Source organism: Dyella sp. S184 (assembly GCF_009766065.1).
In the GTDB taxonomy this organism is placed as follows: domain Bacteria; phylum Pseudomonadota; class Gammaproteobacteria; order Xanthomonadales; family Rhodanobacteraceae; genus Rhodanobacter.
In genome coordinates this window covers 247,609-305,100 of the sequence record NZ_LMUE01000002.1, presented here as the reverse complement: position 1 = coordinate 305,100, position 57,492 = coordinate 247,609, and the positions used below count along the sequence as shown (strand labels likewise).

The window sequence follows — 57,492 nt, the reverse complement described above, 5'->3', positions numbered from 1 at the left end:
GCGAGTCCTGAAACTGCGTGATGCCGCGCCATGGTTGCAACCCTTTGGCTGCCAGCGGCATCTCATGCCTTGTCGATCATCCAAGGAACTCACCATGCGCCGTCTTTTTGCCGCAGCCCTGTTGCTGGCCCCATTCGCCGCCTTCGCCGCCACTTCGTGCAAGTACGAAGCGCCGCGTAATCTGCAGCTCGATCTGGCGGGGGTTCGCGCCGTGCAGATCGAAGTGCATAACCAGACTCTGCACCTGATTGGCAACCTCAGTGAGAAGGGCCTGACGCTCAACGGCCGTGCCTGCGCTTCGGACAAGTCGGCGCTGGAGAATTTGCAGGTCACCCAGCGACGCGAGGGTGATCAGCTGCTGCTCGACATCGGTGGCGATAACCACTTCAGCTTCAGCCTGTTCGGCAACTCCTACGCAAATCTCGAGGTCACCGTGCAGCTGCCGGCTAGCCTGCCGGTGACAGTCAGCGTTGGTTCCGGCGATGCCGACGTTAGTGGCGTGCAGCAGTTGCAAAGCAACGTCGGTTCGGGTGATCTGCACGTGCACCAGGTGTCCGGCAAATTCGCTACCAGCGTTGGCTCGGGTGATGTGGATGCGACCGATATCGGCAGTCTGGATCTGGGTTCGGTTGGTTCTGGGGATTTCAAGGCTACAGGCGTCACGGGCGATGCCAGGGTCGGCAGCGTCGGCTCGGGTGATGTGGTGCTGCGCAAGGTTGGTGGTAGCGTGCATGCCGACACGCTGGGTTCCGGTGACTTCACCGTAAGCGATGTGGCTGGTGATTTCAGCCTCGGTGCCAAGGGCAGCGGCGACGTCAAGCATTCCGGCGTGAAGGGCAAGGTCAGCGTGCCGCACGACGACGATGACTGATATGGCGGGATCCTCAACCCAGCCAGCACCAGGCCAGATACACCAGCGGCGCGCATATCAGCAGGAATGGAATCGACACCAGATGCAGTAGCCGCAGGCCGCCTGGTTGTTTCGCCAGACGCAACGCGATCAGGTTCGCCAGCGAACCGATCGCCAGGCCGAAGCCGCCCACGTTTACCGCAACTGCCAACGCAATCGCATCGGGCGTGCGGTCGAGCAGCAACACCGTCGCTGGCACATTGCTGATCAATTGCGAAATGATGATGCCGCTGGCATACAGGATCGGCGGTTGGCGGAAATCGAGCTGATCCAGCCCGTGCCGTATCAAGGGCAGTTCAGCGAAGTGCCCCAGCCCCAGAAAGATCGCCGCAAAGGTGAGCAGCAACAGCCAGTCGATCCGCGCCAGGCTCGAACGTGCCAGCAGGGCGAACAGCACCAGCAGCAGCGCGGCACCCAGCGGCGCCCGGTGGTATTCCATCAGCAGCACCATGCCGGCCAGGGCGGCTGTCGACCATACGCCGAGCCGGCCGGAAGTCACCTGGCCATCGATCTTCTCTGGCGCCAGTTCGATCCGGTCGCGCGGCAGCCATAGCCAGGTGAACGCTGCCACCAGCGTGTACATTACGGCCGCCGCTGGCAGCATCGCCAGAGTGAAATGCAGGAACGGCATCGACGAGTGCTGCCATAGCAGCAGGTTCTGCGGGTTGCCGATCGGGCTCAGGGTGGAGCCCGCGTTCACCGCCAACGCCTCCAGCACCACCATGCGCAGCACCGGCAGGTTCGACATGCCGCCAATCGCCAGCGTCAGCGGCACGATCAGGAACAGGCTGACGTCGTTGGTCAGCACCATCGACAGCAATGCCGTCGCCGTTACCAGCAGCAAGCCGAGGCTGCGCAGCGAATGCGCGCGCGCTATCACCGCGACCGCTGCGTGCTGCACCAGGCCGCTGTCGCGGATGCCCTGGATCGCGATCAACAAGCCCATCAGGCCGGCCAGCGTGGGCAACTGCAGCCAGCGCTGGTATTTCGCCAGCGGCTGTGGGTCGAGCAGGGCCAGCGCGATCGTCAACGCACCGAACAGCAGCAACAGCCATTCGGCCTGCAGCTTCTGCATCCATGACGATGAGGTTGCGGGTGAAGCGTCCGCGTCACGCATGCGTCAGCAACCGGCTGGCATGCACGTCACCACTCGCTGAGTCCCTCGATCTCGTAGAGCTTCTGCCAGCTTGGGCGTGCGCGTACAAGATCGGCAAGTCTTTTCAGCGCGGGCCACTCAGTCACTGGACGTGGCATGTTGCGCGACCAGCGCATCAGCATGGTCAGCAGCAGGTCGGCGCCGGAAAATTCCTTGCCCAGCAGATACGGTCCATGCGCGGCGAGTTGTGCATCGAGCAGATCCCATACACCTTCGATCTTGCGCTGCAGGGCAGCGCGCACTTCTGGTGTGTGCTCCGCAGCACCCAGCTCTGGTGGATAGAACCAGAAGCGATACGTCGACATCAGCGTATTGCTGAGATAGACGATCCACTGCTGCCACGCCTCGTGCTCCGGTGTGCCTGTCGGTGGTGCCAGCTTCGCTTCCGGGTGACGCTCGGCCAGCACCATCAGCAATGCCGCCGACTCCGACAGGGGGCGGCCATCGATCACCAGGGTCGGCACCACGCCGCGCGGATTGAGCTTCAGGTAGTCCGGATCGTGCTGCGCCTTCGTATCGAAATCGACCAGCCGCAATTCATGCGGTGCACCGATCTCCAGCAGCGCTAGGTGCACCACCATGCTGGCGGTGCCGGGGGAGTAGTAAAGCGCGTACATGAAGCCTCCGTCAGAGTGCGGGATGGCGTGATCTTGGCGGTGGTTCATCCTTCCCGCAACAACCGCATCGGCGAGGTGTGGGTCACCTTCCGTGTCCCAGCCAGCCCCAGCAGCATGACCACGAAGGCGGCAGCGAGCGCAGCGAGCGCGAGCGGCCACAGCGGTGGCACGAAGCCATCGATATGGAACACCGCGTGGCTCAGCCACAGCCCGGCACCGGCAGCGCCGATCGCAGCGGTGATGCCGGCGATCAGACCGAGCAGCGCGAATTCGCAGGCCGCGGCGACGCGCAGTTGATTTCGGCGTGCGCCGAGCGTGCGTAGCAGTGCGGCTTCATGGCGTCGTTCGGCCGCACTGGCGGCCAGCGCGGCCGCTAGCACCAACGCACCGGCGAGCAGGCTGAAGCCGAGGATCCAGCGTACGGCGTTGCCGACGCGGTCGACGATCTCGCGCACGCGGTCGAGCAGCGAGTCGACATCGATCAGGCTGAGGTTGCTGTAGTCGCGCGACAACTGCGCCAACTGGTTGGCATGGCCGCGCGGCAGGTAGAAGCTGGCCAGCCAGGTATGCGGCAGGTTGCCGGCATGATCCGGGTCGAGCAGCAGGAAGAAGTTGACCCGGAATGAGCTCCAGTCGACCTTGCGGATGCTGCTGATCCGAGCGTCGATGCTGCCTTCGCCGACGTTGAAGCTCAGCGTGTCACCGATCTTCAACGCGAACATGTCGCGCCACATGGTGTCGATCGAGACCTCGGCCTGGGGTGGATGTGCTTCCTCCCACTGGCCAGCGATCACCTCATTGCTGGGTGGCAATGCGCTGGCCCATGACAAGCGCAGCTGGCGATCGGCCGAATCTTTGGCGCGCTCATCGGCGAAAGTGATCGTATTGACCGGCTTGCCATTGATGGCCGTGAGCTTGCCCACGGCCAGCGGCATCATGTTGAGTTTGCCGCCACCAATGCCGGCGAGTGCTTTCTCGAAGCCGGCGCGCTGGTCGCCCTGCAGATTCAGGGCGAACCAGTTCGGCGTATCCGGCGGCAGCTCCTGGCGCCAACCCTGCAACAGTGCCGGTGCCACGACGGCGAGCAGCAACAGCGCGCACAGGCCCAGACTGAGCGCGGTCGCCTGGATCAGGCTCAGCGTCCGTCGTCGCGCCAGCGCAGCGAGACCGAGCCGCAAGGCCGGATGCGCGCCGGGCGCCACGCGCCGGGCAACCCACAGCAGCAATGCAGCCAGCAAGGCTGCGACCGCCGCGACACCGGACAGGCTGATGGCGAGAATGCCGGCCAGCTTGAGCGAGTGGCTCTGGCTCCAGATCAAAGCCAGCGCGACCAGCATGGGAATCAGATACAAGGCATCGAAACGCCGTGCCCGCCGCGTCACGCTCTGGCGGAATACGGCTACCGGAGGCACCTCGGCCAGCCGTACCAGCGGCGGCAGGGCAAAGCCGATCAGCACGGCGATGCCCATCGCCGCGGCGGCAAACGATGGTGCCAGCGGGAGCACGGTCGGCACGCTGCTGAACAACTGGCTGGCGAGCAACCACGCCAGCTGCGACAGCCCCAGCGCCAGCAGTAGGCCGAGTGCTGTTGCGGGCAGGGCGAGAGCGCCCAGCGTGCCGAGCAGCAGGCCCAGCACGCGTCGTCGCGAGGTACCCAGCGCGCGTAGCAGGGCCACTTCGGCAGTCTTGCGCCGTGCGTAGCGTTGCGCGGACAGCGCGATGGCCACACCAGCCAGCAGTGCCGACAGCAGCGCGGTCAGACGCAGGAAGGCACCGGCCCGATCGAACGCCGTGCGCATGCGTTCCTGAGTCTGCTCCGGCGTGATCAGTTCGGCGCCCTGCGGCAACGCGGTCGATTGCGCCCAGTCGCGCCAGCCTTGGACCGCCGCTGGCTCACCGGCCAGCAGCAGTCGATGGTGCGCACGGCTGCCGACGCCGAGCAGGCCGGCCTGTTCGGCGTCGGCCAGATTCATCAGCGCACGCGGTGCCAGCGCGAGCAGCTCGCCGCCGTCCGGCTGGCGCAGCAGCTCGGCGGCAATGGTCAGTTCACGGCCGCCGAGCTGCAGCTGCTGGCCGATCTCGAGATTCAATGCGACCAGGGCGCGATGATCGAGATAGATCTCGCCCGTCGCCGGTGCGTGGCCGTTGCGTGAGTGGCCGGCGGCATCGCCCAACTCCAGCGTGCCACGCAGTGGATAGTGCTGGTCACTGGCCTGCACATCGAGCAGCTGGGTTTGCTGATGAGCAAACGCCACGCTGGGAAAGCTCGCGGTGTTGGTCATGCTCAGGCCGTGTCGGCTTGCCTCGGTGGCAAAGGTGTCCGGCAAGGTCTGCGGCGACTCGATACCGATGTCGCCGCCGATCAACTCGGCCGCGCTGGCCAGCATGCCGCGTTCGATCCGCACTGCCAGCGTAGCGACCACGCCCAGCGCGACGACGGCCAGTACCAGCGAGGCAGCCAGGGTGCGCAGCTCCGGCAGGTGCCATTCACGGCGCAGGCTGCGCAGAGCGAGCAGCAGGAGCTTCATGCTTGCGCGCTCGCAGCAGGCAGTACGACGCGGCCTTCTTCCAGTTCGATCCGCCGATCGCAGCGTGCGGCCAGCGTCGCATCGTGGGTCACTAGCACCAGGGTGGTGTGGTGATCGCGGTTGAGTGCAAACAGCAGGTCGCAGATGTGATGACCGGTGCGCTGGTCGAGGTTGCCGGTGGGCTCGTCGGCAAAAAGCACGCGCGGACCATGCACGAAGGCGCGGGCGATCGCCACGCGTTGCTGCTCGCCGCCGGAAAGCTGGGCCGGATAGTGTCGTCGTCGCGGAGTCAGCCCCACTGCATCGAGTGCGGCGCGTGCCCGCAGGCGAGCATCGACGCTGCCTTCAAGTTCCAGCGGCAGCATCACGTTTTCTTCGGCGGTGAGTGCCGGCAGCAGGTGGAACGACTGGAACACGAAGCCGACCAGCCGCCGGCGCAGGTCCGCGCGCGCCTCCTCATCCAGTTGTTCCAGCGCATGGCCGTCAAGCTTGATGCGGCCGCTGCTCGGTGTGTCCAGCCCGGCCAGCAGGCCGAGCAGGGTGGTCTTGCCGGAGCCGGAGGCGCCGACGATGGCGAAGCTCTCGCCGGGCAGGATCTGCAGGCTGACCTCGTGCAGGATGTCGAGTCTTCCCTCGGGGCCGCTGACCGACTTGCTAACATCGCAGGCTTCGAGAAGTGGACGGGAAGAATCACTCATGCGTCGGTGCCTTTGGTTATTGATACTTCTGTGCGGCATCGGCAGCGCCCAGGCGGCGCCACCGAAAACCGTGCTGGTGCTGGGTGACTCGTTGTCCGCCGCGCACAACATACCGATCGAGTCCGGCTGGGTGCATCTGCTGGATGCGTGTCTAGGCAACATGGTGCCGAAGTGGGCCGCGGTCAATGCCAGCATCAGTGGCGAGACCTCATTGAGCGGCCGCAACCGCTTGCCGGCGTTGCTGCAGAAATACCATCCGGCGGTGCTGGTGCTTGAGCTGGGCGCCAACGATGGCTTGCAGGGACTTTCGCTGCCGGCCTTGCGCGACAACCTCACGGCGATGATCGACATGGCGCAGCAGGCGAAGGCAAGGGTGCTGCTGATCGGCATCGAGCTGCCGGTGAACTACGGCCCGCAGTACCGCGATGGCCTGCGCGCGGTCTATACGGAGCTGGCCCAGACCAAGCACACCGCACTGGTGCCGTTCTTGCTCGATGGCGTTGCGCTTGACCCTGCGCTGATGCAGGACGACGGCCTGCATCCGGTCGCCAGCGCGGAGCCGAAGGTGCTCGACACCGTGTGGAAGCAACTGCAACCGCTGCTGCAATGAGCGTAAGCCCGAACGTGTTCTGAACCGCCGGCGGCCCATTTCACGCGACGGTCACCCCGTAGGCGGTTAGATCTTCACATATGTGAAATCAAAGAGGCGGGGACGATTATGACGATGCATGACGAGCAAGCGGGACTGATTCTTCTGGTTGAGGACAATCGCCAGATCGCGGAGATGGTTGGCGAATTTCTCGAACGGCGCGGTTATTCGGTTGACTATGCCGCCGATGGGGTCAGTGGCCTGCATCTGGCGGTGTCCAACAGCTACGACGTGATCGTGCTGGACCTGATGCTGCCTGGCTTGGATGGCTTGGAGGTCTGCCGCAAGCTGCGCAAGGAAGCGAAGAAATCCACCCCGGTACTGATGCTGACCGCGCGCGACACGCTGGACGACAAGCTGGTTGGCCTCGAGGCTGGCGCCGATGATTATCTGGTGAAACCCTTCGAGGTGCGCGAGCTGGAAGCACGCTTGCGTGCCCTGATCCGCCGCGACCGTCGCCAGGTTTCTACCGAAGTGCTCACGGTCGGTGACATGACGCTGGATACCGCCACGCTGCGGTTGACCCGCGAAGGCCAGGAGCTGGTGGTGTCACCGATCGGCCTGAAGTTGCTGGCGATCCTGATGCGCGAGTCGCCGCGAGTGGTCAGCCGGCGCGATATCGAACGCGAGATATGGGGCGATACATTGCCCGACTCGGATACCTTGCGCTCGCATCTGTACAACCTGCGCCGAGTCATAGACAAACCCTTCGCACGGCCCCTGTTACACACCATCCATTCGGCCGGCTACCGCCTCGCGGACCTTGAGTCGGAGGTGGCGTCGACCGTCCAGACAGCGTGAAGCTGGAACGGTGAAAGATGGTCATGGATAGCAGGGTCAAAGCAGTCACTTTTCGAGTGGGTGCCTTTCGCCGGCGCATCGCGTGGGTGTTCGGGCTGCAATTGCTTGCGGTGGCGATCATCTGCGTGATGGGCATCTACAACGTCGCGCCGACGGCAGCAGTGATCGCGGCGATCGTGATTACGACCATGCTCGCCTGGTTCGCCACCCGCCGTGAGTGGCGGCCGGTGCGTGCGCTGGCGCGGCTGGTCAGCAGCTGGGATGGCCAGCAATCCGACCTGGAGGCATTGCACCTGGACCAGCTGTCCACCCACAGCGATGCCGATGTCGCCTCGCTGGCACGTGGACTGCAGGGTTTTGCCGCACGCATTGCCGGTTACAACCAGCGCGAACGCAACTTCACCCGTGATGCCAGCCATGAGCTGCGCAGTCCGCTCACCGTCATCAAGATGTCGGTCGATATGCTGGCCGAAGAAGAGGGCATCAGCGAGTTCGGCGCCCGATCGATGCGCCGGATCAAGCGTGCCACGCTGGAGATGGAGGCGCTGGTCGAGGCGCTGCTGATTCTCGCGCGTGAGTCTGATGTCGGTCTCGACAGCGAGCGATTCATCGTCAACGACGTGCTGCGACTGGAGCTGGAATCTGCCCGCGAATTGTTGGTCGGCCGTCCGATCGAGCTGCAGCTGGAGGAGCCAGCCCGCTTTGCCCTGCAGGGGTCATCAAGGGTATTTTCAGTGTTGTGCTGGCAACTGATTCGCAATGCCTGCCAGCAGACCGAGCAGGGTCGCGTGGTAATCACTGTATTGCCAGGCGCGGTGAGCGTGAGCAACCACGCAGATCCGGCGATCCCCGGCGATACGTCCCGTCCATTGCGCACACATGGTGCGGATCGGCATGGTTTTGAACTGGCAATCGCTCAGCGTATCAGCGAGCGTTTTGCGTGGCCGCTGGAATTGCAGACACGGACCGGGCATCAAAATATCGCCCGAATCCGTTTTCCGCACCCACTGCCGGCCGAAGTGCCACGGGATTCGGTGCAAACAACGTAAGGGCCATCACGGCGACCCGCCCAGTGTGCGATCGATTCAGTGCTGGCTGTAGCTCACCAGCTCCATCACCATGTCGCCGCCATCGTGCTGGGACAGTTTTACCGGCAGCAGGTAACGATCCGGCGCATACCACGCACTGAAACCGCGCTCGGCGTCGGTGCGATCGACCCGCACGGCATTGAAGCTGCCGGCGGGGACCTTGACGGTTTCCTTGCCGGTTACCTTGAAGTTCTGCGTCTGCACGCCCTGCCGCACGGCAACCGGCAATGCGATCTGCTGCTGGCCATCGCGCAAGGCCAGTCCCAATGCCAGTGGCGTGGTGTTGCGCTCGACCATGCCGGGAACGGCCGCATACGTGCTGGGGCCCTTGCCTTCGTCGACGGTTACCTGCTGTTTCGCCCAGTTGACCAGCATTTGGCGCTGTTTGTTCTTGCCGGCCATCTGCCGCTGATAGTTGTAGCTGACCGCTTCAGGTACATCGCCTTTCCAGTGGAATCGCGAGGTTTCTTTCGTGCTGGCGCCCAGCATGGCGGCAAGACCAGCGGTGCCCTGCACATCCTCGCTGTAGTTCCATTCGCCGTTGCCGGCGGCGCGCAGGGTGATAGTGGCGACACCCAGTGGCTCGCCACCTTGCGACACGTTGTAGTGGGCGGTAAAGCTGGTGGGCGTGGCGGCGAAGGCAGCCTGACTGCCAAACAGCAGGCCGAGGCCGAGAAGAGGGGCGAGCAGGGGTCGGATAGTCATGCGTCGAGTCTGCCGGCGCGGGGCTGAACGGTGGATCACTCCGCTGACAGCAGGCTGTGATCGCCCAAGTCCAGCGGGGCCAGCAGTGGCTGGCCATCGAACTGCGCGGCGTGGTCATTCCATTGCAGCCGCTGGCTGGTCAGCAGGCGCAGCACCGCCGGCAGCAATTGGTGCTCCAGGGGCAGCAGTCGCTGTGCCAGCTGGTGCTCATCGTCGCCGGCTTCGATCGCGAGGCGTGCCTGTGCGATCACCGGGCCACCATCCAGCTCGGCGGTGACGAAGTGCACGCTGGCGCCATGTTCGCGATCACCGGCTTCCAGTGCACGGCGATGGGTATGCAGGCCGCGGTATTTCGGCAGCAACGAGGGATGGATGTTGATCATCCGGCCAACCCATGGCGCCAGTGCCTCGCCGTCGAGGATGCGCATGAAGCCGGCCAGCACCAGCCACTCCGCACCGCTGGCGGTGATGCGGGCGAACAGGTCCAGATCGAATGCGCGCCGATCCGGATAGCTGCGCGGATCGAGTGCCAGCGTGGGGATGCCGGCTGCTTCAGCCAGGCGCAGCGCGCCAGCGGTCGCCTTGTCGCTGCCGACCAGCGCGAAATCGACCGGCAGTTCGCCGCGCGCGCGCACATCGAGCAGCGCGGCAAGATTGCTGCCGCGCCCGGAGGCGAGCACGGCGACGCGGGGCAGTGGTGCGGTCATCGAGAACGAGCCGGCAGGGTCAGCCGATCCGCACGCGTTCGTCGCCCTGTGCGGGCACGACGGCACCGATCACCGAGCTGGCCAGTCCGTGCTTCGCCAGCAGCGCGGAGGCTGCAGTGACGGCATCGCGCGGCAGGATCACGGTGAAGCCGATGCCGCAGTTGAACGTGCGCCACATTTCCTCGCGCGCCACGTTGCCCTCGCGCATCAGCCAGTCGAACACCGGCGGCAGCACGATCGTGCTGGCATCCAGTGCGATGCCGAGGCCGTCCGGCACCACGCGGATGATGTTTTCCTTGAGGCCGCCACCGGTGATGTGGGCCATGCCGTGTACCGAAATTGAAGAGTCCGCACATCCATGTGCGGGATTTTGCGAGGGACTCGCATTCAATTTCAGCAGCTCAAGCATCGACTTCACGTAGATCGTGGTCGGCGCCATCAGCGCGTCGGCCAGCTTCACGCCACCGAGGTCGAGGTCCAATGGGCTGCCGGCGCGCTCGAGAATCTTGCGGACCAATGAATAGCCGTTCGAGTGCGGACCCGACGAGGCCACGCCGAGGATCACGTCCCCGGCGACGATTGCGTCGCCGCTGAGCATCTGCGACTTCTCAACGGCACCGACGGTGAAACCGGCCAGGTCGTATTCACCCGGCGGGTACATGTCCGGCATCTCAGCGGTCTCGCCGCCGATCAGTGCGCAGCCTGCCAGTTCACAGCCCTTCGCGATGCCACCGACCACGGCGACCGCGGTATCCACATCCAGTTTGCCAGTGGCGAAGTAGTCGAGGAAGAACAGCGGCTCGGCACCCTGCACCAGCACATCGTTGACGCACATGCCGACCAGGTCGATGCCGATCGTGTCGTGCCGGTTGAGAACCTGTGCCAGTTTCAGCTTGGTGCCGACGCCATCCGTGCCGGATACCAGCACGGGTTCCTTATAGCGGCCAGACAGGTCGAACAGGCCACCGAAGCCGCCCAGTCCACCCATGACCTCGGGACGGAAGGTGCGCTTGACCAGCGGTTTGATGCGTTCGACCAGCGCATTGCCAGCGTCGATATCGACGCCAGCGGCGCGGTAGGTGAGGGCGTCAGACATGGCGAAAACCGGCATGGATTAAACGCGCAAGTTTAGCAGCTTGTGGAAGGCTTGCTGATCCGCATGGGTGGCCATGAGACGGCTTCGATGGACGCTGGGGGCGCGATTGGGCAGACTTCCCCGGAGCTTTCCCCAGAAGATACCCACGTCCATGCGCCTGTCACGCCTGTTGATCGTCACCTTGCTGCTGGGTTTTGCCATGCTGCCGTCGCTGCATGCGCAAACCTCCGGCTCGCCCTATTCGGTCACGGTGCCGGTCACCGACACCAACGACACCCAGCGCAACCTGGCGTTCGCCACCGCACTCGGGCAGGTACTGACACGGGTTGCGGGTGGGCAGGACCTGCGCAGCAATGCCGGTTATGCCGATGCGGTGGGCAACGCCGGCTCGATCGTGCAGAAATTCCAGTACCAGCGCACCGCGACCGGACTGGCGCTGGCCGTGGACTTCGAGCCAGGCTCGGTACGTCGGCTGGTGGCGCAGCTGGGTGTAGCCAGCGCTGGCATCAAACCGGCGGTCTTGCTGCTGGTGCAAGGCACGGACGGTGGCCTGTTCGACCAGGCCGCACTCGCCAGTCTGGCTTCGGCAGCGGCGGCACGCGGCACCAACGTCACCTACCCCGAGACAAGCAGCACACCGGACATGGCGAAGCTTGCTGCGGCTGATCCGGCCGCGCTGGCAGCGGTCAACCAGCAATACCACACTGGTCTGGTACTGCTCGGCAAGCTGCATGCGGGGGGTGCCGACTGGACGCTGATTTCCGGCGGCCAGGCACAGCACTGGAGCAGCCAGGGCGCCACCGAGGACACGTTGCTGGGTACGGCCGGTAACAGCATGGTCGATCGCCTCGGCAAGCAGCTCAATGTGGTCAGCGCCAGCGTCACCGACGGCAAGCTGTGGGTGAGCGGGCTGACATCGGCGATGGATTACGCGGACCTGCTGGCCATCCTGCGTGCCGACCCGTCGGTGCGCCAGGTGATGACCCTGGGTGCTGATAACGACGGCGTGCTGCTGTACGTCAAGGCAGCCCTGCCGATGAGCGGACTGGCTGCGAACCTCGCCGCCGGCGGTCGCCTGCTGCTGCAGAGTGAGCCGCATGAGGGCGCCGACGCCAACCTGCGCTGGGTATCGGGGCACTAGGGTGAATCACGACAAGCACACTTTCCGGCGCTGGCAGCTGTTCGCCATCGCGGCGGTCATCGTCTACCTGATCTGGCTGCTGTCGCCGGTGCTTATGCCGTTCGCGGTCGCTGCCATGCTGGCTTATCTGGGCGATCCGCTGGCCGATCGACTGGAGCGGCTTGGGCTGAACCGTGCCTGGGCGGCCACGATCGTGTTCATGGTGTTGATGGTTGTGCTGGTTGGCGTGCTGTTGCTGCTGATTCCGTTGATCGCGCGGCAGGTCGAGAACGTGATCGAAAATCTGCCGCGCTACGGCGAATGGGCGCAGGGCACTGCGTGGCCGTGGCTGCAGGCACGCCTGCATCTGGATCCGCGCATGTTCGACAGCGATCGCCTGCTGGCCGCGATCAAGGCGCATCTGGGCTCGATCGGCGGGGTGGTCTCGACGGTGCTGGGCAAGGTGTCGCGCTCCGGGCTCGGCATCGTGATGTGGATGACCAACCTGGTGCTGATCCCGGTGGTGGCGTTCTACCTGCTGCGTGACTGGGACCGGCTGGTGGCCAAGATCGACGGCATGTTGCCGCGCTCGATCCAGCCCACGATTGCCCATCTGGCGCGCGAGTCCGACAAGGTACTCGGTGCGTTCGTGCGTGGCCAGCTACTGGTGATGCTGGCGCTGGGCGTGTTCTACGGTGCCGGGCTGACCCTGGTTGGACTGAGCGTGGGTCCGCTGATCGGCATGGTCGCCGGCCTGCTCAGCTTCGTGCCTTACCTGGGCTTCATCGTCGGTTTTGTCGCCGCGATCATCGCCGCGCTGGTGCAATATGGCGACTGGACGCACGTGCTGCTGGTATGTGGCGTTTTCGTGGTCGGCCAGTTACTGGAAGGCTATGTGCTGGTGCCCAGGCTGGTCGGTGAAAAAATCGGCCTGCACCCGGTGGCGGTGATTTTCGCGGTGCTGGCGGGTGGTTCGCTGTTCGGTTTCCTCGGCGTGCTGCTGGCGCTGCCGGCGGCCTCGGTGATCATGGTGTTGCTGCGCTACCTGCTCGAACGCTACCGGATGAGCGAGCTGTACAACGAGGAGGGGCCAGACGATCCGGTCATCGCCGAAGTGGACGTCACCGTGCATCGCGACGGTGAGGTCGAGACCACGGTCATGCCGCCCAAGGATGATCGGGCCGCCCCATGATTCCGCAGTTGCCGCTTGCCCTGCGCTGGCCCCGTCGCCAGCGCTTCGAACATTTCCACGCCGGTGCCAACGCCGCTACGCTGGCCGCGGTGCAGGCCTTGGCGCTTGAACCTGGCGCAGCTTGGGTTTACCTGCATGGCGCCAACGGCAGCGGCCGCAGTCATCTGCTGATGGCGGCGTGCCAGGCAGCGAACGCTGCCGGAAGGCGCGTGCAATACCTGCCATTGGCAACGATTGCCGATCATGCGGCGGCGTTGCGCGGCGTGGCCGGCAGCGAGTTGCTGGCGCTGGATGATCTCGGCGCGATCGCCGGCAACCGCGAAGCCGAGCACGCGCTATTCGATCTCTACAACCGCGCCCGCGCCGAAGGTAGCGGGTTGCTGTTCGCTGCCGATACCACGCCGACCCAGTTGGGTATCGGCCTGCCCGACTTGCGCTCGCGTCTCGGCGCCTGCACCCAATTCGCGCTGAAGCCGCTTGATGATGACGAACGCCGCGTCGTGCTGAAAGCGCAGGCGGCCTCACGTGGCATCGAATTGGACGACGGCGTGCTGGATTGGTTGTTCGCGCGTTATGCGCGTGATCTGGGCGCGTTGCTCGATTTGCTGGACAAGCTGGATGTGGCGTCGTTGGCGGCGCAACGGCGAATTACCATTCCGTTTTTACGTAGTGTATTGCGAGATGGCGGCCCGGAGTCATCTTGATGGGCTGAGCGTGATTAGCCCGGAGACCGGGTTCGGGAATGAGTCGATGTCGAAACATTTCCTGCGAGCGGCTCAGCTGGGTTTCCTTGCGATAGGAGCACTCGTTGCCGATGTGTTCTTGCTTGGCTGCCAAAGCAACATCATTTGGTGATTATATCTACGCGCGTAATTCCAAGCATCGATCTTGATCTGATGTTCTTGTGGGCTGCATGACACATCGTTGCTATCGATCGTTCGAAGTCCGTACCCGGACTCGTCAGGATTACCAGCCAGTCCGGGAACCGCCAGCCCGACACCGGCATTGATGCCGAGCAACCGATGATCACCTCGGGCGAAGTTAAGGCGCGCGTCGTTCGGGGCGTTCGGTGGTTGCAGCAATTTCAGTGCGGCCAGATCATCACTAGGGTTGCAGACCGACGCCGGGGCCTTTTGCGAGCATCCCGTCGTCACTGAGGTTACTGCCAAGAAGCATGCAAATATGCGAAGTTTCACGGCAGCTCTCAAGCCTTGAGCAACCCCGGTGTCGCTTGCTGACCGATCGCGTCGACCATGGCTTTCGCCACGTTGAGGTTGCCGGCGATGATGTTGCCGCTGGCAGGGATGCCGTCGCGGCCGGCGAAGTCGCAGTAGCGGCCACCGGCTTCGTGCACCAGCAAGACGCCAGCAGCCATGTCCCACGGCTTCAGCCCGATCTCGAAATAGCCGTCGTAGCGGCCCGCGGCGACATAGGCCAGGTCGAGTGCGGCGGAGCCGGAGCGGCGGATGTCTTCGGCCTGGCCGAGGATCGCGCGGGTCATGTCGAGCTGCGGCACCAGATGTTCGCGCTGGCGGAACGGGAAGCCGGTGGCGATCATCGCGCCGCCGAGATTCTCGCGCTTGGACACGCGCATGCGGCGATCGTTGATATAGGCACCGTCACCCTTGCTGGCGGTGTACAGCTCGTCGCGTAGCGGGTCGAACACCACCGCGTGGATCGGCACGCCCTTTTCCAGCAGCGCGATCGACACGCTGAAGTGCGGGATGCCGCGCAGGTAGTTGTGGGTACCGTCGAGCGGGTCGATTACCCAGGTCAGTGGGCCCTTGCCGGTCGCGCCGCTTTCCTCGGCGAGGATCGCGTGGTCAGGATAGGCGCGGCGCAGTTCCTTGATGATCTCCGCCTCGGCCAGCTTGTCGACCTCGGAGACGAAGTCCAACTGCTGCTTCTCGACGATATTGAGGCCGTCGATGCGGTTCATGTAGCGCAGGATCACGTTGCCTGCTGAACGCGCGGCGCGCGCCGCGATCGTGACGTGTGGTCTGGCCATGGTTTCGACTTTGCAAAAGAGCGGGGTTGCGGCCGGCGATTCTAGCAGAGGCGGGCCCGGACCGGGCCGCGGTCACCCGAAAGCCACTATCCTTGGCCACTTGTTTACCGCCTAGCCTGCATCGCATGACCGACCAACACGACCTCGCCACCCGTATCCGCTACGTACTGGTGCGCACCTCGCATCCGGGCAATATCGGCAGTGCGGCGCGGGCGATCCGCACGATGGGTTTCGAGCGGCTGGAGCTGGTGGCACCGGCGCGCTTTCCCGATCGGGAGGCGAATGCGCTGGCCGCCGGTGCGGATGAGGTATTGGCCAACGCGGGTATCCATGCGGATCTGGTCGACAGCTTGGCCGGCACCAGCTTGGCATTAGGCCTGTCGGCGCGCCGGCGCGGCGTGACCTTGCCGGAAATCTCGCCGCGTGAGGCGGCGCAACAGGTGTTGGCTGCGGCGGCCCGCGGCGAGCAGGTGGCGCTGGTGTTCGGCAACGAGCGCACCGGACTGGAGAACGACGAGCTGGCGCGCTGCCATGCGATGGTGCGGATTCCCAGCGTGGATGATTTCAGCTCGCTCAACCTGTCACAGGCAGTGCAGGTGATGGCCTATGAACTGCGCGTGGCGATGCTCGGCGACGCACCGGCAGCGTTGCCGCCGATGCATGACGAACCACCAGCCGATGCAGCGCAGATGGAGCAGTTCTACCGGCATCTGGCGCAGACGCTGGACGATATCGAATTCCACAAGGGACGCGAGCCAACCACGATCATGCTGCGGCTGCGCAAGCTGTTCCAGCGTGCCCAGCCGGACGAGCGCGAGCTGCGTGTGTTGCACGGCATCCTCGCCGATGCCCAGCGCATGGCGGGGCTGGCGAAGCATAAATAGCCCTGCACAGGGTGCGCTCCTACTGCTCGTCGTCCGATAGCTCGAGCGAATGCGCCGGGGTGACCAGCAGCTTGTCGATGCGGGCGCCATCGAGGTCGACCACCTCGAAACGGATGCCATGCCAGGCGAACACTTCGCCGGTCTGCGGGATATGACCGAGCGCAGTCATCACCATGCCGGCGACGGTGCGGAAATCGTGTTCCTGCTCGCCGGGCAATTCGCCGACCAGCAGTAGTTCGCGCAGGTCATCGGTGGACAGGCTGCCGTCGATCAGCCAGCTGCCGTCCGCGCGTTGCACGATCGGGGCATCCTCGGCGTCGCCGCCATGGCCGATCTGGCTGGCGCCGACCACCGCCGCCAGCAGGTCGTTGACGGTGACCACGCCTTCGATGTCGCCGTACTCGTCGACCACCAGCGCCAGCGGCGTCTCGGCGTCGCGGAACTCTTCCAGCAAGTCCAGCGCGCGCGCAGTGGCTGGCACGAACAGCGGCTTGGACAGGTGCTCGAACATCTCCAGCTTGCCGTCGGCAAAGCCGTGGAGCAGCCGTTTGACCTCGACCACGCCGACCACATCGCTCTCGTCACCGCGGTACACCGGATAGCGCGAATACGGCGTCTGCCGCAAAACCTCGATGTTCTCTTCGCGTGTGGCGGCCAGGTCCAGCCACGCGATGCGCATGCGCGGCGTCATCACGCTGTCCACCGTGCGGTCGCCCAGGCGCAACACGCGGTTGACCATGTTGTGTTCGTCCGGGTCGAGCACACCCTGTTCGGCGCTCTCAGCCACCAGCAGGCGGATCTCGTCCTCGGTGACCACGCCGCGGCCGTGCTGGTTGACCCGCAGCAGCCGCAGCAGCAGGTTGCTCGACACGTTCAGCAGCCACACGAACGGTGCGGTCAGCCGCGACAGCAGCAGCATCGGGATCGCTGCGAATGTCGAAAACCGTTCTGGCGCCGACAGCGCCAGTCGCTTGGGTACCAGTTCGCCGATCACGATCTGGATGAACGAGATCAGCACGAAACCCAGCAGGATGCCGAGGATCCGCGTGTACGGCGCCAGCCACACCAGTCCCTCAGCCTTCAGGGCATCGGCGATGTGGCCGCCGAGCGCATCGCCGGCGATCGCGCCGGTACTCAGCATCACCAGAGTGATGCCGACCTGCACGGTGGACAGGAAGTGCTCGGGTGCTTCTGCATGGCGCAGGGCCAGTGCGGCGCGGCGGCTGGTTTTCGCCATCTGCTTGAGCCGGCTCTTGCGCGAGGCGACCAGCGCCATTTCCGACAGCGCGAAAAAGCCGTTGCACAGGGCCAGCACGAGGACGAGCGCGATTTCGGTCAGCATCGCGGCAATGATAGGGGTGACATGCGCCACAGTGTAAGGGTACGCGGCCTGTAGTGGTGCGGGGCAGCATGGCAGTCCTGTAACATGCCTGTCATTCCGCACCCCCTTCAGGCATGGCCAGCATGTTTTCACTGCAGACGATTTTCGGCAAAGGCGACAAGTTCTACGGGCTGCTCGAACAAAGCGCGGCCACCGTCTGCGAGAGCGCCAAGGCCCTGCATGAACTGTTGAGCAAGCCGGGCCAGGGCTCGGTGATGGCTGCATTTACGGCCACCCGTGCCCGCGAGAAGGAGCTGGCTGCACAGATCAGCGAGGGGCTGGTGAATACCTTCGTCACCGCGCTCGATCGCGAGGACATCGAGGCGCTGAATTCGGCGTTGTACAAGATTCCCAAGACGATCGAGAAATTCGCCGAGCGTTACGAGATCGTCGCCGATCGTCTGGTCGGGGTGGAATTCGCCCAGCGCGCGCTGGTGCTGGAGCGCTCCAGCGAAGTCGTCGCCCAGATGATCGGCGAGCTGCGCCGTGGCCTGCGCATCGACCCGGTGAAGAAGCTGCAGGACCGCCTGCAGGCGCTGGAATCGGAAGGCGACCGCATGCTGTTGTCGCCCTACCGCACGCTGTACGTCGAAGGCGGCGACGTAATGCGTGCGGTGCTGGCGAAGGATCTGTTCGAGCTGATCGAGAAAGCGATCGACAAGTGCCGCGATGTCGGCAACATCGTCTATTCGATCGTGCTGAAGAATTCCTGAGGGCGCGCCGTGATGCCTTGCCTCACGTGTTGCCCGGTCGTGACACGCACACTCGATCAGGTTGAATTTGTCGCCCACGGAGACTTCGCATGAGTCTCGGTCTGGTCGTGGCGGAAGTGCTGATCGCACTGGGCTTTACCTATATCAACGGCTTCCACGACACCGCCAATTCGATTGCCACGGTAGTCGCCACCAAGGTACTCACGCCCGGCCAGGCGGTGCTGCTGGCAGCGGTGACCAATCTGTTTGGCGCCTTGCTGGGTACTGCCGTGGCGGCCACCATCGCCTCGGGGTTGATCAACACCGGGGTGATCGATGTGGGCCCGCAACTGGTGATCTGTGCCTTGCTGGCAGCGATCGTGTGGAACCTGATCACCTGGTGGCTGGGCCTACCGTCGAGCTCCAGCCATGCGTTGGTCGGTTCGCTGGTCGGCGCCGCACTGGCCGCCTCCAGCAACAACTTCGGTTCAGTGATCTGGGTGCAGGGCAACTGGATCACCGGGCATGGCGTGATTCCCAAGGTGATCATCCCGATGGTGCTGTCACCGCTGAGCGGTTTCATCATCAGCTTTGCGTTGATGGGCGGCCTATATGCGCTGCTGGCCTGGTTCGCCAATCGGCATGGCTGGTCACGCCGGTTCGGACGCACGCCGTTCGTCAACTTCTTTTTCGGCAAGGCGCAGATTGTCTCGGCCACCGCGATGGGTGTGGCGCACGGCATGAACGATGCCCAGAAAAGCATGGGCATCATCGCGCTGGCACTGGCTGGCGGCACCGCAGCGCATCAGTTCGACCAGCTGCCGCAGTGGCTGGGGTTCATGCGGATCGCCGAGGATACCGCTGGCGGCTTCGCCATTCCGGTCTGGGTGAAAGTGGTCTGCGCGCTGACCATGGCTGCCGGTACTGCCGGTGGCGGCTGGCGTATCATCAAGACGCTGGGTCACAAGATGGTCAAGCTGCATCCGATCAATGGTTTCGCCGCCGAAACCAGCTCCGCAATCGTCATCCTCACTGCCTCGGCGTTCGGCATCCCGGTGTCGACCACGCACAACGTGTCCGCCTCGATCATGGGCGTGGGCGCGGCCAAGCGCTTCAACGCGATCCGCTGGTCGGTGGTGGAGCGCATGGTATGGGCGTGGATCCTGACCCTGCCGGTCACGGCGCTGCTGGCCTACTGGCTGGTGCGGCTTATCGCGACCGAGTTGTGATGCTCTGAGGTCGGCGCTGGTTCCTAGAGCGCGTCGCCGCCGTTGACGACGATCTGTTCCAGCTGGTCGCCAAGCGTCCCCAGTTCGCCAACCACGCGTTGCAGCTCGGCGCTGTCGAGAAATTCGTAGGGGCGGTTTTCGCATAGATGCAGATACGGCGAGCCATCCAGGTCGGCGACCGCCAGGAAACCGGTGCGTTGCTGCCAGTTGAAGCGCAGGCAGCGGCTGGGATCGGTGCCGGCCAGCGGCCCGATCGGGGTGGAGATACGCAGGTAGCGCCGGCCTGATTCGTCCTCGAGTTCGGCCAGATAGATGCCCTGGTGCCGGTCGTGGGCCAGTTTCAGGTCGAAACTGATCAGGTAAGGATCGTTATGGCGCAGCTCGTGCTGGCTGCCGATATGGGAACGCACGGCTTCGAAGTGGCGCATGGTGCGACTTCCGCGGCGAGAGGCGCTGCTACTCTGCCACGTCTGTCTGTCCGCGTCGCGTCAAGTTCGAGTCAATCCGCATGAATGATGTCGCCACCCGCATCTACGCCGCCATCGCCGCGATTCCACCCGGTCGTGTGGCCAGTTATGGCGCTATTGCCGCCCGTGCCGGCCTGCCGGGGCGGGCGCGGCTGGTCGGCCGGTTGCTTGGCGAGGTTCCCGACGGGATGGAGCTGCCGTGGTACCGGGTGCTGCGCTCCAGCGGCCACATCGCGATGCCGCCCGGCAGCCGTGGTTTCCGCGAACAATCCCGGCGGCTGCGGGCCGAAGGCGTCGAGGTGAAGAACGGGCGTGTACCGTTGTCACGGTTCGGCCTGGATGGTGACCTCGACCACGCATTGTGGGGTATGCCGGACGCCTGAATGGCGGCGGCTCTGACGATACGCCGCAGGCTTTGCCGTCGGGTCGGCTGGCCCGGTTTGGTAGCATGTGGCCGATGAATCCCTCTGCTATCGATCTGCTTCAAAGTGTTTTCGGTTATCCCAGTTTCCGCGGCCAGCAACAGGCCGTCGTCGAGCATCTGAACGATGGTGGCGATGCGCTGGTGCTGATGCCGACCGGTGGCGGCAAGTCGCTGTGCTACCAGATTCCCGCGCTGCTGCGGCAGGGCACTGGCATCGTGGTGTCGCCGTTGATCGCGTTGATGCAGGATCAGGTCGACGCGCTGCGCGAAGCGGGTGTCGCCGCTGCCTATCTCAATTCCAGCCTCGGTGCGGACGAGCAGCGCGAAGTCGAGCGGCAATTGCTGGCGGGTGAATTGAACCTGCTCTACGTGGCCCCCGAGCGACTGCTGACCGGGCGCTTCCTCGGCCTGCTCGAACGTACCGAGGTCGCGCTGTTCGCGATCGACGAAGCGCATTGCGTATCGCAGTGGGGTCACGATTTCCGCCCCGAATACCGTGAACTGGCGATCCTGCACCAGCGTTTCCCCGAGGTGCCGCGGATCGCGCTTACCGCCACCGCTGATCCGCGCACGCGCGATGAGATCGTTGAACGGCTTTCACTGCATAACGCACGGCAGTTCGTTGCCAGTTTCGATCGGCCGAACATCGGCTACCGGGTAGGCCTGCGACATAACGCGAAGCGTCAGCTCACCGAATTCCTGCAAGGACACGAGGGTGAGTCCGGCATCGTCTACTGTCTCAGTCGCAAGAAGGTGGACGACACCGCCGAGTGGCTGGCCGAGCTTGGCGTCGAGGCATTGCCGTATCACGCCGGTCTGGATGCGGCCACCCGCGCGAAGAACCAGAAGCGCTTTCTGCGCGAGGATGGTGTGGTGATGGTCGCCACCGTCGCATTCGGCATGGGTATCGACAAACCCGACGTGCGCTTCGTGGCGCATCTGGATCTGCCGCGCAGCATCGAAGGCTATTATCAGGAAACCGGTCGTGGTGGCCGCGATGGCCTGCCGGCCGAGGCCTGGATGATCTACGGCCTCTCCGACGTGGTAACGATGAGCCAGATGATCGCGCAGTCCGAATCGGCCGATGAGCGCAAGCGGGTCGAGCGGCAGAAACTGGAATCGTTGCTCGCCTACGCCGAGGCCACCGACTGCCGGCGGCAACTACTGCTGGGTGCCTTTGGCGAAACTTATCCGGGTCCGTGCGGCCATTGCGACAACTGCATCGCACCACCGAAAACCTGGGATGCCACCGTGCCGGCGCAGAAGGCGCTGTCGGCCGTCTATCGCAGTGGCCAGCGCTTCGGCTCCGGACACGTGATCGACATCCTGCGTGGCGAGGAAACCGAACGCGTACTCAGCCTGCATCATCATCAGCTCAGCACATTCGGCATCGGCGCCGAGATGGACGAGAAGCAGTGGCGCTCGGTGTTCCGCCAGCTGCTTGCCGCCGGGCTGCTTGAAGCGGATGCGGAGGGCTATGGCACGCTGCGGCTGACTGCTGCCAGCCGCGTCGTGCTCAGTGGTGGGCAGCTGGTGAAGCTGCGCGAGGATGCGCGCCCGGAACGTGGTAGCCGTCGCCGCCGCGACAGCAAGATCGGCGCATCCGATAAAAGCAGCGGCGGCAGCCTCGGCATCGAAGCCTATGAACAGTCGATGTGGGACGAGTTGCGTGCCCTGCGCACGCAGCTGGCCAAGCAGCAGGGCGTGCCGCCGTACGTGGTGTTCCACGACGCCACCTTGCTGGCGATGCTGCGCGCCTTGCCGGCGAACGAGGACGAGCTGGCCACCATCAGCGGTGTTGGCGAGGCCAAGCTCAAGCGCTACGGTCGTGATTTCCTGGCGGTGATCAACGCGCAGGAATAAAGCATCGATGTGTGTGCCGGCGCTTGTGCTGGTCATCGACAGCCCTTACAACTGAAAGATATTGCGAGTGCATGCCGGCGTAGGACGTCGGCGCACACTCCGCGCTTCATGTCTGAAAGGATTGCGCATGCACGACGCCCCGCTCATTGCCACCATCGTCAGCGGCATCGTGCTGGCCTTCGTCTTCGCCGCCATCGCGTACAAGCTGAGGTTGCCGCCGCTGGCCGGTTACCTGATGGCCGGTGTCGTCGTGGGGCCGTTCACCCCGGGCTATGTCGCCGATGGCCATCTCGCACATCAGCTGGCCGAGTTGGGCGTGGTGTTGCTGATGTTCGGCGTCGGGCTGCATTTCTCCTTGAAGGATCTGCTGTCAGTCAAGAACATCGCGATTCCGGGTGCGCTCGGCCAAATGGCGGTGGCGACCGTACTCGGCATGCTGCTTGGCTGGGGCCTTGGCTGGCCGTTTGCGCAGGGCTTCGTGTTTGGCCTGGCGTTGTCGGTGGCGAGTACGGTGGTGTTGCTGCGGGCGATGGATGAACGCCGGTTGATGGAAACCGAGCGTGGCCGCATCGCGATCGGCTGGCTGATCGTCGAAGACCTGGCGATGGTGCTGGCCCTGGTGCTGCTACCGGCGATCGGATTGGCGCTGGGCGGTGGCGAGTCGGGTGCCGCCACCTTGTCGTTCGCGGCGATCGCCGGCACCGTCGCGCTGACCATCGGCAAGGTGGTGCTGTTCGTGGCGATGATGCTGGTGGTCGGCAAACGGCTGATCCCGTGGATCCTCAAGGTCGTCGCCCACACCGGTTCGCGCGAACTGTTCCGCCTGGCGGTGCTGGCGATAGCGCTCGGCGTCGCGTTCGGTGCGGCCGGCCTGTTCGGGGTGTCGTTCGAGCTGGGCGCGTTCTTCGCCGGCATGATGATGGGCGAGTCGAAGCTGGCCCAGCGCGCCACCGAGGAAACCCTGCCGTTGCGCGATGCGTTCGCCGTGCTGTTCTTCGTCTCGATAGGCATGCTGTTCAACTATCACGTGGTGCTGACCGAACCGCTGGTGGTGCTGGCGGCACTGTCGATCATCGTGATCGGCAAGTCGCTGGCAGCGTTCGGCATCGTGCTGGCGTTTGGACGGCCATTGCGTACGGCGCTGACGATTGCCACCAGCCTGGCGCAGATCGGCGAGTTCTCGTTCATCCTGATCGGCGTGGGCGTAGCGCAGAACCTGGTGTCGAAGGAAGCGCAGGACGTGTTGCTGGCCGCCGCGATCCTGTCGATCCTGCTCAATCCGTTGCTGTTCAAACTGCTCGATCGTGCCAAGCCTTGGCTGGACGCGCGCGAGGCACTGCAGCTCGGCGACGCGGTTGTACCTGCGAGTATCGAACCGGTATCGGAGATCCTGGTCACCAGCGCGCTGCGCGGGCATGTGGTGGTGGCCGGCTACGGTCGGGTCGGACGGTTGGTTGGCGAGACGCTGCACGGGCGCGGCAATGCAGTACTTGTGCTGGAGGAGGAGCAGGAACGGGTCGCCATGTTGCGTGAGCAAGGCATCGAGACGATCGTCGGCAACGCGGCACGGGACGATGTGCTGGAAGCGGCCAATCTCATCCAGGCACGCGCACTGGTGGTGACCGTGCCCGATGCGTTCGAGAGTGGCGAGGTAGTGCGGGTGGCGCGGCTGGCCAATCCGCAGCTGCAGATCATTGCTCGCGCCGATTCCGATGCCAGCATGGCGCACCTGCAGCAGCAGGGCGCCGACCTGGTGGTGCTGGCCGAGCCCGAGCTGGCGCGCGGCATGCTCGAGCATCTGGGTGCGCTGCAACACTAGTCGCTGCATACGTATTCAGCCGGACACGCCTGAGGCCACAGTGCAGACTCGGCCCACAATTCAATTATTGATGCCATGAACGTTGGGGAGACGCGATGAGCACAGTGGACGCGACAGATGGATCGGGCCAGCACGCCACCACGCGGGTGGTGTTGATCTCGGCGGCAGCGGCGCTGGGCGGCTTCCTGTTCGGTTTCGACACGGCGGTAATCAACGGCGCGGTCGATGCGATCCGTGGCGCCTTCACGCTGGATGCGGCACAGACCGGTTTTGCGGTGTCGTGTGCCTTGCTCGGCTCGGCGCTGGGCGCGTGGTATGCCGGCATGCTGGCGAATCGCTGGGGCCGCGTGCGCACCATGCAGGTCGCGGCCGTGTTGCTGGTGGCCAGCGCACTGGGTTCGGGCCTGGCGGGTGCCGTGTGGCAGTTGATCCTGTGGCGGCTGGTCGGCGGTATCGGCGTCGGCGTGGCATCGGTGATCGCGCCGACCTATATCGCCGAAGTGTCGCCCGCGTACATCCGCGGCCGGCTCGGCTCAATGCAGCAGCTGGCGATTGTGCTGGGTATCTTCGCGGCGCTGCTCAGTGACGCGTGGCTGGCTGGTTCGGCCGGCGGTGCCTCGCATCCGCTGTGGTTCGGTATGGGCGCGTGGCGCTGGATGTTCCTGGCGGCGGTGCTGCCGGCATTGATCTACGGCACTCTGGTGCTGGGCGTACCGGAGTCGCCGCGCTACCTGGTGGCCAAGGGCCGTCTGGCCGAGGCCAGGGACGTGCTGCGCCAGGTGCTGAACATGCACAGCGAGGCTGCGCTGGACAGCAAGCTGCATGATATCGAGGACAGCCTGCGCTCTGAGCACCAGCCACGTCTGAGCGACCTGCTCGGCAAGGCCGCCGGCCTGCTGCCGGTGGTGTGGATCGGCATCCTGTTGTCGGTGTTCCAGCAGTTCGTCGGCATCAACGTGATTTTCTATTACTCGTCCACGCTATGGCATTCGGTGGGTTTCAGTGAGGCGGATTCGTTCACGATCACGGTGGCCACGTCGGTGGTCAACGTGCTGGTGACCCTGGTGGCGATCGCCTTGGTCGACAAGATTGGCCGCAAGCCCTTGCTGGTAGTTGGCTCGGCCGGCATGGCCGTGACCCTGGCGGCGATGGCCTGGTGCTTCTCGCAGGCGACTGGCAGCGGCGCCGCGCTCAGTCTGCCGGGCGCCACCGGCATCGTCGCGCTGATCGCGGCAAATGCCTACGTGGTGTTTTTCGGGGTGAGCTGGGGTCCAGTGGTATGGGTGCTGCTGGGCGAGATGTTCCCGAACCGGATCCGCGCCACCGCGCTGGCAGTGGCTGCAGCGGCGCAGTGGCTGGCGAACTTCGCGATCACCAGCAGTTTCCCGGCGCTGGCCGAGATCGGCCTCACGTTCGCCTATGGGCTGTACGCCGCCTTCGCCTTCCTGTCGCTGCTGTTCGTACTTTACGCGGTACGCGAGACCAAGGGTGTCGAGCTGGAGGACATGCGCGCCTGAGTATCGTCAATCACAGTTTCCTCCCGGTGACCCCTTCAAAAGCGCCGCCGGATTGCCCCTGCGTCGGCACGGCCGGGCGGGATACGACAGGCGGTGCGCAAAGCAGCTAGGATTCGGAACCACCGACGGCGTTTCGCCGTCGGTGGGCGGCTTCCGGATCAGGCAGCGGATGAAGGGAAAGTCCACATCGATCGATATTGCCCACCTGGCCGGGGTCTCCCAGGCCACCGTGTCGCGCGCGCTGCGCGGCAGCCCGCTGGTCAATGAGGAAACCCGCCGGCGCATCGAAGCCGCTGCCGAGCAGCTCAATTACAAACTCGACAAGAACGCCTCCAACCTGCGCCGGATGCATACCGGCACGCTGGCGCTGCTGTTCTTCGAGGATCCCACCGCCGACGAGTCGCACATCAACCCGTTCTTCCTGTCGATGCTCGGCTCGATCACCCGTGCCTGCGCGCTGCGGGGCTACGACCTGCTGATCTCGTTCCAGCAGTTCTCGCACGACTGGCACGCCGATTTCGCCGATAGCAAGAAGGCCGACGGTCTGATCCTGCTCGGCTACGGCGACTACCTGGCCTACACCGACAAGCTGGAAAAGCTGGTCGCCCAGGGCACCTGCTTCGTGCGCTGGGGTGCGGTGCTGCCCGACCAGCCGGGCGTCTCGATCGGTTGCGACAATTTTCTTGGCGGCTATGCGGTGGGAGAGCACTTGCTGGAACGCGGCTGCCGCCGCATCGCCTTTCTCGGTGATGCCTCCAGCCATTACCCGGAATTCTTCGCGCGCTATCGCGGCTATGCCGATGCCTTGCAGCAGGCCGGCGTGGAGGTCGATGACGCCCTGCAGGAAAACGCCGAGAGCACCGAGCGCTCCGGCTACGAGGCGATGCGCACGCTGATCACCCGCGAGGTCGGCTTCGACGCCGTGTTCGCCGCCAGCGACCTGATTGCGATCGGCGCGATGCACGCACTCAGCGATCACGGCATGCGCGTGCCGCAGGATGTGGCGCTGGTCGGTTTCGATGACATCGCCATGGCCAGCTTCGTCAATCCGCCGCTGACCACGGTATTGCAGGACACCGGCCAGGCTGGCGCCGTGCTGGTCGACAGCCTGCTCGGCCTGATCCGCGGCGAGCCGGTGGAAAGCGAGGTGCTGCCGGTGAAGCTGATGGTGCGGCGATCGAGCCTGCGACAGCCCTGAGCGGTCCGTGGCACGACCTGCCGATGATGGCAATCCAGCCTAGGATTTTGCGGTAATTCGCAGAATAGTCACGCAGGGTGGCACCTGATCGTTTAACCTGCGGCGGCTACCTGGACACCCTCATGACAGGATCGCGCTCACCCATGGAACGTAGCCAGCCGGAGTTGGAGTTTCATCAGGTATTCGATCGGATCACCGATGCCTACGTGGCGCTGGACAGGGACTGGCGCTACACCTATCTGAATGCGAAGGCCTGCGATTTCTTCGGGCGCCGTGCCGAGGATCTGATCGGCAAGCACATCTGGACGGAGTTTCCGGAAGGAGCTGGTCAGCCCTTTCACCATGCGTACGAGCAGGCGATGGCCGAACAGCGCCCGATCCTGCTCGAGGCGTTCTACCCGCCGTACAATCGCTGGTTCGAAAACCGCATCTACCCGTCCGCGGATGGCGTGACCATCTACTTCCTCGACATCACCGAGCGCAAGCAGGCGGAGCAGGCGCTGTTGCAGCAGCAGCGGATGCTCGACCAGGCCCAGCAGGTGGCGCACATCGGCAGCTGGGAGTGGGACATCGGCAGCAACCGGGTGACCTGGTCGGCTGAGCTGCACCGCATCTACGGCGTGCTGCTGGAGCAGCATGAGGCCACGTTCGAGGCCTATCTAGCGCTGGTGCATCCGCTGGATCGCGCACGCGTGCTGCAGATCATCGAGCAGGCCGGCAAGGATCAGCAGCCGTTCGAGTTCGAGGAGCGCATCGTGCGCGCGGATGGTTCCGAACGCACATTGTTCAGCCGTGGTGCGGTGGATGTCGATGAGACCGGTTTTGCCATCCGCATGCTGGGTGCGTGCCAGGACATCACCGAGCGCAAGCGCGCGGAGCAGATGGCTGTCGGCCAGCACGAGATACTGGTCGGGATCGCTGCACATCAGTCGCTAGGGGAAAGCCTGGAGCGCATCGCCCGACTGCACGAGGCGCTGAACCCGGGTGCCTTGTGCTCGTTGCTGCTGCTGGATGACGACGGCCGGCACGTGCTGCACGGCGCGGCACCCAGCTTGCCCGATGCGTTCAACCAGTCCATGCATGGACTCGAAATCGGCGAAGCGCGCGGCTCTTGCGGCACCGCCGCGTGGCGCTGCGAGCGCGTGGTGGTGGCCGACATCGCCAGTCATGCGTACTGGGAGAACTACAAGCATCTCGCGCTGACCCACGGGTTGAAAGCATGCTGGTCGACGCCGGTATTCGGCAGCCATGGCCAGGTACTGGGGACGTTTGCGGTGTACTACCGCGAATCGCGCGAGCCGCGTGCGGAGGAGTTGCAGAGTATCGATCGCATGCTGCCGATCACCGGCATCGCGATCGAGAGCGCGCGGCTGGTCGGCCGCCTGCGTGAACGCAACCGCTTCTTCGAGATGTCGCTGGAGATCTTCTGCATCCTCGATCCGCAGAGCGAACGGATCGTACAGTTCAATCCGTCACTGCCACGCGTCACCGGTTACAGCGCCGAAGAACTGACATCGAGGAATTATCGCGAATTCCTGCTGCCAGAGGATGGCCTGGGCAAGTCGGATCCCATGCTTGCGCTGACCGGGTCGGGACAGCGGGTGCATGAATTCGTCACTCGCTGCATCTACAAGGATGGTAGTGAGCATTGGCTGGACTGGGTTTCGTTTGCCGCGCCAGATGGCATGCTCTACGCAGTGGCGCGCGACATCACCGAACGTCGCCGGGCCGAGGCAGAGCTGGACTATGCCGCCAGCCACGATACGGTCACCGGCTTGCCGCACCACATGATGCTCGAGCGCGCCCTCGCCGGGATGTTGCGGGATCCGGCGACACCGGTATGGGTATTGATGGTCGGCCCCGATCGCTTCCAGGTGGTCAATGAATCCGTTGGCTACGCCACCGGCGATGACGTGCTTCGGCAGCTGGCCAGCCGATTGCTGGTGGCGCTGGGTGAGCAGGGCCAGATCGCGCGTTTTGCCGGCGACAACTTTGTCGTCGCGGTCCGCGGCATGTCGCGGCACGCGGTGCTTGAACTGGCCGAGCGATTGCGCGCAGCGGTGGCGGCACCGATCGAAGGGCACGACTACCGGCTGTTGTTGACGGCCAGCGTCGGCATCAGCCATTCGCCCGATCATGGCGAGAATCCAAAGAGCCTGCTGCGCGGTGCCGATGCTGCGATGGCCCAGGCCAAGCGCGAGGGACGCGACCGGGTCTGCGAGTTCTCGATCCAGCAGATGCGCGACCTCGAGGAACGGCTGCTGCTGGGCAGCCAACTGCGCGATGCGATCCGGCATGGGGAACTGGAGCTTTACTACCAGCCGCAACATCGGGCGGTCGATAACGTATTGACCGGTTTCGAGGCGCTGTTGCGCTGGAACAGTCGCGAGCTTGGCCCGGTGCCGCCGGGCCAGTTCATCCCGATCGCCGAGGCGTTGGGCCTGATGCCGGAGATGGGTGAGTGGGTGCTCGATGCTGCGTGCCGGCAGGTGCGTGTTTGGCTCGATCAGGGGTACCGCGATTTCACCATGTCGGTGAACGTCTCGGCGCAGCAGCTGCAGCGCGCTGGCCTGCCGGGGCTGGTCGGTGAGGCGTTGCATCGGCATGACGTGCCACCGTCGATGCTCGACATCGAAATCACCGAGAGCTCGCTGATGGAAAACGTCGGGCGGGTGCAGCGCACGCTGGCCGAACTCAAGGCGCTCGGCACCCTGGTGTCCCTGGACGATTTCGGCACCGGCTATTCCAGCCTCGCATATCTGAAGCAATTCCCGATCGACAAGCTGAAGATCGATCAGAGCTTCGTACGCGGTTTGCCGGCTGATGCCGACGACGCCTCGATCGCCCGAACCATCATCGCGCTGGCGCACCAGTTGCGCATGAGTGTCGCCGCCGAGGGCGTGGAAACACAGGCGCAGGCGGACTTCCTCACCGAGGTCGGCTGCGACGAATTGCAGGGAAATCATCTGGGGGCCGCGTTGCCCGTGAGAGAAGCCGAGAAGTACTTCAGCTTGTCGCAAGGGACTTGTTAGCGCAGTTCCTGCGTTGAGCCTGCGCGGGCAATATATCGCTGCATAAAATCACATTCGTTGCGGATTGCTTGATTCTCCGGGTGGCCGCCCGCAATACAGATCGTGGAACTCGTGACCTTGCGTCGCGCCGTCATTCTCATCCGGAGAACCTCCATGCATATCGACCTGAGTCAGCGCCACGCGATTGTCACCGGCTCCACTGCCGGCATCGGCCTGGCGATCGCCAGCGGCCTCGCGGCGGCGGGCGCGCACGTCGTCATCACCGGGCGCACGCAGGAGCGTGTGGATGAAGCCATCACCAGCATTACGAAGAACGTCAGTGGTGCGCGCCTCAGCGGCGTGGCCGGTGATCTCGGTACGCGCGAAGGTGCCGAACGGCTGATCGCCGGAGTGCCGCAGACCGATATCCTGGTCAACAACCTTGGCATCTTCGAGCCAAAGGCGTTCTTCGATATTACCGACGCGGATTGGCTGCACTTCTTCGAGGTCAACGTGATGAGCGGTGTGCGGCTGGCGCGGTATTACGCGCAGGGCATGGCAAAGCGTGGCTGGGGTCGCGTGCAGTTCATCTCCAGCGAGTCGGGCGTGCAGATTCCCGCCGAAATGGTTCACTACGGCACCACCAAGACCGCCCAGCTCGCGGTGTCGCGTGGCCTCGCCGAATCGCTGGCCGGCACCGGCGTCACCGTCAACGCAATCCTGCCCGGCCCGACCCGCTCCGAAGGCGTCGGAGACTTCTTCGGCAAGATCGCGGCGGAGCAGGGTGTGCCACTGGAAAAAGTCGAACGCGACTTCATCGCAACCCATCGCCCGTCGTCACTGATCAAGCGGCTCGCTTCTGTCGACGAAGTCGCGAACATGGCGGTGTATCTCGCCTCGGGGCAGGCCTCGGCCACCACCGGCGCGGCGGTGCGTGTGGATGGTGGCGTGGTGCGGTCGGTGGTTTGATGAGCGTAGCGAGCTTTGAATTCCTCGGGCTCAGCCGGAGATTGAGAGGGCTGGAGTTAGTCGCCAGACGTGACTAACTCCACATCCCGAACCCACAGTTGCGACCATCGTGCGACCTTTTCACCAGGAGTCAGCGACTGTGGTGAAGCCGGGACTGCACTCGCAAAGCCAGTAGGCCCCTCCAGGGATCGTGCGTTTACAGCTCCGTACATGCGAGCGTTGTGCTCAAAGACGACTGCCACCAGCACACCACATCGATCGCAGAGCAGGAATTCGGCAGTATTTGATCCTTGCTGATACCGGCGCAGCGTATCTGGGGTCTGCATGAGTACAGACAGCTGCCCGGCCGGATCTGAAACGTAGGCAGCACCATGCTTTTGACAGAACGAGCAGTCGCAGGCTCGAGGAATAATGCTTGCCGGATCCAATGCAGTTGAAAAGGTCACGCGAAGCTGACCGCAGCGACAGCCGCCCCGAAACGCAAATGCATTACTCAATGACGACATCGTTGCACCTGGGACCTAACGTTTGACTTAAGCGGACCGCTGCAGGCAGGCCCGCTTGGAGGAAGGGTAGGGCCGCATGCTCGTTGTGGGGCGTTATTCTATGCGTGCGCTTGAGCTAAGCCCAAGCCGCGAAGCTGGCTCTCAAGCTCCGCAATCGAGCGCCAGGCTAGAATCGGTGAGTTCTGCCTTTCGTCCGGAGGATTTGACGGCAGTTCGTTGGACCAACCTCCGCAACCGACGAGTGGAAGCAGTGGTCGCTTGTGGAGCCAAGCCAAGCAGACTTCTGAAATCGTGCCGGCCCGCCCGCCGATGACGATGCATGCATCTCCGGCGAGTGCCATCAGCAGGTTGCGTGCATCTCCCATTCCGCAGGGGATGACAACGGTGGCAGGCCAGTCTGCTGGAGGCATTTGATCCGGTGGGACGATGCTGACCACCAATCCGCCTGCATCAATGGCTTGCTCGGCCGCAACTCTGGTTGCTGGACTTCCGCAGCCGCTGACCAGTGTGATGCCTAGCTTCGCGAGAAGCGCTCCGGCCTCGCCGGCTAGCTCATATGCGGCAGATCCTGGGTCTGCGCTGCCCAGGACGCATACCTGAGGGCGACGGATAGATTTTGTCATGCGCGATCGCTCTCTTGCGGCAAACGCTGGAATTAAGCGGCGGCGAAGCCGTCCGCCTTGAACGAATTGTTAGAGAACGCGAATTCAAATACTAAGTGCACACGTGCGGCCGCGATGGATAGTCGAGGTGATCGGCGATACTGACGATGAAACTTTTCCGGCCAGAAGAGGATCGTCGTCATGAGATATCGCCAGATCACCTCGGGTGAAAGATATATGCTGGCTGCGCTTCGAAAGCAAGGAAGCAGCGCAGCAGCTATCGCTCGTCAGCTTGGGCGCCATCCTCGGCTGCCTTGGTTGGCGTGGCTGCGTGCGCGAGGCCGAGGCGAGGATGACGACGAGGGCAGGAAGCAGGCGGAGCTTGGGCGTGGTTCGGGTTCCGTGGAGCGGGACGCGGGCGTGTCTGGTCAGGCCTCGGGTTCGGCCACGCGCAGGGTGCACAGGCCGGCGATGAGCAGGCTAGCGCCGCCCAGGCCCAGCGCCCAGATCGGCTGGTTGTGGAAGAACAGCTTCAGCAGTACGCCCAGCATGCTGGCGGCGAGCAGCTGCGGGATCACGATGAAGAAATTGAAGATGCCCATGTAGATGCCCATCTTCGCGGCCGGCAGGTTGTCCGACAGCATCGCGTAGGGCAGCGAGAGGATCGACGCCCAGGCGAAACCCACGCCCACCATGGACGCGATCAGCCAGTGCGGATCGCGAATCACCAGGAACGACAGCAGGCCGAAGCCGCCCAGCCACAGGTTGATCAGGTGACTCATGCGCAGCCCGCAGGCGCGCACCAGCAGCGGAATCAGGATCGCGGCGAGCACGCCCACGCCGTTGTAGGTACCCATCAGCACACCGGCCCAGTTCGCGCCCTCGTTGTAGGCCACGGACGTCGTGTCGCTACTGCCATAGAAGGTCTGCGACACGGCCGAGGTGGTGTTGATCCACATCGCGAACATCGCGAACCAGGAGAAGAATTGCACCCAGTTGAGCCGACGCATCGGCCGGGGCATGCCGTGCAGATCACCCATGATGTGGCGCAGCGCGCCATCGCTGCGGGTGCGGCTGAGCCACACGAACAGTGCGCCGAAACCGACCAGCCCGGTGGCCAGCAGGTACAGCTCCTTCTCCAGCGCGAAGTGCTGGATCAGACCCAGCAGCACCAGCCCCAACGCCAGGAAAAACGATCCGATCTTCCACGCGTCAGCCACGCTGCCGCGTGCTTCCTCGATGCGGTTGTCCGAGAACGACTGCAACTGCTCCGGCGGATACTCGCGTGTGCTCAGAATGGTCCACAGCATCGCCGCCAGCAGCACGAGTGCACCGGCGAAGAAGGCGTACTTCACCGAATGCGGCACCACGCCGGCCGGCGCTGTGTTGGCCACGCCGAAGTGGGTGAGCAGATAGGGCAGGAACGAGGCCACCACCGCGCCCACGCCGATGAAAATACTCTGCATCGCGTAGCCCAGCGGGCGCTGCGATGGCGGGAGCTGGTCGCCGACGAAGGCGCGGAACGGTTCCATCGACACGTTGAACGACGCATCCATGATCCACAGCAGACCCGCGGCGATCCACAGCGTGGGCGAGTTGGGCATCGCCAGCAGGGCGAGCGTCGCCAGCACCGCGCCGGCGAAAAAATACGGCCGGCGGCGGCCGAAGCGGTTCCAGGTGCGGTCGGAAAAATAGCCGATGACCGGTTGCACGATCAGTCCGGTGAAGGGCGCGGCGATCCACAGCACCGGGATCTGGTCCACGTTCGCGCCCAGCGTCTGGAAGATCCGACTGACGTTGGCATTCTGCAGCGCGAAGCCGAACTGGATGCCGAGGAAGCCGAAACACATGTTCCAGATCTGCCAGAACGACAGTTCGGGTTTGGCCTTCATGGCGTGGTGGTTTCCGTTGCAAGAGGGGCGATCACCAATTCGCGCACGTCGGCCTGGTTCAACGGGCCGTCGCTGCCGCCGGCGCCGCCGGTGTAGTGGGCGAAGTGGGCGAGATAGCTCATGTTGAAGCCGTCATCGAGTGTGAACTGGCAGTGGGCGCCGGCCTTCGCGGCGAAGCTGCCCCAGGTCGAATGTTGCAAGCCGATGCTGTGCGGCATCACGATCGGCAGGCGCTGCTCGTCGCTGCCAGCGCAGCGGATCAGCAGCATCTTCACGGCGGCGGTGACGCCGGTGTTGATCGGGCCATGTTCGTTCGCGTAGTCGAGTGAAACGCGATAGTTGCCGGTGGTCGGTGCGGTCCACGTGCGCGGCCAGTTGCCAGCGACTTTCATCACATCGCCCACGCAGGTGTCAGGGCTGTGCAGTGATTCGAGACCTTGTGCATCGATGAGCGTGGCGCTGACGCAGGCCAGTCCTGGCTGACGCGCGAGTTGGCCGTTGCCGTCGATGCTCCCGTGGCGTTTGCCGTTGAGATAAAGCACCACCTTGCCGTCGACCTGCACGTGCCAGCCGCCGGCAGCGGCGGTCAGCACCGGTGCGGCGGGAGCGGTCGGTGCGTACAGCGGCGCATTGGTGCGCAGCGGCAAGTCCTGCAACTGGATTGCCTTGAGTGTGACGACCGTGCTGGCGCCGTGCGTGTTGGTGCGGTCGGCGACCAGCAGGTTGCCGTTGTAGTGAGCGGGAAGCTGCAACGTGATCTGCCGATCCGGCAGATCCAGTTTGATCGACGTGCGCTGGCCGAACAGCATCGGCACCAGCGAGGTGGGCAGCTTGGGTTCGACGCGGCCACCTTCAGTGAGACCGAACACGCCTTCGGTCACCACCGCGAGATAGGCGGCTACCGACCACACCTGCCGCGGCGAATTGACCACCGGGCCGCTGAGCTTGCCTTCGTCCAGGTGCTGGCCTTGGGTCAGCAGTTCGTAGTTCTCCATATTGGAGCCGTACAGCGCGGCGCCACGCATCACCGATTCGATCTCGTGCGCAATCCGCGCCGGATCGTTCACCACGCGCGCAGCACGCAGCGCATACGCGCTGACGAACGGCCAGATCGCGCGGTTGTGGTAGATCGGCTGGTCGGCGCGCTCGGGCCAGATCACCGGACTGCCGGCGGGCCAGGTCGGGTAGTTCGCCAGCGTCTGCCGTGCACGCTCGCCGTCGGCCACGCCACTGGTGATCGCCAGCGCGATGCCGAGCAGGTCGTAGGTGTCGTAGGGAGTGCCGTCGCCGCCGAGGTAACTCATGTAGAGGCCACGGTCGGCGCGCCAGAAGTGCGCGTTGATCGCTGTCTTCAGGGCTGTGGACTGCGCGCGGTAATCGCTGGCGGCCTTCGCATCATGGTGCGTATCGGCCAGCGTGGCGGCCAGCTGCAGTGCCTGGTAGTGCAGCACATTGGTGGACAGTGCGAACGATTGGCCGATGGCGACGACATTGTTCGCCGTCCACGCCGGATAGGTCTGCTCGCGCCAATCGAGGAACGAGGTTTCGCCGCGATACAGGCCGAAGCCGGCGTCAAACGCGTATTGCCGATCCTGCGCCAGCGTATTGCCCAGCGCGTGATAGACGTCCTCGGCGAACGCCTTGTCGCCGAGCAGGTGCTGTGCGCCGAGGAACCACACCACACGGTCGGTGCTGATCGGCCAGCTGCCACCCGAGCCGGTGTCCTGCATCACGTACAAACCTTGCGGCGCAGACGGCACGCGCACGTCGGATAGCTTGAACTGCAGGCCGTTGCGCGAACGCGCGGCATCGAAGCGCCACAGGCCGAGGTCGATCGAGTACGACAGATCGCGTGTCCACACGTACGGCCACTTCAGGCCGGTCTCGAAACATTGGCAGGGAATCGGCTGGCCGTGGTCGAACGCACCGTCGCGGATCGCCGTCACCGAATCCTGCTTCAGGTCGTCCTGCGCCATCGCGAACAAGCCGTCGAACAGCGGGCTGGCGGTGTACACGTGCAGTGGCTGGGCCGGGATCACGCGTTGCCCGTAAGGCCACTCCAGCGTGTAGCTGCCTTGCGCGTCCTGGCTCATGCTCACGTGTACACCGTGCCAGTCCATGCCATCCTGCCATGCCGGCGCAGTGGCGCTTGCCGCCATGGCAGTGGCCAGCAGCATGCTCAGCATGCGTGCACCCAAGATCTCCCGGCGTGGCTCGGGTATTTCATCGGCATGTCCCTCCCGCAGCTGTTATGTCACGGCGCGATGTGCCCCGCATGTTGCAGGCGCAGCATCGACATCCGCGGCTATCTGCATTGACCCTGCATGGTAGGGACCGTCGCAATGCAGCAACCAGCCTCTGCATACGTATTCATGTGGCCGAATGCCGTCATTCGGTAACCTGTGGTGATGTATCCATGCGGCTTGCGGCCATTGACCTGGTGTTGACGGCCGCAGCCTGCATTCTTCATCCCTCTCCATCAGGATCTGCACTGATGAAAAGCCTGTCGCGCCTGTTGACGTTCGTCGGCCTTGTCCTGTCCTCATCGCTGTGTGTTGCGCAGATCCAGATCAACCCCCTGCCGGATCAGAAGCCGGCGGTGGCGAGGCCGCTGAGCGCGCATGAGTTGACGGCGGCCGATGCCGAAGCCTGGCTGGACGGCCTCTTTCCGTACGGGTTGAAGAAGAACAATATCGCCGGTGCCGTGGTGGTCGTGGTGAAGGATGGCCAGGTCCTGCTGGCGAAGGGTTATGGCTACGCGGATGTGTCCGCGAAGAAGCCAGTCGATCCGATGACGACACTGTTCCGCGTCGGCTCGATCTCCAAGACGTTCACCTGGACAGCGGTGATGCAGCTGGTCGAGCAGGGCAAGCTCGATCTCGATGCGGACGTCAACAAGTACCTGGACTTCACCATTCCGCCCCGTGATGGCAAGCCGATCACGCTGCGCGAGTTGATGACGCACACGCCGGGTTTCGAGGAAACCATGAAGAACCTCGGCGGCGACGATCCGGCGCGGCTGATGAGCAACGAGGCCTGGGTCAAGGAATGGGTGCCCGAGCGCATCTACCCGCCGGGCGAAGTCTCGGCCTATTCCAACTACGGTGCTGCGCTGGCTGGTTACATCGTGCAGCGTGTTTCCGGCCAGCCGTTCGACGACTACATCGAGCAGCACATCCTGCAGCCGCTGGGCATGCAGCACGCGACGTTCCAGCAACCGTTGCCAGCATCGCTCGCGCCGGACATGGCGAAGAGCTATGCCAAGGCCAGCGAGCCGGCGCGGCCGTTCGAACTGGTGAACGCGGTGGCGGCAGGTGCGCTGTCGGTCAGCGGCGGCGACATGGCGCGCTTCATGATCGCCCAGCTGCAGGACGGCCATGACGGGGATGCGCAGATCCTGCGTCCGCAGACCGCACAGCAGATGCACAACTTCACGCACTCATCGGTGCCCGGCCTGCTGCCGATCGCGCTGGGCTTCTACCACATGGATCGCAACGGCCAGGACATCATCGGCCATGGTGGCGACACCGAGCTGTTCCATAGCGATATGGCGCTGTTCATGCAGCAGAACGTGGGCGTGTTCGTGTCCATCGATGGTGAAGACGATGGTGGCCTGCTCCGGCAACTGTTGAACGGTTTCACCGAGCGCTATTTTCCGGCCCTGCCACAGTTGCCGCAGCCTACGCTGGCGACTGCGCGTGAGCATGGTGCGCTGCTGGTAGGGCGTTACATCGCCAGCCGCACAGCGGCGTCAAGTTTCATGAGCATGCTGAAGCTGCTGGGGCAATCACGGATCTCGATGGACAAGGACGGGACGCTGGTCACGTCTGATTTCAAGGATCTTGCCGAGCAACCGCGGCATTGGCGCGAAGTAAAACCCTTCGTCTGGCTGGATGACGACAGTGGCAGTCATCTCGGTGCGCTGATCCAGGATGGCAAGCTGCGCTGGATCTCCTACGACGAGGTGGCGCCGATCATGGTTTTCATGCCGGTGCCGGGCTGGCAGTCCGCGGCGTGGAACCTGCCGCTGCTGTTTGGTGTGCTGGTGGTCTTCTTGTTGACCGTGTTGCTGTGGCCGATTGCGGCGCTGGTGCGCCGACATTATCGCGAATCGTCGCTGCTGTCGGTGCAGGCGACGCGCTGGTATCGCTTGAGCCGAGTCGCGGCGTTGCTATACCTGTTGTTCACCGCGGGTTGGTTGTACGTGCTGAAACTGGCAGACGACAGCTTCGCGAATCTCGGCAACGGCCTGGACGTGACGTTGCGGCTGATTCAATTGGTCGGCGTGTTGGCCGTCATCGGCACGCTGGCCGTCGTCGCCAATGCGCGTCATGCCTGGCGCGAACCCGGTGGTTGGTGGCGCAAGGCGAACAGCACGATGCTGGTGCTGGCTTGCCTCGCCGCCCTCTGGTTTGTTTTCAGCCTGCACCTGCTGGGCCTCCATCTGAACTACTGAGGCATTGCAGTTGACTAGGTGAGGCCAGGTCTGCAGCCTATGGTCTCGTCGTGAGCGTGATGCGCAAGGCCACCGCTGCGTTCACCCGCACCCAGGTGACCGTACCATAGCGGTCATGCCCACCGGTCCAGCCTTCGCCCTGGCTTTGCTGGAGCGCATCGAGACTGGCGAACGATGGCATCGCGCCGCTCGCGCTGCTTACCATGGTGGCGGCATCGCCATGAATCTTCAGCAGGTAGAACTTCAGCGCTGGCTTGAAACTGCCGGCCGGTGCCGTGGTTTCGACGCGCACCGCATTACCTTGCTGCTGCACGGATAGCGACTGGCTGAAATACGCGCCATGCTCGTAGTCGTAGGTGTTGCCGTCGTCATCGTAATAATCGAAGGTGCTGCGCAGCGTGTCCGGAAACACATCCACACTGAGCTCGGTCAGCGGCTGCTGCCCGACATAATCCATCGATGGCTGGGTCGGGATGATCGCGCCTTGGCGGATGAATAGCGGGATGTCGCCCCAGTGCTGGCTGTCGGTCGCCAGATGGACCGTCTGGCCGCCCTGGTAGGCCTTGCCACTGAACCAGTCGGTCCAGCGACCGGCCGGCAGGTAGACGTCCTTCGAGGTCTGGCCTTGTTCGACCACCGGCGAAACGAGCAGGTATTCCCCGAACATCCACGCATCGACATCGTTGCGCACGTTCGGATCGTTCGGCCAGTCGAACAGCAATGGGCGCACCAGACCGACGCCGTTGACGCGGCGCTGGTATTCATAGCTGTAGATGTACGGGATCAGTGTGTAGCGCAGGCGGATCGCGTCGGTGGCTGCCTTCTCGGCGATCGGCCCGTAAATCCACGGCTGGCGCTTCTGCCCGAAATCGCCGTGCACGCGGAAGATCGGCGTGAACGCGCCGAACTCGATCCAGCGCGCGTAATTCTCTGGCGTCGGCGTGCCATCCTTGAAGCCGCCGCCATCCATGCCCCACTGCATCGCGCCGACGTTGATCGCGCTGAGCATGCGCCCGCGCTGGTCAGCCATGCTGGCGAAGCCGGTAGGGATGTCACCCGACCACAGGCCGTAGGCGTAGCGCTGCGAGCCCAGCCAGAAGTTGCGGTTGATCGACCACACGCGCTGGTTCGAGATCGCGCGCTGGCCGTCGTAGAGCGTGCGCTGCATGTTGAGGAACTGGGTGTTGCTTGGGGTGTTGTCGGCCTCGTCGTTCCACCAGCCGACCATGCCGGTGGCGAAGCTGTGCTTCAGCGCGTCGTTGAAGAACCAGGCGCGCGCTGCAGGCTTGTCGAAGTCGATGTCCTTCACCGGCTTGTGCGAAAAGTAGTCTGGTGTGGCCTGCTCGCCGTGGCGCCACAGGTCGTGTGCGGTGGCGTAACGGCCTTCCACCGTATCGACGTGGACACGCGGCTTCATGATGCCGGTGAGGTGGATGCCGCGACGGTCGAGCTCCGCTTTCAGCTTGCCGTTGGGACCATCCGGGAATTTCGTGACGTTCCAGCGAAACTCGCCGTAGTCATCTTCACCCCAGGCCTTCCAGTCGAAGTCGAGCGTGAAGTTGTCGATCGGGATGTGCTTGGCGCGATAGGTATCGACGATCTGCAGCAGCTCTTTCTGATCGATGCCCCACTGGCTGTTGGTGAAGCCCATTGCCCATTTCGGGAATAGCGGCGTGTGGCCGCTGAGCTGTGCCAGTGCGCCGAAGATCTCGGCCGGTGTGCCGAGCACGATGTAGTAGTCGGGATCCTTGCGTACCTCGTCATCGATCTCGATCGTGGTTGGCTTTAGCGAGAGACGGGCGCCATCGCTGTCGAGCAGTACGCCGTAGCCTGCCGTACTCCACACGAACGGCGCGCCGGCATGACCTTGTTCGCCGGCGGTGGCCGGCAGGTGGCCGCTGCGCAGTAGACCGGCCGAGGCGTTCGCGGTCGCGTTGTAGCCGCCGATGCCGTACAGCGCATCGCGCGGCCCATGCTCCAGGTTCAGGCGGCCATGTTGTAGCGAGTCGATATCGGTCTGCAGCAGCACGCTGCGCTGTTGCGCATCCTCGATCCGCAACTGACGCTTTTGTTGATCCCAGTGCACGGAGCCGCGATCGGTGGCAAGGCTGATCACACCGGCGTTGTCTTCGTCGCGCACCTGCTCGAAGGTCGAGGGCGGGGCATCGCTGTCGATCACCAGGGTGGGGGCGCTGTCCAGGCCATCCGGCTTGTAGTGCACTTGCACGATGTTGGGGGCGACGAAACGGATGGAGAGCCGGTTTGCACCCAGGTCGATGGTGATGTTGTGGTCGACGATTTGCGCCATCGGGTTTGTCTGTGCTGCCGACATGGCGATGGCCGTGGTGTCGATCGGTGCGAATGCGAAAGCGAGCCACAGCGATACCATCGCGGCGACGGGTCGGGTAAGACGGTGCGATGCTCTCATCGGGTCAAGCTCCTTTTGCCTGTTGCAACGTCATTGCAGGATCGCCGTGCTGTAGGGCGGCATCTGCAACTCACCTTTCTTCAACGTGCTGCCGCTGGCACTTTGCAGCACCACGGCATGGATATGGCTATCGTGCAGCGGCAAGCTTTGCGGCTGGCCGGACAGGTTGTGCACCACCAGAACGTGGCTGGTGGCGTCGTCGAGCTTCCACGCGGCAAGCTGCGGATTCGCCACCGCGAGCGGATGGATGGAGCCATCGCGCAGTGCGCTTATCTGGCCGCGCCAGTGGATCAGCTTGGTGTAGAAGCGCAGCAGCGAATCAGGATCAGCCTGTTCCGCTTCCACTGATATTGCCGGATCGTTGGGTGTGGTCGGGGTTTCCCAGGTGGCTTCGCCGGACGCGTTCGGCGAACGGTTCCAGCGCATCGGTTCGCGCAGGTCTTCATCGGGCTTCTGCCCGCGCATGCCCAGTTCCTCGCCGTAGTAGATGAACGGCTGGCCGGGCAGGGTGAGCAGCATCGCGGCGGCCATGCGCATGTGCTGCGGGTTGCCGTCGAGCTGGCTCATCACCCGTTCCTGGTCGTGATTGGACAGGAACGGCGCATCCACACCCGACTTGCCGGTGACCTTGCGATAGTCGGCCTCGGTCTGCGCGAGCAGCGCGGCGAGCTGGCCAGCACGCTCGCTGTTGGCACTGTCGACCAGCTGCTTCGCCAGCGGAAAGTCGAACACGGCACTCAGCGGGCGCAGGTACGGCGCGAGTCGGTCGGGCGTCTTCTGCGTGACTTCGCCAACCACGTAGGCACCGGGTGTGACCGTGTCGATGCCGTGACGGAACTGCGACCACCAGGCCAGGTTCTTCTGCAGGACCGCCGGATCACCGTCCTGCGACTTGAAGTCGTAGTAGATGTGCTGGGCCGCATCCAGCCGGAAACCGTCGACACCTTTCTTCAGCCAGAACTGGCCTACGCGGATCATTTCCTCGCGCACGGCCGGCGTGTCGTAATCCAGGTCGGGCATCATGCCGGCGAATACGCCGATGTAATGCTGGCCTGTCGGGGTGGTGTGCCAGGCTGGCGTGTCGGTAGCGCTGAGCGCATCGAGGTCAGTGCCGGGGCGCGCCCAGTTGTACCAGTCGTGATGTGGGTCCTGCGGATTGTTGGCGGCGATGAACCACGGATGCAGCGCACTGGTGTGGTTGATCACCAGGTCGATGATCACCTTGATGCCGCGCTGGTGCGCCGCATCCAGCAGGCGCTGGAAGTCGGCCATCGTGCCGTATTGCGGATTGATGCCGTAGTAGTCGGTGATGTCGTAGCCGTGGTAGCTCGGCGACGGATTGATCGGCATCAGCCAGATACCGCTGACGCCCAGAGATTTCAGGTAATCGAGATGGGCAGTGATGCCGTTGAGATCGCCAATGCCGTCGCCGTTGCTGTCGGCCCAGGAGCGCACGAAGATCTCATACCAAACATTGGAAGGGGTGTGCCCGGGCGGTGCCTGTTGCGAGGCGCTGGATGCCGGTGCGGGCCGTGGTGGGTTGTCGGTCTGGCTGCGGCCCAGCCCGGGCGAGAGCAGGGCGAGGACAGTGGCAATACCGCAAGCGAGCAAGGTGAATCGTGGCATGTCGGTCTGCTTGTGTGGTCGCGCGTCCATCATGCAGGCGCAGGCACCGGGGATGTGGTGCGAACAGCTCAGCAGGCGATTTCACGCCCGATTGACGGCCCGGTAGCCGCCCTTGTCATGACATGGCGGATCATGCTGAAAAGAGCCGGTCCCGCGACGAATCGCGGAACCGGCCAGGGGAAAAGAGGCCGGACACCGTGAGGGCGATGTCCGGCGTGGTCGTTACAGATTGATCTTGAAGCCCAGGTACGTCGTCATGCCGAAGTACTGGATCGTGCCGGTCTGCTGCGTATTGCCGAAGTAGGTGCGGGTCGGCTGGTTGGTCAGGTTGAGAAACTGCAGCAGTATGCTCACGTGCTTCGTGAAGTTGTAGGCCGTCTGCAGGTCGAACACCGTCTCGGGAGCGAAGTAGACGATCTGGTTGTTGACCGACATCTGCGAATCCGACACGAACGAGGAACGGTAGTTGCCGGACAGCTGGGCCGAGAACGTGCCGTTGTCGTAGAACAACGCCGCGGTGGCGGACTTTTTCGACAGACCCGGCAGGCCCTGGTTCTGCGGCGGCCCGCTGAGTGTGGATTCGGTCTTCACCGCACTCTGGTCCAGCGAGACGCCGGCACTCACACCCAGGCCGGACCATACGCCGGGAAGGAAGTGGGTCTTCGTGTAGTACACGTCCATGCCGTGGACCGTGCCGCCTTGGGTATCGTTGTACGAGGTCTGGTACTCCCCGTTGAGATATGGTTTCCCGGTGGTCGGATCGATCGGCACCGTGATACCGGCACCGGCGAAGTTGAAGTCGTTGTACTGGATCTGCTCCACGAACGACTCGATGTGCTTGGTGTACACGTGGGCCGTGAAGGCACCACTCGACTGATCGAAATAGTGTTCGAAGCTGAGATCGAACTGGTTCGCATACATCGGATCGAGCAGCGGACTGGTGTTGCTCCACAGGTTGTATTGACCATTCGCCTCCCATGCGCCGTGGCCGGCCAGCAACGAGCTGATCGGTGGTGGCGCCATCACCTGGGCGGCGGAGAAGCGCAGCTGGTTGGCGTCGTCGAAGTGGAAAGTCAGGTTGATCGACGGCAGCACATCGGTGTAGCTCTTGCCCTGGTTCACCGGCATGTAGTCGCTGCTGGTCACGCCGGTCTGGTCAGTGATCGGCACGCCTTCGTTGTTGTCCACTTCCTGCAGGCCACTGCTGTACTGCGAGGTGCGCACCACGCGCACGCCGATGTTGCCGGTCACGCTGTGGTCAAACAGGTTGGTGTCGATGTCGCCCATCAGGTAGGCGTCGCGCGATTTCACATCGACCTGGCCGCTCTGGATATAGGTCCAGTTGTTGGCCCAGCTCTTCAGCGGCGTGGTGTTGGTAACGCCGTTCGCAGCCAGGATGGCAGGGCCGTTGAGCGCCAGGAAACATGGGAAGCCGCCGAAGTTTCCGCTCCAGCAGGTGGTGACCGCATCGCTGCTGTTGAGCGCCAGCGGTGTTGTCTTGGCATCACCCCACTCCGAGCCATACACATAGGCGCTGCGGTCGGCGTTGTAGGTATGGTTGTTGATGTAGACACCACCCTCGATCGCCGAGAACACCGGATTGCTCGACAGCTCGTAGGTGGTCTCGAGGCGCAAGCCCTTGTCCACATCGTGGTAGACGTACGGATAGACACCGTAACGCGACAACGCCATGTCGCCGAGATTGGTGTAGATACCCGGGTTGGGTACCGTGAGCGTACCGACGTTGAGGCCATTCAGTCCGTAGGTGAGCGATTGGCTCATCAGCGACGGCGTGGCTGTACCCAGGCCGTTGTAGGGATCAGCCGTGGTGTCGACGTTGATCTCGGAGCTGACCGCGCGCGACATCGATGCGTCGGCCACCACCGTCCACGGGCCGCTGTTCCACTTCGCGTTGAGGCCGCCGGAGAACACACTGCTGTTCGTGGTGTAGTTGTCAGCGGTGGTTTCCAGACCGAAATTGTCCGGAGTGGCATTGCTGGTCACCGTGCCGCCCACTACAGCACCGTTAGGCAACAGCACGGGGTTGGTGATCTGCGCCTGGCCCTGGTCGAACAGCTGTCCGCGGAAACCGCGGCCGAACGAGCCGTCGTTGTACTGCGAGAAGAAGCCGTTGGCGCCGAGCTGCAGGTTGTCGTTGGGCCTCCACACGAGGGTCGCCAGGTAGCCATTGCGCTGTTCGCTGCCACCGTTCTGCTGCACCTGGACACCCTGCGAGGGGTAGGCCTGCTGGCCGCTGGAATTGATCGTCTGCAGCCCGTCAAAGGCTTCGCCCACGAACTGCTCCGAGACGTGCGGCTGCTGCATGCGCGCAAAGCCCAAACCCACGCCCAGCGTGTCGTTGAGGAACTTGCCCTGCCAGGCGGCGCTGAAGCGGTAACCTTGCGTATTGGTACCGTATACGTCATTCGCCTGGTTGTTGAAACTGCCACGCATGTCGACGTTGACGGTCTGTTCCTGCTTGGCGTCAAGCGGATTGGCTGTCTTCATCGCGATCGAGCAGCCCACGCCGCCCTCGATCAGGTTGGCCTGCTGCGATTTGTACACGGTCGCCTGGTTGATCAGCTCGGATGGGTACTCGTCGAACTGGATGTAGTTGGTGCCGCTGGTCGACGGCTGCACGCGGCCGTCCAGCGTGGTCTGGATGAAGTTGCCCGAGAGACCGTTGCAGTTGATCTGGGAAGCCTGGCCACCGATGCGCTCGGCGGTGACACCGGGCAGGCGGGTCAGCGCGTCGGCAATGGATTGATCCGGCAGGCCGCCGATGTCCGCCGCGGTCACCACGTTCTGGATGGTGTCGGCATAGCGCTGGATGTCGACGGCCGTCTCGGCGCTCTTGCTGTAGCCAGTCACCGTGATCGTGTCGAGGCTCTTGGCCAGCTCGGCTTTCTCGTTCGCTTTCTTCGGCGCCGTATTGTCGCTAGGCACCGTGGTGGTCTGAGTCGTGGTCTGACTCTGCGTGTCGATGCTCTGCTGGTCGGGTGCCGGTGCATTGGACGAGACGGATGCGCTGCCCGGATTCGCGTTGTTGTCAGCTGGTGTCGCATGGACTCCAAGCGAGAAGCAGAGTCCAGCAGATGCAAGCGCCAGGGCCAGCACATTGCGTTTCAGTACCATCGTTATCCCCTCCCAGGGTTGCACGTTATTTTGTATGTAGTTGCGGTCATTGCCCCAACGTTTTCGGTGAACAACACGGCCGCATGAGCCGATGACCCGTCAACGTGGCGTCATGGTAGGGCGGCCTTTTGCAGCCAAACCGTTTCCTGCATACGTATTCATTGTGCTGCTATGCACCGCAAACGCAGGCTGTGCCGTGCGTCGCGCGATGCCCATGAGGGGGTTCTTGACCGAATCTTCTGCGCCGCGGATGCCGTGGAAGGCTTGCTGCAGCTTCCATCCGATACAATCAATGTCATAACCATATGGAAGTCCAAACGATTGCTGGTCGTTTTATGCTGCACTGCGATGGAGGGCATTCATGAATACGTATGCACTGTCGCGGCCGCTTCTGCATGCAGCCGCTAAGCTCCCCGACAGACCATGCAGCACCGCCATCGGGCGCGTCGCTGCCACTTGGGCAAGGAACCCTTGGGACATGCGAATGAGTAATGCACCCTGGTGGCGCGGAGCCGTCATCTACCAGATCTATCCACGCAGCTTTCTGGATACGGACGGCGATGGCGTGGGCGATCTGCCGGGCATCATTGAACGACTCGACTACGTAGCCAGCCTTGGCGTCGATGCGATCTGGATCGCCCCGTTCTTCAAGTCGCCGATGGCCGACTTCGGCTATGACATTGCCGATTACCGCGATGTCGATCCGTTGTTTGGTACGCGCGCCGATTTCGACCGCCTGCTGGCCGGTGCTCACGAGCGCGGCCTGAAGGTGATGATTGACCAGGTACTCAGCCATACCTCGGCCGAGCATGCCTGGTTTCAGGAAAGCCGGGATAGCCGCGACAATCCGAAGGCCGACTGGTACGTATGGGGCGATGCGAAGGACGATGGCGGGGCGCCGAACAACTGGCTATCGCTGTTCGGCGGCTCGGCCTGGCAGTGGGACCCGCGCCGGGGCCAGTACTACCTGCACAACTTCCTGACTTCGCAGCCGGATCTTAATTTCCACAACGCCGAAGTGCGCGCAGCGATCATCGACAGTGTGCGTTTCTGGCTGGATCGAGGCGTGGATGGTGTACGCCTGGACGCAATCAACTTCTGCTTCCACGACCGCGAGCTGCGCGACAATCCGCCGAAGCCGAAGGAAAAGCGCGTCGGACGCGGTTTCAGTCCGGATAACCCCTACGCATTCCAGTACCACTACTACAACAACACGCAGCCGGAGAATCTGGCGTTTCTCGGCGAGTTGCGCGCGCTGATGAACCACTATCCGGACGTGGCTGCACTGGGCGAGATCTCCTCCGAGGATTCACTCGCCACGATGGCCGAATACACCCGCCACGGCCGCCTGCACATGGGTTACAGCTTCGAGTTGCTGACCGACGATTTCAGTGCCGCTCACATCCGCGGCACGGTACAGACGCTGGAAGCACAGATGACCGAGGGCTGGCCTTGCTGGGCCATCTCCAACCACGACGTCGAACGCGTGCTGACGCGCTGGGGCGGCGGCCAGCCATCAACGTCGCTGGCCAACCTGCTTACCGCGATGGTCTGCTCGCTGCGCGGTTCGGTGTGTGTCTACCAGGGCGAGGAGCTCGGCCTGACCGAGGCCGAGCTGCCCTACGAATCCTTGCAGGATCCGTACGGCATTGCGTTCTGGCCGCAGTTCAAGGGGCGCGATGGCTGTCGCACACCGATGCCGTGGAGCGGCGATGCAGCGCACGCCGGCTTCAGTCAAGGCATGCCGTGGCTACCGGTGCCGCAGGAACATCTCGCGCTGGCGGTGGCACATCAGGAAACCGATCCGCATTCGGCGCTGAATGGCTTTCGCACCTTCATGCACTGGCGCCAGTCGCAGCCGGTGCTGCGCTGGGGCGACATCCAGTTCCTCGACACGGCCGAACCGGTGCTGGCATTCACCCGCAGCTTTGCCGGAAAGACCTTGCTGGTGGCGTTCAACCTTGTTGATGCAGCTGTCGAACTCGCGTTGCCGACTGTACGTGGCAAGCCGGTTGTCGTGGATGGTCATGGCCTGCTGCAAGGCCACCTCGAAGGCAACCAGCTGCACTTGCCTGGCTACGGCGTGTGGTTTGCCAGCCTGGCTTGATCCCGGTGCCGCAGCCGCGCATGAATCCGCCGGTGTGCGCATGATGCGCAGCTGCTTGTTCATCGCGCTTCTGCTGCTGACATGCTGTGTGAGTGAAGGCTGGTCGGCCGAGGTGCCTGCAGCATCGGCGACGGTCGCCGGCACTGCAGCGATCCGCTTGCAACTCGACGCACCCGCTTTTGCGCCGGAGAAGATCAAGGTCGTGATCTACCTGCCGCCGAATTACAACACCGCCGCCGCCGCGAGCAGACGTTATCCGGTGCTGTATGCGAACGACGGTCAGGACATGCCGGCGGTGGATCTGCAGGCGACGCTTGCACGGCTCTATCGCGAACACGCGATCGAACCGGTCATCGTGGTGGCGATCGACATGCTGTCCGATCGTGCCAGTGGCTACGGCCTGTCCGATCGCGTGGCTTCACGCAGCCTCGTCGGTGGTTCCCGGATCGGTCCGATCGGCACGCGCGCGCAGGACTATTCGCATTGGGTCGCCACCATGCTGGTGCCGTATGTCGACGCGCACTACCGCACGCGCCGCTCCGTCCGCGATCGCGCGATGCTCGGCTGGTCGCTGGGTGCGCTGAACGCGTTCAATCTCGGTTGGGAGTATCCGGACGTGTTCGGCTGGGTCGGCGCGTTCTCACCCTCGTTCTGGCTGGCCGCCGATCGCAGCAACGTAACGGCGATCGAGCACACGCGGCTGGTGCAGGGCATGGTCGATCACGGCCCCATTCGCGCCGGCCTGAAGATGTGGTTTGCCGTGGGCACCGCAGAAGAAACCAGCGATCGCGATGGCAACGGCATCATCGATGCGATCAACGACGTGCAGGACGTCATCGAAGGTTATCGTGGTCCTGACGGCTTCCATGCGCGCGGCCTGAAGCAACTGGGATATACGGTCAACCTGGATTATGCGCGCCACCCATCGCGCGACACGGATGTCGCGCTGTTCCTGCTGCAGGGCGGCAAACACAATCAGACGTCATGGAAGCAGATGTTGCCGCCGTTCCTGCTGTGGGCTTACGGCAAGCATTGAACTGATTCGGCCATCCGTCTGCTAATCGGTGCCGATCACCTTGCCGCTGCTGGCGTCGACTTTCAGCTCGACGCGATTGCCAGCCGGGTTTTTAGCCTTGGCGTTCCAGATGCCATCCTTGTAATCCACGTCGTGGACATGTGTATAACCCTGGGTTTCCAAGGAGGCGCGCACATCATGCTCGCTCAATTGCGATACCTGCTTGTCCGGATAGACCTGTCCGGTCTTTGCATCGATACGAACATCTACACCCATGCCGTTGGCGCTCTTGGCATGGGCATACCACATGCCATCACGAAACTTGAGGTCATGCACCTTGGTGTAGCCCTGTTGAGTGAGCGCACTCTGCACCTGCGGTTCGGCCATGGCCTGCTGCGCTATGGCAACGCTGGAAATTCCCGATGAGAGTATGCCCAGCGCGAGCGCGAAAGTGAGCGGAGTGATCTTGTTCTTCATGGATAGTTCCTCGCTACTTGCAGAGTCCCGAGTCTTGTCCGGACAAAATCAACCTGCTGTGAACGAGGGAGGCGCGCATTCATCGCACAGTGTGTTTCGCCGCGGGCATGCCGGTTTTTCTTGCTGCGAGCACGGGTGATGCATCGAACCAGGATTCGGTGCGATTGACGATGCGCACCACCGACAGCATCACCGGCACTTCGACCAGCACACCCACAACCGTCGCCAGCGCGGCACCTGAACGCAGGCCGAAAATGCTGATGGCTGACGCCACCGCCAGTTCGAAGAAATTGCTGGCGCCGATCAGTGCGGCTGGGCCGGCCACGCAATGCGGCACCTTCAGCCAGCGGCTCAAGCCATAGGCGATGCCGGCATTGAGATACACCTGAATGATGATGGGTACGGCAAGCAGCGCAATGATCAGCGGTTGCGCCAGGATCGCTTCTCCCTGAAAGCCGAACAGCAGGATCAGTGTGGCCAGCAGTGCCGCGGTCGACCACGGGTCGATCCGTTTGAGCGTCGCATCCAGCGCGGCCTGTCCGTGATATCGCAGCAGCCATTCACGCCAGAGCTGTGCAACGAAAACAGGCACCACGATGTAGAGCAGCACCGACAGCAGCAATGTTCCCCACGGCACATGGATCGCTGCCACACCAAGCAGCAGGGCGACGATGGGCGCAAACGCCACGATCATGATCGTGTCATTGAGTGCCACCTGGGCGAGCGTGAAGTTCGGCTCGCCGCCACATAGCCTTGACCAGACGAACACCATCGCCGTGCACGGTGCGGCGGCCAGCAGGATCAGTCCCGCGATATAGGAATCATGCTGTCCGACCGGCAGCCACGCGGCGAAGACATGGCGAATGAACAGCCAGCCCAGGAGCGCCATCGAGAACGGCTTGATCGCCCAGTTCACCAGCAGGGTGATGCCGATGCCGCGCACCTGATGACGCACACCCGCGAGCTGCGCGAAGTCGACCTTGAGCAGCATTGGCACGATCATCAGCCACACCAGTCCGGCGACGGGCAGATTGATGTGCTGCACCTCGACCGCGGCCAGTGTTTCGAAGACCATCGGAAAGGCATGCCCAAGTGCGATGCCAACGACGATGCACACTGCGACCCATACGCTTAGATAACGGGCGAAAAATCCGATCGGTGCAGGTGCAGATCCGGCAGCCTTACGATTCATTGACGGTTTCCGCCTGACCGATCGCACGCAGTTCCTGCTGCATCGTGATCCGGTCGAGTTTTTCGAGCGGCAATGCCAGCAGCAGGTCGATGCGTCGACGCAGCATCATCCAGGCCGACTGGAAAGCGCGCCTGCGTTGATCTTCGGAACCGGTTTCGGATACTGGATCAGGTATGCCCCAATGCGCCGTGACTGGTTGGCTTGGCCAGATTGGACACATTTCGCCGGCGGCGTTGTCGCAGACGGTGATCACGATGTCGATCGAGGGCGAATCCGCTTGCGCGAATTCGTCCCAGCTCTTGCTGCGCAGCGGTTTGGTGTAGCCGAAGGCTTGCGCCAGTTCAGCGGCGATGGGTTGAACCTTGTCGCTGGGGAAGCTGCCGGCGCTGTACGCGTGGAATCGGCCTTCGCCCAGCACGTTGAGCAGGGCTTCTGCCATCACGCTACGTGCGGAGTTGCCGGTGCACAGGAACAGCACGTTGCGCGGTTGATCTGCGCTCACCGAGTCATTGGTGCGCTTCATCAATTTTTTCTTGCTGGTTTGCATATCGCAGCCGGTGCGCAATCGGCTGCAGTCGAGCCTGTGCAGCAGCTTTCGGTGAGAAACCCGAGCAGTTCATTCATCTGCGGATAGCTCGCGCGGCATTGGATGACCCGGCCACGCCGCTCGTCACTGACCATGCCGGCTCGGCGCAGGATGTGCAGATGATTGGTCAGCGTCGCACCAGCCAGCCCGGTCGCCGCGGCCAGTTCACCGACTGCCATGCCTTCATCGCCGGCCTGCACCAGCAAGCGAAACAGATTCAGGCGGTGCTCTTGGGCGAGCGCATTCAGGCAGGTGATGGCATCTTTTGATTTCATATTTCTATAATTGTAGAAATATGAAAAAGAGTCAAGCACTGTTCTTTTGGCCACGCGTTGATGCGCAGTTTGGATTGCTGAGGGGCTCGCTCGATGGGTGGTTGAGCGTCGCGGTGGAGTTGGCTATCTGGTGCGACAGCACTCAATCCAACTTGGGAAGTCTTATGACTTCCGTGTTCGCCGAGGCTTTGTTGCCGCCGCAGCGATGAGCTGCTGAAGGTAAGCAATGCCTTCCTCCTCGGGGAAAAAGGCAACGACATCCGCAACAGTCAAACCATGCCGCTTCTGAAGCATCAGGAATTCTTCACGTGCCATCGCCAAGCGTTGAGCAGCAGCTTCTTTCTTGCCAAGAGGCTTGGATGGTTGTTGCTTCTCAACCTTGCGTTCGAGTGTCGCGAGTTCTTCCTGGAACTGGCGGAAGTCATATTTCTGGGAGGTCATGGCGCACATAGGGTATCGGTGAGTGGCTCAATTTTCGCACGTGAGCCTGGCGTTGTGACGTCACGTGGCTGTGCAAGCTGACCAGGTCGAGAGGGATCATCAGGAACACTTTCTCGCCCGGGAGGGGTCCCGACCCCTTATCCGTCTGGACAAATCCAAGCGATGACTGACGAGGGGCATCGTGCGGCAGTTCTGCCATGCAATCCGTGATAATGCGACGCCGGGCGCGCGATTATGGCGGTAATGTCGGCTTGAGTTCGTTTAGCGTCCGGCATCATCTGGTTGTTCCAAGGAATCTTGATACGTGAATCAGTCGATTTCACACGACGAACAAGTCAGCCCACGTACTGATCCGGCGCGCGATGACCGTAGCGTTTTCGCCATTCTTCTCGCGCTTTATTTCCTGATTCTGTATCCGATCCTGCGGGCGAATCGTTATTACGATGACGACCTGAAGCGTGCGCTGATCGGGCATACCGGTTGGGATTCCAACGGTCGGCCGCTGACCACCCTGCTGATGAAGCTGCTGCAGTCCTATGACTCCGCACTGGTGGATATCTCGCCACTGACGCAGATCGGGGCCATCGTGATACTTGCGTGGGTCGGCGTGCTGATTGCGCGTCGATATGCCATTCGTTCGCCATGGATGGCCGCACTTGTGGCATTCCCGCTTGGCGCGCAACCGTTCTATCTGGAAAACCTCTCCTACAAGTTCGATGCCTTGAGCATGAGCCTGGCGATGCTGCTGGCCCTGCTGCCGGTGATCACCATCAAGGACAATCGCCGAGGCTGGTGGCTGGGAGTCCTCTCGATTTTTGCCAGCCTCAGTTTTTATCAGCCGGCCATCAATGCCTGCCTGATCTTCATCCTGCTGGATGTCGTGCTGGCCCAGCTCCACGAAAAGACCCCGCGCCAGTTGATGATGCAATTTCTGTCGCGGGCGTTGCAGGTGGGCGTGGCCATGCTTGTCTATGAACTCGTCATCGGTATCCACATCCATGGCTGGGTAGAGAAGCAAAGCGAAAAGATCCACGGCTTGCACGACCTGCCGGTGATAAAGACCAATATCGTCGCGTTCTGTACCTTCATCGGCGACAGCTTCAGCCGGCAGTGGTGGAGGTACTTCAACCCGCTGTTGATCTTGCTGCTGCTGTTTCCGATTGCCATCGGCATCCGTTACGCGCTCAAGACTCGCCTTACGCAACCGGCCTGGGTCACGGTGATCCTGTTTGCGAGTAGTTTTGTGCTGCCGTTGGCCGCCTTGGCCTGTGTATTCGGCCCCATGTTGCTGCTGCTCAGGCCGGAGATGATGCCGCGCGTGCTGATGGGAGTCGGTGCGCTATTGGCGGCAGGGTTGATCGTCATGCAGGCGGCCCTGCGGCAATGGCGCCGGTCGGATGCGTGGACCTTGTCGGCTGCCTGCATGCTTGCACTGGGCATGTGCGTCATCGCCAGCGCCTACGGCAACGCACTGGGTGAGCAGAAGAATTACGAGGATCAGATCGGCGCGCGCATGGCCGAAGATCTGGCCGAACTGAGAGTTGACCACCCCATCCATTCCTTCTTGCTCGACGGCACTATCGGCTATTCACCGATCACGGCGCATGTCGCCGAACAATTCCCGCTGATCCATCCGTTGATCATCCCCTACATCACGGAGGGTGAAACATTTCACACCCACATGTTCCTCATGTATTACATCCCGGATGTCGTTGACCTGGACTTCGAGGCGAGTGCCGCGGACTTGCAGCGGAAGCCTGCGATCCTGGCGAAGAGCTGCCAGATTCCCGCAATACGCAACACGAAGGATTACAGCCTGTACCTGGTCGATGACACGGCTGTCGTGTCGTTACGCGGGGCCCTACAGCAACGTTGCGTCATAGGCGTGGCGCCGGTGCCGCGTTGAGTCCACGGCAGCGCCAAACACACAAAAAGAAACCGCCCATTCGGCGGCAAATTTTAAAAATGCATCAGGCGAGTCAATGGCCGGTGTCGTCAGTCCTTGACGAGACAGAGAAGCTGCCTTCACCGGTTGACTGCAGCATCCGGTACGGAGCGTGATGACCGCGTCTGCGCCAAACCTCCTTGCACAGCGTTATGACGGCAGGTGACCTAGCTCTTGTTGCGGGAGCCGACCATGATCGTCATTGCAGCTCCCAACAGGAGAATCGCGCACACGATCAGCGATTCCCGGGTGCCAAAGACAAATGCGCCTTTCCTGGCGACAAATGCTCCAAACAGGGCTACGCCCAGGACACTGCCTGTCTGTCTGGTGGCGTTGAGAACGCCAGCGGCGATACCCGAGCGTTTCTTTTCCACACTGCCGAGAAGGGTCGATGTGAGCGGTGGTACCAGCAAGCCCAGGCCGGCACCGATCGCAACAAGCTGGACGCACATGGACCAATAGCTGGTGCCGCGGTCGGTGCCAAGCAGTGCCATGCATCCCACGGCTGCCATGATTGCGCCGGTGGCGATGATGGCTTGAGCGCCAAATCGCTCGGTCGCGCGAGCCGCCAACAGATTCACCGGCAGCACGGCGCCCATCATCGGGAGAAATGCCAGGCCTGTTGCAAGAGGTGACAGGCCGTTGACCTGCTGGAAGTACAGGCTCAGCACGAAGATGAGGCCGTAGAAGGCCACGTTCACGAGCAGGCCGATCGCCGACGTCAGTGCGAACATTCTGTTTCGAAACAACGAAAGCGGAAGCATCGGCTGCTTCGCACGCCGTTCCTGGAATACAAAAGCCGCAGCAAGAACAATGAAGGCAGCAAAACCTGCCAGAACCCACGGATTGCTCCAGCCGCGAGTGCCGCCTTCAATAATGGCGCCAGCGAGGCAACCCAGTGCGCCGATCGCCGCTGCTTGGCCGCCCAGATCGAGTGAGTGGTGAGGTGAGCGCGGCGTCTCGCTCGCATAGCGCCACGTCAACCAGAGACCGGCGATACCGATGGGCAGATTGACCAGAAAGATGCTCCGCCAGCCGACGAGAGCAATCAGGACGCCGCCTGCAAGCGGGCCTGCCGTGAGAGCAAGACTCGCACCCGCTGCCCAGATTCCCACTGCGCGCCCACGTTCCTTTTCGTCCGGATAGGCATGGTTGAGCAGGGCGAGCGAATTCGGCACCAGGATTGCCGCTCCGATGCCCTGCATGGCTCTTGCTGCAATCAGAAGCACCGCTGATGGTGCCAGCGCGCACGCGAGAGAAGCAGTCGTAAAGATGGCGAAACCTGCCATGAAGACTTTCTTCGCACCGATCCGATCACCCAGCGCCCCCGCGGTCAGGATCAAGGCTGCAAACGCGATCGTATAGGTACTGACAATCCACTGCAGCTCGGATACGCCGCCGCCCAGCGATGTGCCGATACTGTGCAAGGCCGTGTTGACAATGGTGACGTCGAGTTGCACGACGCCATAGCCGAGACTCATCGCGGCAAGCAACAGTGACTTCGCGTGCGGCGATGGCCTGGATTCGTTCATTGCTGCGCTATACGTCTTGACCGTCTGGCGTCACGAGAATGATGAGAGTGATGCGAATTCATCGAGAGGGTGCGATCTCGCGAACACATCATTGATGTGGCGATGCGGGCGTGTTTTCTGGCGAGCCGCTGTCGACCGGATGCGTGCCCTGATGTGTGGTACTCAGGTAGAGACCTATCCCAAGCATGGCGACGATCGAGACGACCAGGAACAGGAACGCAATCCATCGGCTACGTTTCACGAGATGTCGATATGTGCTTCACAAAACGCTGAGCAACAATTGCACGATGACGACAATGAGGTAGAGAGCTCATGATCAATTTCCGGTGAAGGTGACCGGAACCATAAGACAAGCAGGATAAGTATCTCGTGATGGTTTGTTGTTGGAGCGGGTAGCGACGATGACTGCGCTGGGGCGAGCGTGATGCTGCTGCGTGTCGACTGAACAAGAAGATCATGAGGAGCAAATCCACATGCTTGAACTGCGACTAAAGGCGATTTGATGGGTCACGGCGAATTGACGTGGTCGGGTGGACGATGACCACTGGTCCAAATGCGTGAGGAGGAAGTCATGAACAGATTTCAATGTCTTTCCGTGGCCGTTCTTGCTGGAGTCTGCTTTGCCGCGACGACCACGCCCAAAGCAGAAGCTCAAGTTGCCGTCGGCGTCAGCATCGGTGTCGCTCCCGACTGCCCTTATGGCTACTACGACTACGCGCCTTATCCGTGTGCCCCTTACGGCTACTACGGTCCGGAATGGTTTACTGATGGCATCTTCATTGGCGCGGGCCCATGGTTTCACGGCCGTCACGATTTTCACGGCCACGTAGACAACCGTTTCGATGTGCATCGCGGCTATCGAGGCCCTCTGCCGAATCGTGGTGAAAGGCCCACGGCAACACAGCGCCCAGGCCGGATTGCCAACTTCAGGGGCAATGAAATGCGTGATGGGCGTGGCCATGTAGGTGGCGACGACAGGCACTGACGATCGCTGGCGCGAGTTCCCGGATTGGATATCCTGATATGGCTTGAACAGATCGGGGTGCAACGGTAGCGCAATCCGGCTCTCGACCGGAAACGAATAGCCCGCTGATCGAGAAATCGATCAGCGGGCTAAATCTTTGAATCTACCCATGAGCATGGTGATCGAGGCTGCAGAGGTAGTCCACGCGCACCAGGGAAAAAACAGGCGAAAACTATGCAAGAGGGAATGAAGGTGTGTCCCGCATGCGGTGAGGCGATCCAGGCCGCTGCGCACAAATGCCGATACTGCGGTACGGATCTGGATGCTTATGTGGCATCCAAGGAAACTGCGGTCGAAAAGACGCTTTTCTCGGGCCACCCCAAAGTGATCTACACCTTTAGCCAGTACTTTTTCGTGATCATCACGCTAGGCATCGCGCTGGTTGTCTACTGGCTGCGCAGTCTGTCCACCACGTTCACGATCACCACACAACGTGTGCGCTTTGAACGCGGGATTTTTTCCAAGACGCAGGACAATCTTGAACTGTTCCGTGTCGATCACTTCGACCTGCTGAAGCCGTTTGGCATGCGGGTACTTGGCCTGTGCCAGGTGCATATGCACTCGTCCGATGAGGGGATGGCTTCGGTCTATCTGTATGGAATACCCGGCCTGGAAGGGCTGGCGGATACCATGCGCGAGTGCTCGTTGCGTGAGCGCACGCGTCGCCGGGTCATGCCCATCGAACACATGTGAGGGTCGCAGAAAGTTAGCGCGGCTGGCTAGAGCCGATCGCCTCGCCAATCAATGAGCGCGCTCGTGTTGTCGCATGCCATGCTTTTGAAGCAACTAAACCGAGACCTGACCTATTCCGAGTCGGCAATGCCGCCAGGGCGTCCACTCAGCTAGGCCGCTTATGTCTACGTTATAGATAATGACCTTTCGGGCGAACCTGTAGGTTCCGCCAGTTCTTCGGCATGTCTTCTGATGACACATTGGCTCTGCATGGTTGCCTAGGGTCAGGAGAAAGGAGATGCCACACACTATCTATGTTGTGCAAGGCTTTCGTGGAGGGTGCAAGGTGATCACTCAGTGCTTCAAGAGCGAAGTGCTAGCTAGGGAGCGCGCCGCTTACCTTGGAAGGTCTTTTGATGGTGTTGTTATGTGGTGTCATACAGCCGACCCCGATACAGGCAACTATGACGGACCTGAAGGCCGTCCAGTCGCCACCGCTGCAAATTGACCTCGCCCGGGAAGTCTGGTTCCTCGCCGATGCACCGAGCGCCCCCGAGCCGTAGCAATCCCCCGTGGCCGGTTCACTGGCCCCCAAAAGGAAGCTTTTCTTGTTGGGGGAGATCCTCTGAATGCAGTATCCGCAGCGACGGGCAGATACCGAGGGCACAGCGAACAACTTTCCCACGCTCGAGTTTGATATAAAGCGTATTGACCGCTCGTGCTGAACTGCAGCGCCGGGCCATAAGGGGAAATCATGAATATTGTTCGGAGCGGGTGGCTTGCGCTGCATAGTGCTGTGTCCGGTCGAGGACCCGCCGCGGTTGTCGAAGGGACGGTCGCTCGTTCTGCTCA

47 protein-coding genes and 1 pseudogene (1 of these 48 only partly in view) are annotated in these 57,492 nt (G+C 62.9%); 25 read left to right on the top strand and 23 right to left on the bottom strand.

Annotation, left to right across the window (positions count from 1 at the left end; all coding sequences use genetic code 11):
* On the top strand, positions 1-11 hold the 3' end of the coding sequence (gene mazG, locus GSQ75_RS01320) for a nucleoside triphosphate pyrophosphohydrolase (protein ID WP_158752744.1). The gene continues 802 nt to the left of window position 1, outside the view; 11 of the gene's 813 nt are visible here — the last part of the coding sequence; its start codon lies off the left edge, out of view; the stop codon is at positions 9-11.
* A gap of 83 nt (positions 12-94) precedes the next feature.
* The gene (locus GSQ75_RS01315) at positions 95-871 is read left to right on the top strand and encodes a DUF4097 family beta strand repeat-containing protein (RefSeq protein ID WP_158752743.1); all 777 of its coding nucleotides are present in this window, start codon (positions 95-97) and stop codon (positions 869-871) included.
* 13 nt (positions 872-884) lie between these two features.
* Here the strand turns inward: GSQ75_RS01315 and GSQ75_RS01310 are convergent, their stop codons facing one another.
* The 4 genes from GSQ75_RS01310 to GSQ75_RS01295 are packed head-to-tail and all read right to left on the bottom strand — an operon-like array spanning position 885 to position 5,909.
* On the bottom strand, positions 885-2,027 hold the full coding sequence (locus tag GSQ75_RS01310) for an SLC13 family permease (protein ID WP_158752742.1): 1,143 nt from the start codon (positions 2,025-2,027) through the stop codon (positions 885-887).
* 26 nt (positions 2,028-2,053) lie between these two features.
* Positions 2,054-2,683: a glutathione S-transferase family protein gene (locus tag GSQ75_RS01305; RefSeq protein ID WP_158752741.1), complete on the bottom strand. Its 630-nt coding sequence runs from the start codon at positions 2,681-2,683 to the stop codon at positions 2,054-2,056.
* Positions 2,684-2,727: 44 nt separating this feature from the next.
* Positions 2,728-5,211, bottom strand: a complete 2,484-nt coding sequence (locus GSQ75_RS01300; protein ID WP_158752740.1) for an FtsX-like permease family protein — start codon at positions 5,209-5,211, stop codon at positions 2,728-2,730.
* Positions 5,208-5,909 carry an ATP-binding cassette domain-containing protein gene (locus GSQ75_RS01295; protein WP_158752739.1) on the bottom strand — a complete coding sequence of 234 codons (702 nt, stop codon included), beginning with the start codon at positions 5,907-5,909 and terminating at the stop codon, positions 5,208-5,210. The genes GSQ75_RS01300 and GSQ75_RS01295 overlap by 4 nt, the downstream gene beginning before the upstream one ends.
* Here GSQ75_RS01295 and GSQ75_RS01290 point away from each other — a divergent pair.
* The 3 genes from GSQ75_RS01290 (at position 5,908) to GSQ75_RS01280 (ending at position 8,408) form a co-directional block, all read left to right on the top strand.
* On the top strand, positions 5,908-6,519 hold the full coding sequence (locus GSQ75_RS01290) for an arylesterase (RefSeq protein WP_158752738.1): 612 nt from the start codon (positions 5,908-5,910) through the stop codon (positions 6,517-6,519). The two genes, GSQ75_RS01295 and GSQ75_RS01290, sit on opposite strands and share 2 nt — an antisense overlap.
* Before the next feature lie 108 nt (positions 6,520-6,627).
* Complete coding sequence (locus GSQ75_RS01285; protein WP_158752737.1) at positions 6,628-7,359, top strand: response regulator transcription factor; 732 nt, start codon at positions 6,628-6,630, stop codon at positions 7,357-7,359.
* A 23-nt stretch (positions 7,360-7,382) separates the two neighbouring features.
* Positions 7,383-8,408, top strand: coding sequence for a HAMP domain-containing sensor histidine kinase (locus GSQ75_RS01280; RefSeq protein WP_158752736.1), 1,026 nt, complete (start codon positions 7,383-7,385; stop codon positions 8,406-8,408).
* 36 nt (positions 8,409-8,444) lie between these two features.
* Here GSQ75_RS01280 and GSQ75_RS01275 read toward each other — a convergent pair whose 3' ends face one another.
* The 3 genes from GSQ75_RS01275 to purM are packed head-to-tail and all read right to left on the bottom strand — an operon-like array spanning position 8,445 to position 10,955.
* Positions 8,445-9,152 (bottom strand): DUF3108 domain-containing protein, encoded by a 708-nt coding sequence (locus GSQ75_RS01275; protein WP_158752735.1) that lies wholly within the window; start codon positions 9,150-9,152, stop codon positions 8,445-8,447.
* A 35-nt stretch (positions 9,153-9,187) separates the two neighbouring features.
* Positions 9,188-9,859, bottom strand: a complete 672-nt coding sequence (gene purN, locus GSQ75_RS01270) for a phosphoribosylglycinamide formyltransferase (protein WP_158752734.1) — start codon at positions 9,857-9,859, stop codon at positions 9,188-9,190.
* A gap of 19 nt (positions 9,860-9,878) precedes the next feature.
* Complete coding sequence (purM, locus tag GSQ75_RS01265) at positions 9,879-10,955, bottom strand: phosphoribosylformylglycinamidine cyclo-ligase (RefSeq protein WP_158752733.1); 1,077 nt, start codon at positions 10,953-10,955, stop codon at positions 9,879-9,881.
* A gap of 151 nt (positions 10,956-11,106) precedes the next feature.
* Between purM and GSQ75_RS01260 the strand changes: the two genes are divergently transcribed.
* The 3 genes from GSQ75_RS01260 to hda are packed head-to-tail and all read left to right on the top strand — an operon-like array spanning position 11,107 to position 13,971.
* Entirely contained in the window at positions 11,107-12,096 is a 990-nt protein-coding gene (locus tag GSQ75_RS01260; RefSeq protein ID WP_158752732.1) for a DUF2066 domain-containing protein, read from the top strand.
* 1 nt (position 12,097) lies between these two features.
* A complete protein-coding gene (locus GSQ75_RS01255; RefSeq protein WP_158752731.1) occupies positions 12,098-13,267 on the top strand; it encodes an AI-2E family transporter in 1,170 nt (389 codons plus the stop codon).
* Positions 13,264-13,971, top strand: a complete 708-nt coding sequence (gene hda / locus GSQ75_RS01250; protein ID WP_158752730.1) for a DnaA regulatory inactivator Hda — start codon at positions 13,264-13,266, stop codon at positions 13,969-13,971. Before GSQ75_RS01255 ends, hda begins: the two co-directional genes overlap by 4 nt.
* A 500-nt stretch (positions 13,972-14,471) precedes the next feature.
* Here the strand turns inward: hda and GSQ75_RS01245 are convergent, their stop codons facing one another.
* Positions 14,472-15,275 carry an inositol monophosphatase family protein gene (locus tag GSQ75_RS01245; RefSeq protein ID WP_158752729.1) on the bottom strand — a complete coding sequence of 268 codons (804 nt, stop codon included), beginning with the start codon at positions 15,273-15,275 and terminating at the stop codon, positions 14,472-14,474.
* Positions 15,276-15,400: 125 nt separating this feature from the next.
* Here GSQ75_RS01245 and GSQ75_RS01240 point away from each other — a divergent pair, with 125 nt between their 5' ends.
* Positions 15,401-16,159, top strand: coding sequence for an RNA methyltransferase (locus GSQ75_RS01240; RefSeq protein WP_158752728.1), 759 nt, complete (start codon positions 15,401-15,403; stop codon positions 16,157-16,159).
* A gap of 19 nt (positions 16,160-16,178) precedes the next feature.
* Here GSQ75_RS01240 and GSQ75_RS01235 read toward each other — a convergent pair whose 3' ends face one another.
* On the bottom strand, positions 16,179-17,501 hold the full coding sequence (locus GSQ75_RS01235) for a hemolysin family protein (RefSeq protein ID WP_158752727.1): 1,323 nt from the start codon (positions 17,499-17,501) through the stop codon (positions 16,179-16,181).
* Between the two features lie 122 nt (positions 17,502-17,623).
* On the opposite strand from GSQ75_RS01235, the gene GSQ75_RS01230 reads away from it, so the two are divergent.
* Positions 17,624-18,253, top strand: a complete 630-nt coding sequence (locus GSQ75_RS01230; RefSeq protein WP_158752726.1) for a pit accessory protein — start codon at positions 17,624-17,626, stop codon at positions 18,251-18,253.
* Positions 18,254-18,342: 89 nt separating this feature from the next.
* The gene (locus tag GSQ75_RS01225; protein ID WP_158752725.1) at positions 18,343-19,461 is read left to right on the top strand and encodes an inorganic phosphate transporter; all 1,119 of its coding nucleotides are present in this window, start codon (positions 18,343-18,345) and stop codon (positions 19,459-19,461) included.
* A 23-nt stretch (positions 19,462-19,484) separates the two neighbouring features.
* On the opposite strand, the gene GSQ75_RS01220 is transcribed toward GSQ75_RS01225, so the two are convergent.
* Positions 19,485-19,889, bottom strand: a complete 405-nt coding sequence (locus GSQ75_RS01220; RefSeq protein WP_158752724.1) for a hypothetical protein — start codon at positions 19,887-19,889, stop codon at positions 19,485-19,487.
* An 80-nt stretch (positions 19,890-19,969) separates the two neighbouring features.
* Between GSQ75_RS01220 and GSQ75_RS01215 the strand changes: the two genes are divergently transcribed.
* The 7 genes from GSQ75_RS01215 (at position 19,970) to GSQ75_RS01185 (ending at position 30,729) form a co-directional block, all read left to right on the top strand.
* Positions 19,970-20,311 carry an MGMT family protein gene (locus tag GSQ75_RS01215; protein WP_158752723.1) on the top strand — a complete coding sequence of 114 codons (342 nt, stop codon included), beginning with the start codon at positions 19,970-19,972 and terminating at the stop codon, positions 20,309-20,311.
* A 74-nt stretch (positions 20,312-20,385) separates the two neighbouring features.
* Positions 20,386-22,215: a DNA helicase RecQ gene (gene recQ, locus GSQ75_RS01210; RefSeq protein ID WP_158752722.1), complete on the top strand. Its 1,830-nt coding sequence runs from the start codon at positions 20,386-20,388 to the stop codon at positions 22,213-22,215.
* Between the two features lie 127 nt (positions 22,216-22,342).
* The gene (ybaL, locus tag GSQ75_RS01205) at positions 22,343-24,034 is read left to right on the top strand and encodes a YbaL family putative K(+) efflux transporter (protein WP_158752721.1); all 1,692 of its coding nucleotides are present in this window, start codon (positions 22,343-22,345) and stop codon (positions 24,032-24,034) included.
* 95 nt (positions 24,035-24,129) lie between these two features.
* A complete protein-coding gene (locus GSQ75_RS01200) occupies positions 24,130-25,551 on the top strand; it encodes a sugar porter family MFS transporter (protein WP_158752720.1) in 1,422 nt (473 codons plus the stop codon).
* A 169-nt stretch (positions 25,552-25,720) separates the two neighbouring features.
* A complete protein-coding gene (locus GSQ75_RS01195) occupies positions 25,721-26,749 on the top strand; it encodes a LacI family DNA-binding transcriptional regulator (RefSeq protein WP_158752719.1) in 1,029 nt (342 codons plus the stop codon).
* 143 nt (positions 26,750-26,892) lie between these two features.
* Positions 26,893-29,781, top strand: a complete 2,889-nt coding sequence (locus GSQ75_RS01190) for an EAL domain-containing protein (protein ID WP_158752718.1) — start codon at positions 26,893-26,895, stop codon at positions 29,779-29,781.
* A 153-nt stretch (positions 29,782-29,934) separates the two neighbouring features.
* Complete coding sequence (locus GSQ75_RS01185) at positions 29,935-30,729, top strand: SDR family oxidoreductase (RefSeq protein WP_158752717.1); 795 nt, start codon at positions 29,935-29,937, stop codon at positions 30,727-30,729.
* Between the two features lie 604 nt (positions 30,730-31,333).
* Here GSQ75_RS01185 and GSQ75_RS01180 read toward each other — a convergent pair.
* On the bottom strand, positions 31,334-31,858 hold the full coding sequence (locus GSQ75_RS01180) for a Rossmann fold nucleotide-binding protein (RefSeq protein WP_158752716.1): 525 nt from the start codon (positions 31,856-31,858) through the stop codon (positions 31,334-31,336).
* Positions 31,859-32,038: 180 nt separating this feature from the next.
* Between GSQ75_RS01180 and GSQ75_RS19115 the strand changes: the two are divergent.
* A pseudogene (locus tag GSQ75_RS19115) lies at positions 32,039-32,140 on the top strand (helix-turn-helix domain-containing protein); the annotation flags it as partial.
* Positions 32,141-32,265: 125 nt separating this feature from the next.
* Here the strand turns inward: GSQ75_RS19115 and GSQ75_RS01170 are convergent.
* On the bottom strand, positions 32,266-33,729 hold the full coding sequence (locus GSQ75_RS01170; protein ID WP_158752714.1) for an MFS transporter: 1,464 nt from the start codon (positions 33,727-33,729) through the stop codon (positions 32,266-32,268).
* On the bottom strand, positions 33,726-35,915 hold the full coding sequence (locus GSQ75_RS01165; RefSeq protein WP_158752713.1) for a Six-hairpin glycosidase-like protein: 2,190 nt from the start codon (positions 35,913-35,915) through the stop codon (positions 33,726-33,728). Before GSQ75_RS01165 ends, GSQ75_RS01170 begins: the two co-directional genes overlap by 4 nt.
* 308 nt (positions 35,916-36,223) lie before the next feature.
* Here GSQ75_RS01165 and GSQ75_RS01160 point away from each other — a divergent pair, with 308 nt between their 5' ends.
* On the top strand, positions 36,224-38,185 hold the full coding sequence (locus tag GSQ75_RS01160) for a serine hydrolase domain-containing protein (protein WP_158752712.1): 1,962 nt from the start codon (positions 36,224-36,226) through the stop codon (positions 38,183-38,185).
* Positions 38,186-38,222: 37 nt separating this feature from the next.
* Here the strand turns inward: GSQ75_RS01160 and GSQ75_RS01155 are convergent, their stop codons facing one another.
* The 3 genes from GSQ75_RS01155 to GSQ75_RS01145 form a co-directional block, all read right to left on the bottom strand.
* Positions 38,223-40,493, bottom strand: coding sequence for a TIM-barrel domain-containing protein (locus GSQ75_RS01155; RefSeq protein WP_158753849.1), 2,271 nt, complete (start codon positions 40,491-40,493; stop codon positions 38,223-38,225).
* 150 nt (positions 40,494-40,643) lie between these two features.
* Positions 40,644-42,239: an alpha-amylase family glycosyl hydrolase gene (locus tag GSQ75_RS01150; protein ID WP_158752711.1), complete on the bottom strand. Its 1,596-nt coding sequence runs from the start codon at positions 42,237-42,239 to the stop codon at positions 40,644-40,646.
* 222 nt (positions 42,240-42,461) lie between these two features.
* The gene (locus GSQ75_RS01145; RefSeq protein ID WP_158752710.1) at positions 42,462-45,374 is read right to left on the bottom strand and encodes a TonB-dependent receptor; all 2,913 of its coding nucleotides are present in this window, start codon (positions 45,372-45,374) and stop codon (positions 42,462-42,464) included.
* 484 nt (positions 45,375-45,858) lie between these two features.
* Here GSQ75_RS01145 and GSQ75_RS01140 point away from each other — a divergent pair, with 484 nt between their 5' ends.
* Positions 45,859-47,481, top strand: coding sequence for an alpha-glucosidase family protein (locus tag GSQ75_RS01140; protein WP_158752709.1), 1,623 nt, complete (start codon positions 45,859-45,861; stop codon positions 47,479-47,481).
* Between the two features lie 40 nt (positions 47,482-47,521).
* On the top strand, positions 47,522-48,517 hold the full coding sequence (locus tag GSQ75_RS01135; RefSeq protein ID WP_254058397.1) for an alpha/beta hydrolase-fold protein: 996 nt from the start codon (positions 47,522-47,524) through the stop codon (positions 48,515-48,517).
* 21 nt (positions 48,518-48,538) lie between these two features.
* On the opposite strand, the gene GSQ75_RS01130 is transcribed toward GSQ75_RS01135, so the two are convergent.
* From GSQ75_RS01130 to GSQ75_RS01110, 5 genes are all read right to left on the bottom strand, one after another.
* Positions 48,539-48,973, bottom strand: a complete 435-nt coding sequence (locus GSQ75_RS01130) for a PepSY domain-containing protein (protein WP_158752708.1) — start codon at positions 48,971-48,973, stop codon at positions 48,539-48,541.
* A gap of 79 nt (positions 48,974-49,052) precedes the next feature.
* Positions 49,053-50,165, bottom strand: coding sequence for an ACR3 family arsenite efflux transporter (arsB, locus tag GSQ75_RS01125; protein ID WP_158752707.1), 1,113 nt, complete (start codon positions 50,163-50,165; stop codon positions 49,053-49,055).
* The gene (locus GSQ75_RS01120) at positions 50,155-50,688 is read right to left on the bottom strand and encodes an arsenate reductase ArsC (RefSeq protein WP_158752706.1); all 534 of its coding nucleotides are present in this window, start codon (positions 50,686-50,688) and stop codon (positions 50,155-50,157) included. The genes arsB and GSQ75_RS01120 overlap by 11 nt, the downstream gene beginning before the upstream one ends.
* Positions 50,688-51,080, bottom strand: coding sequence for a metalloregulator ArsR/SmtB family transcription factor (locus GSQ75_RS01115; protein WP_254058396.1), 393 nt, complete (start codon positions 51,078-51,080; stop codon positions 50,688-50,690). Before GSQ75_RS01115 ends, GSQ75_RS01120 begins: the two co-directional genes overlap by 1 nt.
* 108 nt (positions 51,081-51,188) lie before the next feature.
* On the bottom strand, positions 51,189-51,467 hold the full coding sequence (locus tag GSQ75_RS01110; protein ID WP_158752705.1) for a 2-hydroxyacyl-CoA dehydratase: 279 nt from the start codon (positions 51,465-51,467) through the stop codon (positions 51,189-51,191).
* 304 nt (positions 51,468-51,771) lie between these two features.
* Between GSQ75_RS01110 and GSQ75_RS01105 the strand changes: the two genes are divergently transcribed.
* Complete coding sequence (locus GSQ75_RS01105) at positions 51,772-53,373, top strand: glucosyltransferase domain-containing protein (RefSeq protein ID WP_158752704.1); 1,602 nt, start codon at positions 51,772-51,774, stop codon at positions 53,371-53,373.
* A gap of 206 nt (positions 53,374-53,579) precedes the next feature.
* Here the strand turns inward: GSQ75_RS01105 and GSQ75_RS01100 are convergent, their stop codons facing one another.
* Positions 53,580-54,944, bottom strand: a complete 1,365-nt coding sequence (locus GSQ75_RS01100) for an MFS transporter (RefSeq protein ID WP_158752703.1) — start codon at positions 54,942-54,944, stop codon at positions 53,580-53,582.
* A gap of 88 nt (positions 54,945-55,032) precedes the next feature.
* The gene (locus GSQ75_RS01095; RefSeq protein WP_158752702.1) at positions 55,033-55,185 is read right to left on the bottom strand and encodes a hypothetical protein; all 153 of its coding nucleotides are present in this window, start codon (positions 55,183-55,185) and stop codon (positions 55,033-55,035) included.
* Positions 55,186-55,515: 330 nt separating this feature from the next.
* Between GSQ75_RS01095 and GSQ75_RS01090 the strand changes: the two genes are divergently transcribed.
* Both GSQ75_RS01090 and GSQ75_RS01085 read left to right on the top strand, forming a co-directional pair.
* The gene (locus tag GSQ75_RS01090) at positions 55,516-55,929 is read left to right on the top strand and encodes a hypothetical protein (RefSeq protein ID WP_174236681.1); all 414 of its coding nucleotides are present in this window, start codon (positions 55,516-55,518) and stop codon (positions 55,927-55,929) included.
* Positions 55,930-56,238: 309 nt separating this feature from the next.
* Positions 56,239-56,661, top strand: a complete 423-nt coding sequence (locus GSQ75_RS01085) for a PH domain-containing protein (protein WP_158752701.1) — start codon at positions 56,239-56,241, stop codon at positions 56,659-56,661.
* Positions 56,662-57,492 lie beyond the last annotated feature (831 nt).

Excerpts from the sequence above, each read along its gene's own strand:
- GSQ75_RS01315 (WP_158752743.1), top strand. The coding sequence starts at position 95 with ATGCGCCGTCTTTTTGCCGCAGCCCTGTTGCTGGCCCCATTCGCCGCC.
- GSQ75_RS01310 (WP_158752742.1), bottom strand. The coding sequence starts at position 2,027 with ATGCGTGACGCGGACGCTTCACCCGCAACCTCATCGTCATGGATGCAG.
- GSQ75_RS01305 (WP_158752741.1), bottom strand. The coding sequence starts at position 2,683 with ATGTACGCGCTTTACTACTCCCCCGGCACCGCCAGCATGGTGGTGCAC.
- GSQ75_RS01300 (WP_158752740.1), bottom strand. The coding sequence starts at position 5,211 with ATGAAGCTCCTGCTGCTCGCTCTGCGCAGCCTGCGCCGTGAATGGCAC.
- GSQ75_RS01290 (WP_158752738.1), top strand. The coding sequence starts at position 5,908 with ATGCGTCGGTGCCTTTGGTTATTGATACTTCTGTGCGGCATCGGCAGC.
- GSQ75_RS01295 (WP_158752739.1), bottom strand. The coding sequence starts at position 5,909 with ATGAGTGATTCTTCCCGTCCACTTCTCGAAGCCTGCGATGTTAGCAAG.
- GSQ75_RS01285 (WP_158752737.1), top strand. The coding sequence starts at position 6,628 with ATGACGATGCATGACGAGCAAGCGGGACTGATTCTTCTGGTTGAGGAC.
- GSQ75_RS01280 (WP_158752736.1), top strand. The coding sequence starts at position 7,383 with ATGGATAGCAGGGTCAAAGCAGTCACTTTTCGAGTGGGTGCCTTTCGC.
- GSQ75_RS01275 (WP_158752735.1), bottom strand. The coding sequence starts at position 9,152 with ATGACTATCCGACCCCTGCTCGCCCCTCTTCTCGGCCTCGGCCTGCTG.
- purN (WP_158752734.1), bottom strand. The coding sequence starts at position 9,859 with ATGACCGCACCACTGCCCCGCGTCGCCGTGCTCGCCTCCGGGCGCGGC.
- purM (WP_158752733.1), bottom strand. The coding sequence starts at position 10,955 with ATGTCTGACGCCCTCACCTACCGCGCCGCTGGCGTCGATATCGACGCT.
- GSQ75_RS01260 (WP_158752732.1), top strand. The coding sequence starts at position 11,107 with ATGCGCCTGTCACGCCTGTTGATCGTCACCTTGCTGCTGGGTTTTGCC.
- hda (WP_158752730.1), top strand. The coding sequence starts at position 13,264 with ATGATTCCGCAGTTGCCGCTTGCCCTGCGCTGGCCCCGTCGCCAGCGC.
- GSQ75_RS01245 (WP_158752729.1), bottom strand. The coding sequence starts at position 15,275 with ATGGCCAGACCACACGTCACGATCGCGGCGCGCGCCGCGCGTTCAGCA.
- GSQ75_RS01240 (WP_158752728.1), top strand. The coding sequence starts at position 15,401 with ATGACCGACCAACACGACCTCGCCACCCGTATCCGCTACGTACTGGTG.
- GSQ75_RS01235 (WP_158752727.1), bottom strand. The coding sequence starts at position 17,501 with ATGCTGACCGAAATCGCGCTCGTCCTCGTGCTGGCCCTGTGCAACGGC.
- GSQ75_RS01230 (WP_158752726.1), top strand. The coding sequence starts at position 17,624 with ATGTTTTCACTGCAGACGATTTTCGGCAAAGGCGACAAGTTCTACGGG.
- GSQ75_RS01225 (WP_158752725.1), top strand. The coding sequence starts at position 18,343 with ATGAGTCTCGGTCTGGTCGTGGCGGAAGTGCTGATCGCACTGGGCTTT.
- GSQ75_RS01220 (WP_158752724.1), bottom strand. The coding sequence starts at position 19,889 with ATGCGCCACTTCGAAGCCGTGCGTTCCCATATCGGCAGCCAGCACGAG.
- GSQ75_RS01215 (WP_158752723.1), top strand. The coding sequence starts at position 19,970 with ATGAATGATGTCGCCACCCGCATCTACGCCGCCATCGCCGCGATTCCA.
- recQ (WP_158752722.1), top strand. The coding sequence starts at position 20,386 with ATGAATCCCTCTGCTATCGATCTGCTTCAAAGTGTTTTCGGTTATCCC.
- ybaL (WP_158752721.1), top strand. The coding sequence starts at position 22,343 with ATGCACGACGCCCCGCTCATTGCCACCATCGTCAGCGGCATCGTGCTG.
- GSQ75_RS01200 (WP_158752720.1), top strand. The coding sequence starts at position 24,130 with ATGAGCACAGTGGACGCGACAGATGGATCGGGCCAGCACGCCACCACG.
- GSQ75_RS01195 (WP_158752719.1), top strand. The coding sequence starts at position 25,721 with ATGAAGGGAAAGTCCACATCGATCGATATTGCCCACCTGGCCGGGGTC.
- GSQ75_RS01190 (WP_158752718.1), top strand. The coding sequence starts at position 26,893 with ATGGAACGTAGCCAGCCGGAGTTGGAGTTTCATCAGGTATTCGATCGG.
- GSQ75_RS01185 (WP_158752717.1), top strand. The coding sequence starts at position 29,935 with ATGCATATCGACCTGAGTCAGCGCCACGCGATTGTCACCGGCTCCACT.
- GSQ75_RS01180 (WP_158752716.1), bottom strand. The coding sequence starts at position 31,858 with ATGACAAAATCTATCCGTCGCCCTCAGGTATGCGTCCTGGGCAGCGCA.
- GSQ75_RS01170 (WP_158752714.1), bottom strand. The coding sequence starts at position 33,729 with ATGAAGGCCAAACCCGAACTGTCGTTCTGGCAGATCTGGAACATGTGT.
- GSQ75_RS01165 (WP_158752713.1), bottom strand. The coding sequence starts at position 35,915 with ATGCTGAGCATGCTGCTGGCCACTGCCATGGCGGCAAGCGCCACTGCG.
- GSQ75_RS01160 (WP_158752712.1), top strand. The coding sequence starts at position 36,224 with ATGAAAAGCCTGTCGCGCCTGTTGACGTTCGTCGGCCTTGTCCTGTCC.
- GSQ75_RS01155 (WP_158753849.1), bottom strand. The coding sequence starts at position 40,493 with ATGGCGCAAATCGTCGACCACAACATCACCATCGACCTGGGTGCAAAC.
- GSQ75_RS01150 (WP_158752711.1), bottom strand. The coding sequence starts at position 42,239 with ATGCCACGATTCACCTTGCTCGCTTGCGGTATTGCCACTGTCCTCGCC.
- GSQ75_RS01145 (WP_158752710.1), bottom strand. The coding sequence starts at position 45,374 with ATGGTACTGAAACGCAATGTGCTGGCCCTGGCGCTTGCATCTGCTGGA.
- GSQ75_RS01140 (WP_158752709.1), top strand. The coding sequence starts at position 45,859 with ATGAGTAATGCACCCTGGTGGCGCGGAGCCGTCATCTACCAGATCTAT.
- GSQ75_RS01135 (WP_254058397.1), top strand. The coding sequence starts at position 47,522 with ATGATGCGCAGCTGCTTGTTCATCGCGCTTCTGCTGCTGACATGCTGT.
- GSQ75_RS01130 (WP_158752708.1), bottom strand. The coding sequence starts at position 48,973 with ATGAAGAACAAGATCACTCCGCTCACTTTCGCGCTCGCGCTGGGCATA.
- arsB (WP_158752707.1), bottom strand. The coding sequence starts at position 50,165 with ATGAATCGTAAGGCTGCCGGATCTGCACCTGCACCGATCGGATTTTTC.
- GSQ75_RS01120 (WP_158752706.1), bottom strand. The coding sequence starts at position 50,688 with ATGAAGCGCACCAATGACTCGGTGAGCGCAGATCAACCGCGCAACGTG.
- GSQ75_RS01110 (WP_158752705.1), bottom strand. The coding sequence starts at position 51,467 with ATGACCTCCCAGAAATATGACTTCCGCCAGTTCCAGGAAGAACTCGCG.
- GSQ75_RS01100 (WP_158752703.1), bottom strand. The coding sequence starts at position 54,944 with ATGAACGAATCCAGGCCATCGCCGCACGCGAAGTCACTGTTGCTTGCC.
- GSQ75_RS01090 (WP_174236681.1), top strand. The coding sequence starts at position 55,516 with ATGAACAGATTTCAATGTCTTTCCGTGGCCGTTCTTGCTGGAGTCTGC.